The sequence below is a fragment of the Aliivibrio thorii genome (assembly GCF_057368585.1).
Window position 1 is genome coordinate 865,071 of the sequence record NZ_CM170654.1, and the last position, 57,671, is coordinate 922,741.

Here is a 57,671-nt window from a genome sequence, read left to right on the forward strand (position 1 = left end):
CAGTCATTGGGCCAACACCTCCAGGTACTGGAGTGATATAGCTTGCTTTTGTTTTTGCAACATCATACTCAACGTCACCAATAAGTTTGCCGCTATCTAAGCGATTAATACCTACATCGACCACGACAGCACCTCCTTTTATCCACTCTCCAGGTATGAAGTTAGGTTTACCTACTGCAACTACAACCAGATCGGCTTGACGAATATGATGCTCAAGATCTTTGGTGAATCGATGACAAGTGGTGGTGGTACAGCCTGCAAGTAGTAATTCTAATGTCATTGGTCTCCCAACAATATTAGATGCACCAACAACAACGGCATGCATACCACGAACTTGAATATTGTAACGGTCAAGAAGAGTAATAATGCCTTTTGGTGTGCATGAGCGTAATTTTGGAATTCGCTGAGATAAACGACCTACATTATATGGGTGGAAACCATCAACATCTTTTTCAGGGTCAATGTGTTCTAAGATTTTAGTACTATCCATTCCAGCAGGAAGAGGAAGTTGAACTAAAATACCATCAATTTCAGCATCTTGATTCAATGTGTCAATAATAGACAGTAATTCAGCTTCTGTTGTCGTTGTTGGTAAATCATAAGATTTTGAAATAAAGCCGACTTCTTCACACGCGCGACGCTTACTGCCGACATAAACTTGAGAAGCGGGATCTTGTCCTACTAATACTACGGCTAGCCCTGGAGCACGTAATCCGGCTTCTACACGAGCTTTAACGCGAGCCCCAACTTCTGAGCGAACAGTTTGGGAGATAAGTTTTCCATCGATAATTTGAGCGGTCATAGTGTTCCTTTAGCGGTCTAATACTGATTGACCTGCGTATTGTCGCAGAAACAAAAAGTAATTGCTATAACGCAAACGATTGCTTTTTGGTGTTTAATATACTTGTATATTGTATTGGTATTTATTTTTCGTCTAAAAGATGATTTTAAGCCAGAGTTTAGATCAAACAATGCACGATCTGTCCTTTTTTTCAGCATTCGGTAAGATAATGATAAGAAAAGGATTGATCTGATTTCGGATATTCGTATAATCCTACCCCATAGAGCGCCCTTAGCTCAGCTGGATAGAGCACCTCCCTTCTAAGGAGGTGGTCGAAGGTTCGAATCCTTCAGGGCGTACCAAATTGAAAAAGCCGCATTAACCATTATGGTTAATGCGGCTTTTTTCATTTCTGTCATATCATTTATCAATATGCTAGCGTTACATTATTGTTCGTTAATGGAATGTACAAATGTCTTTTTGGAACGCTTTTTCAATTACAACCCGTTATTCTGAATTACCTTCCTGTTTCTTTACTCATGTCACCCCAAGTCCGCTGGATAATAGTCGTTGGGTTATGTGGAATAAAAGGCTGGCTGAGCAGTTTGGATTACCGTTGAACCCTGATAATAAACCTGAGTTGTTATCGACATTTTCAGGCGAAAACCTTCCTTCTGTTTTTTATCCTTTAGCGATGAAATATGCAGGGCATCAATTTGGTAGCTACAATCCTGACCTGGGAGATGGTCGAGGACTTTTGCTAGGTGAAATTACTGATAAATTAGGGGTAAGTTTTGAACTTCATTTAAAAGGGGCAGGGCGCACGCCTTATTCTCGTACTGGCGATGGGCGTGCTGTATTAGGTTCGACTATCAGAGAATATTTGTGTAGCGAAGCAATGTCAGGATTGAATATTCCAACCACCCAAGCTTTGGGTATGATGACAAGTGATACTGCTGTTTTTCGTGAAGGGTATGAAACGGGAGCATTATTAATTAGAGCGACAGAGTCTCATGTTCGATTTGGACATTTTGAGCATTTGTTTTATAGCAATTTACTTGCAGAGCAAAAATTACTCGCAGATAAAGTGATTGAATGGCACTTTCCTGATTGTCTTGAGTCAGATAAACCTTATGTAGCTATGTTTAATGAGATTGTTGACCGTACTGCCTTTATGATTGCACAGTGGCAGGCGGTAGGGTTTGCTCATGGGGTAATGAATACTGATAATATGTCGATTATAGGTCAAACATTTGATTATGGTCCTTTTGGTTTTCTTGATGATTATGAGCCAAATTATATTTGTAATCATTCTGACTATCAGGGGCGTTATGCCTTTAACCAGCAACCTAGAATTGGCTTATGGAATTTATCAGCTTTAGCACATTCTCTTTCTCCATTAATGGAGAAATCGGATTTAGAATATTCTTTAGCTCAATATGAAACACAACTTCATGGTTACTTTAACCAGTTAATGAGAGATAAGTTAGGGCTTTATTCTAAACAAGAAGGGGATAGTCGATTATTTGAATCAATGTTTGAGTTGTTGTCGCAAAATGCAGTGGATTACACTCGATTTATGCGTTCACTTTCTTATTTGGATAGTAAAGAAAAACAAACTGTCGTAGACCTGTTTGTTGATCGAGAAGCGGCAACCTTGTGGGTAGATCTATACTTAACTCGTTGTGGATTGGAAGAGGACAGTGCAGACTCCCGTTGTGAGCGAATGAGAAGTGTCAATCCTAAGTTCATACTGAGAAATTATTTGGCGCAGCAGGCCATTGATAAAGCTCAACAGGGCGATTTTAGTGAGTTAGAAATATTATCGTTATTACTAGAAAAGCCATTTGATGAGCATACAGAGTTTGAAAAATATGCCCAATTACCTCCCGAATGGGGTAAGAAAATGGAGATTAGTTGCTCCTCATAAAAATAATAAAGCAGCCTAATTTGGCAGCTTTATTATTTTTATGGCTGATATTTATTTTTTTAGATTGTGTAGCATAAATTCAGTCAGTTCATCTAAAGATATTGTATTATCAGAATTGGTATAACCTTGCGCTAACACTGACCACTGTTGGTATGGTTCATTTGGTAAAAAGATTGCAATGAAAACACTGGCTTTTTTGGTGCCGTTGTCATTAACACCGATTGGTTGTATTCCTGTTAATAGCCCTGTTTTCTCTAAAATATCTTGATCTTGAATGTTCTCTTCTAGCCCTAAACCGTAGCCAACATAGAAATCAACATTCGTAGAGTCTTCGACAAATTGAAATCCTCTTTTCTCTAATGATGCTCTGAGTGATTGAGAGAATCGTTGTTCAGTATCTCTATTATTTAATTTTTTATTCAAATAATTGGCACTGATAGTTGGGTGCCAAGAGAAAGTATTCTTTCCATTAAGAGCGATATTAATATCGCCAGTTGTAACTAAGTTTACGGTATTTTTCTCTTGATGTGTTTCAGACACGCAGCCTGATAGAGTAAATAATAGAATAAGTGAGATAATATATTTCAAATTAGTTACCTAGATAAATGAAGTGAAGTCTTTGGGGCGTTTCTTAATCAATAGGTTCAAAAAAGGTGAGTATCCATGCTCACCTTTAATATTATTTAATAGCCATAATTGAGTAATATTATTTTACAACTTCACCTTCGAGTGGTTTTATTTCACTTGCATGAAACCCCTTAGGACCTTCATGGATTTCGTAGGTGACAGCTTGTCCGGCTTTTAGTGTACGGTAGCCATCCATCTCTATTGTGGAATAATGCGCAAAAATATCTCCATCTTCTCCCTCAGGACAAATGAAGCCAAAACCTTTAGCGTTATTGAACCATTTTACTGTACCTGTTGCCATGCTATACATCCCTCTGCATTTTAATTACCTAGCACAATGGTTATTAATTAATCATTTATTTGTTCAATTGATAACCACTACAAACACACTCTATTAAATATAAAATATGAGTCAAGTGCAAATTTGTTACTTTTATAACAAATTTGTTTAATGTCACATTTAAGATTAACATTATTATCAGTAATATCAGATTGATAAATAAAGTGGAGATAAAGAAAAAAAGACCCTATCCTTTACATTAATATCGTTGTTTTTCTACTCGATTTAATCAAAATTAAGTGATAAAGATATGAAAATCGCATCTTTTGTTTGATGTAACCTTGTGTCTAGATTAGTCTGAATAGTAGAGGATACATTGAAGTATCAGATTCTTTTTTTGCTAATTTAGTTGTCGATATGAGTAAACTATATGAATGGATTTCTCCTGATTCAGATGTTTTGGAGCAAGAGAAAACAGAGTTAAGACCACCATCTATGTATAAAGTGGTTTTAAATAATGATGATTACACTCCAATGGAGTTTGTTGTCGAAATTTTAGATAAATTTTTTTCCATGGATTTGGAAAAAGCGACACAATTAATGCTAACAGTGCATTATGAAGGGAAAGCAGTATGTGGGGTTTTTACTGCTGAAGTTGCTGAAACTAAGGTTGCGCAAGTGAATGCATATTCGCGTGATAATGAGCACCCACTACTGTGTACAATGGAACAAGCGTAAGTTTGTTCGTTACACCATATTTTGGTGTTTTGGGAGGTTCCTATGCTAAATAAAGAATTAGAAGCGAGTTTAAATAGTGCGTTTGTTCGAGCACGAGAAAAGCGCCATGAGTTTATGACAGTAGAGCATTTATTATTTGCTCTATTAGAAAACCCATCCGCTCATGAAGCTCTTTTAGCTTGTCATGCAGATTTACCTGCGTTGGCAACTGAAATTGATGAATTCATTACACAAACCACACCGCTTATTCCTGCTGACGACGAAAGTCGAGAAACTCAGCCAACATTAAGCTTTCAACGTGTTCTTCAACGTGCAGTTTTTCATGTCCAATCATCTGGCCGTAATGAAGTCACTGGAGCTAATGTTCTTGTTGCTATTTTTAGTGAACAAGAATCACATGCCGCGTACCTCCTTAAAAAGAATGATATTAGTCGATTAGATATCGTTAACTTTATTTCACATGGTGCGCCTGAGCATCGTGAGGAGAATTCAGATCCGAATAATGTTGAAGCCGCAGTAGAGGCAAGCCCAGAAGATAAATTAGAAAGCTTTGCTATTAACTTAAACCAAGTGGCTAAAAATGGCGGGATTGACCCATTAATTGGACGCGATGAAGAGCTTGATCGTACGGTTCAGGTATTGTGTCGTCGCCGTAAAAATAATCCGCTATTAGTCGGTGAAGCAGGAGTGGGTAAAACCGCAATTGCTGAAGGTCTTGCATGGCGAATTGTTGAAGGTCAAGTTCCTGATGTTATTAAAGACTGTATTATTTATTCTTTAGATATTGGTTCATTGCTTGCCGGTACTAAATATCGTGGTGATTTTGAGAAACGATTTAAAGCTATCTTAAAACAGCTTGAAAAAGAAGAACATGCAATCTTATTTATTGATGAAATCCACACGATTATTGGTGCGGGTGCCGCTTCTGGCGGTCAAGTTGATGCCGCTAATTTAATTAAACCTCTATTAAGTAGTGGAAAATTACGCTGTATTGGCTCAACTACTTATCAAGAACACAGTACGATTTTTGAAAAGGAGCGTGCATTAGCTCGTCGTTTCCAAAAAATTGATGTTTTGGAACCGTCAATTGATGACACAACTAAAATATTAATAGGCTTGAAAAGTAAATACGAAGAGCACCATGAAGTCCGTTATACCAATAAAGCACTTCGTGCTGCGGTAGAGCTATCAGCAAAATACATTAATGAGCGTCATTTACCAGATAAGGCAATTGATGTTATCGATGAGGCGGGAGCTCGTTGTCGTTTAACGCCAGTAAGTCGTCGTAAAAAGACAATTAATGTCGCAGATATCGAAGCTATGGTTGCAAAAATGGCTCGTATTCCTGAAAAATCAGTATCTTCTAGCGATAAAGATGTACTGAAGAAATTAGACTCAAAGCTAAAAATGTTGGTATTTGGCCAAGATCACAGTATCGATGCACTATGTGAAGCTATCAAACTTAGCCGAGCAGGGTTAGGTGCAGATAATAAGCCTGTGGGTTCTTTCTTGTTTGCTGGTCCTACCGGGGTAGGTAAAACAGAAGTTACTGTTCAGCTAGCGAAAGCTCTGGGTATTGAGCTTCTTCGTTTTGATATGTCTGAATATGGTGAGCAACATACGGTTAGCCGATTAATTGGTGCTCCTCCGGGTTATGTTGGTTATGAGCAAGGCGGGTTATTAACTGACGCTGTAATTAAACACCCTCATTCTGTTGTATTACTTGATGAGCTTGAAAAAGCGCATCCAGATGTCTTTAACTTGCTTCTTCAAGTCATGGATAACGGTACACTGACAGATAATAATGGTCGAAAAGCGGATTTCCGAAATGTAATTTTTGTAATGACGACCAATGCTGGTGTTCATGAAACAGTGAAAAAATCGATTGGTTTGATTCAACAAGATCATACAACTGATGCGATGGCTGCAATTAAGAAAATCTTTACACCAGAGTTTAGAAACCGTTTAGATAATATCATTTGGTTCGAACATTTGAGTAAAGATGTTATTTCGTTAGTAGTAGAAAAATTCATAGTAGAGCTACAAGTTCAGTTAGATGCTCGTGGCGTCTCAATGGAAGTGTCACAAGGCGCAAAAGATTGGCTTGCTGATAAAGGGTATGATAAATCTATGGGCGCTCGACCGATGGCTCGTGTTGTTCAAGAGAACCTTAAAAAACCAATGGCAAATGAATTGTTATTTGGAGAATTAGTAAACGGTGGCACAGTTCGCGTTAAATTAACTAAAGGTGAATTAGCCTTTGAGTTTACGAGTGAAACTGAAGCGGTTCATTAATTAATCAGTAGATAATAAAAAACCCAGTCAATGACTGGGTTTTTTTATATTATTTTAAAGCAAATTAAAAAATTAACGTGCTAAAAATGACAAATTAACGAGCACGGAAGACGATACGGCCTTTAGATAAATCGTAAGGAGTCATTTCAACTGTTACTTTGTCACCAGTAAGAATACGGATGTAGTTTTTACGCATTTTACCTGAGATATGAGCAGTAACAACGTGACCGTTTTCTAATTCTACGCGAAACATTGTGTTTGGTAGTGTATCTAGAACCGTGCCTTGCAGCTCAATTGCGTCTTCTTTTGCCATTGAATCCTCTTTATATAGATAGCTTTGGCTGATTTTTAAGCGGCCAATAATGCCCTTAAAAATGATGTATGTAAAGTTTGGTGGGCATTTTACCCCTGCCAGACCATATTTACTAGCTTTTGGTTAGGTTTATATCGAACTTTATATTTCATTGCTGGACAATCGTCTATTTGGTAACCAGGGTAGAGCCAGTTTTTTTGCAATTGTTTACATAATTTTAGTTGAATTAGAATAGAGACGGTTCCTAGAGATAACGGATGCTCTGGCTCAAAAAACGTATACATAGCACTGATTGAGTCAACTAAGATATCGGTTACAGCAATTGCGATAAGGACATTGTTTTCGTAAATATGAAGAAAATGACTAGGTAACCATTCTGCTTGAGAAAATTCAAAAAATTGTTCCTGATTTGCAGGAAACATACTGCCTGATTGGTGGCGAGCGGTTATATATCGTTCATATAATGCGAACCATTCATCATCCATCTCTGTTTTTATTTCCCAAGTAAACGTAGATAATTTATTTAAAATTCGTTTTTGGCTTTTACTTGGTACGAATTCACTTGCGCTAATTCTTAAAGGTTGGCAAGCATTGCAAGCTTCACACATTGGTTTATATACCGTTGAACCACTGCGTCTAAATCCCAAGCGAATTAATGCTTGATAACCAATAGGGGAATGAAGCTCTGTATCCATAACAACACCGAGGCGCTCTTGTTGTCCAGGTAGATAGCTACAAGGCCCCTCTGGTGTTAACCCAACTTGAAGAGAAAATTGACTCATGATTAAACATTATTCCCAATAGATTGTGGAAGGTAACAATTTGGACTTACTGTTTTGTTAGCGAGTTTATTTAACTTTATTTTGAAATCTTTTCTTTTCATTTCGATTGCTCCTAAGCTTTCAAGATGAGGATTCATCATTTGGCAGTCAATCAACTGCCCATCAGAAGCCACAAAATGCTCACAAAATTGCCACAGTGCTATTTTTGATGCATTTGTTTTTAATGAGAACATAGATTCACCACAAAAAACTTGACCGATTTGAAGGCCGTATAATCCGCCAATAAGTGTATTGTCAGACCATACTTCGACAGAGTGACAATATCCTAATTTTGCTAGCTGTTTATAAGCTTGGATCATTTCAGGCATAATCCACGTTTCATCTGACCCTCGTGTTGATGCGCATAATTCAATCACTTGACCTGTCGATTTATTGATGGTGATTTCATAATTTGATTTACGAAAGAATTTTTTTAGGCTTTTTGATGGCAAGAATTGCTCAGGTATGAAAACTCCTCGAATGCTAGGACTCCACCATAAGATAGGGTCACCAGCACTATACCAAGGAAAAATACCTCGTTGATAAGCGTTTAATAGTCGAGATGTAGTCAGATCTCCCCCCATAGCGAGTAAACCATCAGGTTCGGTTAATGCACTTTCAATATGAGGAAAGTGGCTTGTTTCATTTGAATCGAGTTGTGGTAGGTAAATAGTCATAAGTAAAAGAAATAGGATTCACTATTTTTAAGTAAAGAGACAACATTGCCTCTGGTACAACGCTTTGGTTTTCGTTACTCTGAAAGTATGAAGAATAACAAAAAATAACAATGAAAGCTGAAACAGCTATGCAATAACTGAATGAAATAGCAGGCATAGCATTCTTATTTATTTGTACAGGAATTTTTACATAAACATGGAAAGCTTAACTCTTCAACCAATTTCAAAAATTGATGGCCAAATTAATCTACCAGGCTCAAAAAGTGTTTCTAATCGTGCGTTATTATTAGCTGCGTTAGCGTCTGGAAAAACAAAACTAACTAATTTACTTGATAGTGATGATATTCGTCACATGCTTAATGCACTAAAAGCACTTGGTGTTGAATATATACTATCTGAAGATAAAACGGTCTGTGAAGTCACTGGTTTAGGTCGTGCTTTTGAACCTCAAGAAGCATTGGAACTTTTTCTTGGCAACGCAGGTACGGCAATGCGCCCATTAGCGGCAGCATTGTGTCTAGGTCGAGGTGAATTTGTACTTACTGGTGAGCCTCGAATGAAAGAGCGTCCTATTGGACATCTTGTAACGGCATTGAAAGCTGCAGGTGCTGACGTAGAATATTTAGAAAATGAAAACTACCCGCCGTTAAAGATTAAAGGAACAGGCCTTAAAGGAGGGACGGTTGAGATTGATGGTTCTATCTCAAGTCAGTTTTTAACTGCTTTTTTAATGGCAGCTCCATTATCAACACAAGAGACAACGATTAATATAGTGGGTGATTTAGTTTCTAAACCATACATTGATATCACTCTAGATATTATGACTACGTTTGGAGTTGAAATTGAGAATCAAAATTATCAGACATTCGTTGTTCCAGCTAATCAAACGTATGTTGCACCCGGGGATTTTCTTGTTGAAGGCGATGCCTCTTCTGCGTCTTATTTTCTTGCAGCAGCTGCAATAAAAGGCGGTGAAGTAAAAGTGACGGGCATTGGTAAAAAGAGCATTCAAGGTGATGTTCAATTTGCAGATGCACTAGCAGCAATGGGAGCTGATATCGAATGGGGTGATGATTATGTTATTGCTAGAAAAGGAGAATTAAAAGCGGTTGATATGGACTTTAACCATATTCCTGATGCTGCAATGACAATTGCCACTGCTGCTCTTTTTGCACAAGGCACAACATCCATTCGTAATGTCTATAATTGGCGTGTAAAAGAAACTGATCGTTTAACAGCGATGGCGATTGAATTAAGAAAAGTCGGAGCTAAAGTAGAAGAGGGGGAAGATTATATTACGATCACACCACCAGAGAAATTAGAACATGCAGCTATCGATACTTATGATGATCACCGTATGGCAATGTGTTTTTCTTTAGTTGCTTTGAGTGATACACCGGTAACAATTAATGATCCAGGCTGTACGTCAAAAACCTTCCCAGACTATTTTGATAAAATGAAAGAGCTTAGTGTGTAATTTATAGCGTAAAAGCAATTAAATTTACATTGATGTAAGCCCTGTGTAAAAAACACAGGGCTTTTTTAGTTTTTAATAAACTAAAGTATATAAATAATCTGACTTGGGTATAATGCGCCCGTAGAAACCAATCACAATAATTAATGGAGAACTCCATGACTACTCATTCACCAGTCGTTACTGTTGATGGTCCAAGTGGCGCAGGTAAAGGTACCTTGTGCATGTTGCTTGCTGAAAAACTAGGTTATAATTTATTAGATTCTGGTGCTATATACCGTGTATTAGCATTAGCTGCAATTCACCATGGTGTTGATTTAGAGTCAGAAGATGCACTTGTACCTTTAGCTGCAAACTTAGATGTGCAGTTCAAAGCGGAAGGTGAATTAGTTAAAGTGATTCTTGAAGGTGAAGATGTATCTTCTGAACTTCGTAAAGAAGAGACGGGAATGGCTGCGTCAAAAGTAGCAGCGTTACCGCAAGTTCGTGAAGCGTTACTGCGCCGTCAACGAGCATTTTCTGCGTTACCAGGTCTTATTGCTGATGGTCGTGACATGGGGACTGTTGTGTTCCCTACCGCAGAAGTTAAGATATTTTTAGATGCAAGTGCTGAAGAACGAGCGAATCGCCGAATGAAGCAGTTGCAACAGAAGGGGTTAGATGTTAGATTTGACCGTCTTTTAGGCGAAATTCAAGAACGAGATGATCGAGACCGCAATAGAGCAGTCGCGCCATTACGTCCCGCTGAAGACGCTTTAGTATTAGATTCAACGTCAATGAACATTGATGAAGTTGTCGCGCAAGCTATTGCTTTTATTGAATCTAAGCTATAATTGAAACTTAGTTAGTTGCAAGGATGATAACTAACCTTACTATCAACCCCATGCGGTAGGATACCCATGGACGTTTAATATTGAAGATCAAATTAATGACTGAATCTTTTGCTCAACTCTTTGAAGAGTTTCTATCTGAAACTGAATTCCAACAAGGCAGCATCGTTAAAGGTACTGTAGTAGCTATCGAGAACGGTTTCGTTCTTGTTGACGCTGGCCTTAAGTCTGAAGCAGCTATCCCAGCTGAACAATTCAAGAACGCTGCTGGCGAACTTGAAGTTGAAGTTGGTTCTGAAGTAGACGTTGCTCTTGACGCTGTTGAAGACGGTTTCGGTGAAACTCAACTTTCTCGTGAGAAAGCGAAGCGTCACGAAGCTTGGATTCAACTTGAAAAAGCATACGAAGATGCTGAAACAGTTATGGGTGTTATTAACGGTAAAGTTAAAGGCGGCTTCACAGTTGAACTTAACGGTATCCGTGCATTCCTACCTGGTTCTCTTGTTGATGTACGTCCAGTACGTGACACTCTGCACCTTGAAGGCAAAGAGCTAGAGTTCAAAGTAATCAAACTTGACCAAAAGCGTAACAACGTTGTTGTTTCACGTCGTGCTGTTATCGAATCTGAAAACAGTGTTGAGCGTGACGAGTTACTTGCTTCTCTACAAGAAGGCATGGAAGTTAAAGGTATCGTTAAGAACCTTACTGACTACGGTGCATTTGTTGATCTAGGTGGCGTTGACGGTCTACTACACATCACAGATATGGCTTGGAAGCGTGTTAAGCACCCATCTGAGATCGTAAATGTTGGTGACGAGATCAATGTTAAAGTTCTTAAGTTCGATCGTGAGCGCACTCGTGTTTCTCTAGGTCTTAAGCAACTTGGCGAAGATCCATGGGTAGCTATCGCTAAGCGTTACCCAGAAGGTCACAAACTTTCTGGTCGTGTTACTAACCTAACTGACTACGGCTGCTTCGTTGAAATCGAAGAAGGCGTTGAAGGTCTAGTACACGTTTCTGAAATGGATTGGACTAACAAGAACATCCACCCTTCTAAAGTTGTGAACGTAGGCGACGAAGTTGAGGTTATGGTTCTTGAGATTGACGAAGAACGTCGTCGTATCTCTCTAGGTCTTAAGCAATGTAAAGCTAACCCATGGCAGACATTCGCTGAAGCGCAAGCTAAAGGCGACCACGTTACTGGTAAGATCAAATCTATCACTGACTTTGGTATCTTCATCGGTCTTGACGGCGGCATCGACGGTCTTGTTCACCTATCTGACATTTCTTGGAATGCTACAGGTGAAGACGCGGTACGTGAGTACAAGAAAGGCGACGAAATCTCTGCTGTTGTTCTAGCAGTAGATGCAGAGCGTGAGCGTATTTCTCTAGGTGTTAAACAAATGGAAGAAGACCCATTTAACAACTACCTAGCAGACAACAAGAAAGGTACTTTAGTAAACGGTACTGTTTCAGCTGTTGACGCTAAAGGCGCTACAATCACTCTTGCAGACAGCGTAGAAGGTTACATCCGTACTTCTGAGCTATCTCGTGACCGTGTTGAAGATGCATCTCTAATCCTAAGCGTTGGCGATAGCGTTGAAGCGAAGTTCACTGGTGTAGACCGTAAGAACCGCGTAGTTAACCTATCTATCAAAGCTAAAGATGAAGCTGACGAGCAAGAAGCAATGGCTTCACTGAACACTAAGTCTGAAGACGGTGGTTTCGGTAACGCAATGGCTGACGCTTTCAAAGCAGCTAAAGGCGAATAAGTAAATTTAAAGGTAGCGTAATGCTCCCTTTTCTTTCGATAACGTAGGAGGTCATTTATGACAAAATCTGAACTGATTGAACAACTGTGTAGTAAAAAGCCTCAACTTTCTGCTAAGCAGGTTGAAGATACAGTCAAGGAAATCCTTGAACAGATGGCAACAACGCTAGAAGGCGGTGATCGTATAGAGATTCGTGGTTTTGGTAGTTTTTCTCTACACTATCGAGAGCCACGTTTAGGTCGTAATCCGAAAACTGGCGATAAGGTTGAATTAGACGGTAAGTTTGTTCCTCACTTTAAACCGGGTAAAGAACTGCGTGAACGTGTGAATTTCAGCTAATGTAAATTAGTATATAAAAACGGCATACTTTTGAGTATGCCGTTTTTTTATGTTCATTTTCAGTGCATTTAGGTGTATCTTTAGAGCAGTAAAATAATATATTGTTAGAAATTCATTAACTGGAGGGAAGCCCAGTGAAAATTGTAATTGCTGTTTTATTAATTGCTTTATTTCTGATATCACTTGCTGTTGGCGCACAGAATCAGGTTGTAGTTAATTTTAATTATTTATTAGCACAAGGTGATTTCCAGCTATCGACCTTGCTTGGTATTTTCTTTGCAACTGGTTTTGGCCTAGGTTGGTTAATTTGTGGCAGTATGTATTTAAAAGTCAGCATGACGCAACGTCGTCTGCGTAAACGCCTTGAAAAGAAAACCATAGAGTTAGATAAATTACGCTTAGACTCAACAAAAGGGTAATGACTTAATGTTAGAGCTGCTATTCCTATTATTACCTATTGCTGCCGGATATGGCTGGTATATGGGTAATAGGAGTGCGAGACAACAACGTCAAAGAGATACCAATCACCTGTCACGTCAATATGTGACGGGGTTAAATCTATTGCTTTCAGATCAGTCAGATAAAGCGGTAGATCACTTCATTGAACTACTTCAAGTTGACAGCGATACGATAGATACTCACCTTGCATTAGGCAACTTGTTTAGAAGCCGAGGTGAAGTTGATCGTGCGATTAAAATTCACCAAAATCTCATTGCTCGTCCAAATTTAACGTTAGATCAGCGTAATATTGCTCTTCAGCAACTGGCTAAAGACTATATGGTTGCGGGTATTCTAGATCGAGCGGAAAAGATTTTTGAACAGCTTCTTGATGAGCCAGATCACAGAGAGGCGGCATTGCTTCAACTTGTTGCTATTCATCAGCAGACCCGAGAATGGGAACAAGCGATCAATTTTTCAAATAACTTAGTCAAAATGGGTAAAAAGAAATTAAAGCCAGATATTGCTCATTATTATTGTGAATTGGCGATGCAAGAATTATCAGATAGCCATATTAATAAAGCTAAGCAGAATTTGAAAAAAGCGTTATCTATTGATAATCAATGTGTTCGCGCCTCTATTATGATGGCGAAGTTATTAATGGAAGAAGATAACTTTAAGGGCGCAGTAAGCCAATTAGAGTCCGTTTTAGATCAAGATATTGAATTTATTAGTGAAGCATTACCTTTACTTGCTGAATGCTACGAAAAGCTGGATCGAGAAGGGGCGTTGCTAAATTTCTTAAAAGAAGCCATTTCAAAAGGGGCTGGTGCAAGTGCTGAGCTGATGTTATCAAACCTAATAGCAAAACATGAAGGTACGGCATTAGCTCAAGGCTATATGACTAAACAGCTGCTTAAAAACCCAACGATGAAAGGTTTTTATCGTTTGATGGGTTATCACGTAGATGAAGCTGAAGATGGTCGAGCTAAAGCTAGTCTTTCAAGTTTACAAAATTTGGTTGGTGAACAGTTAAAAATGAAACCAAATTATCGATGCAGTAAATGTGGTTTTTCTGCGCATCGTTTATTTTGGCAATGCCCTTCTTGCAAAGGGTGGGGTGTTATTAAACCTATTAAAGGTTTAGATGGTGAATAATTAAGAGGCGCAATTTGTGCCTCTTTTTTTAAATAAAATGTAAGTAGATTAATTTCCCAAGGAGAGAAAATGAAAGACCAAAAGGTGATTGTTGCATTGGATTATGATAATCAAACAGACGCATTAGCATTTGTTGATAAAATTGATCCTAGCTCTTGCCGACTAAAAGTAGGCAAAGAGATGTTTACTCTATTTGGCCCTGAGTTTGTAAAGGAACTTCATAAGCGTGGTTTTTCTGTTTTTCTAGATTTAAAGTTTCATGATATTCCTAATACGTGTTCAAAAGCAGTGCGTGCTGCTGCTGAGATGGGGGTATGGATGGTTAATGTTCATGCGAGTGGTGGTGAGCGTATGATGAGTGCATCACGTGAAATCTTAGAACCGTATGGTAAAGATCGACCATTACTTATTGGTGTAACAGTACTAACAAGTATGGAGCAACAAGACTTAGCGGGTATTGGTTTAGATATTGCACCACAAGAACAAGTAAAACGTCTTGCTGCATTGACTAAAAATAGTGGTTTAGATGGTGTTGTGTGTTCAGCACAAGAAGCATCAATGTTAAAAGCAGACCTAGGCAAAGAATTTAAATTAGTGACTCCTGGCATTCGTCCAGCAGGCTCTGCGGTGGGTGATCAAAAACGTATTATGACACCAGTAGATGCTATTACTTCAGGTTCTGATTATTTAGTGATTGGTCGCCCAATTACACAAGCTGAGAATCCATCACAAGTATTAAATAAGATTAACCTGTCTTTAGCGTCTGTTTTATAAGTTTGTAACTTGATAGGTGAAAGATTCTTAATTTGTAATCACCTATAAATAGATAAAAAAATAGAGACCATTTGGTCTCTATTTTTGCTTGTAATTATCTTTTAAAAAAGAATTACATTACACGCATACCAGGTTGAGCACCTTCGTGTGGTTCAAGGATCCAAAGATCTTTGCCACCAGGGCCTGCAGCTAGGATCATGCCTTCAGACATACCAAACTTCATCTTACGAGGTTTAAGGTTAGCAACCATAACAGTTAGCTTCCCTTCTAGTTCTTCAGGTTTGTATGCTGATTTAATTCCAGAGAATACTTGGCGAGTTTCACCGCCGATGTCCAATTGGAATTTAAGTAGTTTGTTTGCTTTTGGAACTTCTTCACAAGAGATAATACGAGCAATACGCATATCAACCGCTTCGAACGCATCGAATTCAATCTCATCTGCGATTGGATCTTTATCTAGTTCAGTTTGGCTTGCTTTTTCTTTGTCCGCTTCTGCTTTCTCTTTTGCTGCCATTTCAATTGCGGCATCTGCTTTTGATGCTTCAACCATTGCTTCTACTTTTTTAGGATCAATACGAGCAAATAGTGCTTTGAACTTAGTAATCTCATGAGACGTTAGTGGTTGTGCAATGCCTTCCCACGTCAGCGTTTCATTTAAGAAAGCTTCAGTACGTGCAGCAAGCTCTGGCATTACTGGTTTTAAGTAAGCCATTAATACGCGGAATAAGTTAATACCAACAGAAGCAACTTCTTGTAGCTCTTGTTCTTTACCTTCTTCCTTCGCGAGAACCCAAGGTGCTTTTTCGTCAATGTACTGGTTTGCTTTATCAGCAAGCGCGGTAATTTCACGAATAGCACGACTAAATTCACGAGTTTCGTATAGCTCAGCAATGCGACCTTCAGCAGCAACGAATTCGTTGTAAAGCTCAGGAGCAACAAAGTTATCAGAAAGTTTGTCATCAAAACGTTTAGTAATGAAACCAGCGTTACGAGAAGCTAGGTTAACAATCTTATTTACGACATCAGAGTTTACACGTTGAGTGAAATCTTCAAGGTTTAAATCAAGATCATCAATACGGCTGTTAAGTTTAGCGGCGTAGTAATAACGTAAACACTCAGGATCTAGGTGATTTAAGTAAGTACCTGCTTTAATGAATGTGCCTTTTGATTTAGACATTTTTGCGCCATTTACTGTTACGTAACCATGAACAAATACATTGTTTGGCTTACGGAAACCTGAACCTTCTAGCATTGCAGGCCAGAATAGGCTGTGGAAGTAAACAATGTCTTTACCAATGAAGTGATAAAGCTCTGTGGTGCTGTCTTTTTTCCAGTACTCATCAAAGTTTAGATCGTTACGCTTGTTACAAAGGTTTTTGAATGAACCCATGTAGCCAATTGGGGCATCTAACCAAACGTAGAAGAACTTGTTAGTTTCACCTGGAATTTCAAAACCAAAATAAGGCGCATCACGAGAGATGTCCCACTGTTGTAAACCAGATTCAAACCATTCTTGCATTTTATTTGCAGTTTCAGTTTGAAGAGAGCCAGAGCGAGTCCACTCTTTTAACATGCTTTCAAACTGAGGTAAGTCAAAGAAGAAATGCTCAGAGTCTTTCATTACCGGTGTTGCACCAGAAACCGCTGATTTAGGGTTGATTAAATCAGTAGGGCTGTAGGTTTCACCACAATTATCACAGTTGTCACCGTATTGATCTTCTGACTTACATTTCGGGCAAGTTCCCTTCACGAAACGGTCAGGTAAGAACATCTCTTTTTCTGGATCAAATAATTGAGAGATAGTACGGCTAGTAATAAAACCGTTCTTTTTTAGCTCTAAATAGATATGAGAAGCTAATTCACGGTTTTCATCACTGTGTGTGCTGTGATAGTTATCAAAGCTGATGTCGAAGCCTGCGAAATCTTTTTGATGCTCTTCGCTAACTGCTGCAATCATTTCTTCAGGAGTGATACCCATCTGTTGAGCTTTAAGCATGATTGGTGTGCCGTGAGCATCATCTGCACAAATAAAGTTAACGTCGTTGCCACGTAAACGTTGGTAACGAACCCAGATATCCGCTTGGATATGCTCAAGCATGTGGCCTAAGTGGATTGAACCGTTTGCATACGGTAGGGCACATGTAACCAGAATTTTTCTCGGATCTGTAGCCATATCTTCTCTTTCGCTTAATGTGATGGGTGAAAATTTTAAGAGATAAATAGTACCTGATGCGAGCCTGAATGCATAGAGGATCAAGGGTTCAATTAGTGATAGGATGAGTAAAAATAACTGAGGAGTGACAAGATGGCATTTACAACGATGGCAGAGATTAAAAATTGGCTCAATGATTTTACACATCCACAACTTTGTGAGGGTTGGGCGGAGATCCCTAATATGGTCTGTATCTCTGCTACGGGAGTTATTACTGTAACATTGCCTTTTGTCTCTCGCTCAGTGGAACGAAATTTACTTCTTTGGGTGGCAGAGCAAAAAGAACAACTTAACCTTTCTTCTTTAGAGTTAGTGGTGGCATTTAAAGTCGCAACATTAAAAACAGATAAGCAAGCGGTTAAAGGCGTTAAAAATATTATAGCAGTCAGCTCTGGCAAGGGTGGGGTTGGTAAATCAACAACTGCGGTTAATTTAGCATTAGCTCTCCAATATTTAGGTGCGAGAGTTGGGATTTTAGATGCAGATATTTATGGTCCCTCAGTTCCGTTAATGCTGGGTGTTGAAGATAAGAAACCAAACATTGTTGATAATAATCGAATGATGCCAGTTGAAGCTCACTGTCTTTATAGTAACTCGATTGGTTATTTGGTTGATAAATCAGAAGCGGCAGTATGGCGTGGTCCAATGGCCTCTAAAGCTTTGTCACAATTAGTCAATGAAACTTTGTGGCCTGATTTGGATTATTTAGTCATTGATATGCCACCAGGCACAGGTGATATTCAACTTACTTTGTCACAACAGATCCCAACGACAGGGGCGGTTATCGTAACAACACCACAGGATTTAGCGTTAACGGACGCTATAAAAGGGGTAAATATGTTTACTAAAGTAGATATTCCTGTGATTGGTGTGGTCGAAAATATGAGCGTACATATTTGTTCTAATTGTGGTTATGAGGAAGCAATTTTCGGCACGGGTGGTGCTGCATTAATGGCACAGCATTATTCTATTCCGTTATTAGGGCAGCTTCCCTTGCATATTGATATTCGTAGTGAGACTGATTCTGGCACCCCAAGTGTTGCGTCTGACTCTTCCAGTGCACACAGTAAACTTTATATTGAATTAGCGGAACAAGTTTCAAGCTGTTTATATTGGCAGGGTAAGGTCGTGGTTGACCAAATAATGTTCAAGTCATTGTAGCTTCACAGTTATATGTAATTTTCGGTGGAAAGTGTGGAGAGTAATCCTTATAATCAGGCGGTTTTATTTTAATAACCGTATCTCGCACACTTTAGGTATCTTTTATGTCAGAGAACAGTAATCATCACTGTATTATCGTAGGTATTGCAGGCGCATCAGCTTCAGGTAAGAGCTTGATCGCTTCGACTATTTATAACGAACTACGAGCAAAAGTTGGCGACCACCAAATTGGCGTAATAACTGAAGACAGTTACTACAAGGACCAAAGCCACCTGACCATGGAAGAAAGAGTCAAAACGAATTACGATCACCCAAATGCACTTGATCACCAATTATTGAGTGAGCATCTTGAGCAGTTAATGCGTGGTGAAGCGGTTAATATTCCGACTTACAGCTACACAGAACATACTCGTACAACTGATGTTGAAGTAATGACTCCAAAGAAAGTAATCATTCTTGAAGGTATTTTATTACTAACAGATCCTCGTTTACGTAATTTAATGCATGCAAGTGTGTTCATGGATACGCCTTTAGATATTTGTTTATTACGTCGTGCTAAGCGTGATGTAGAAGAACGTGGCCGAACAATGGAATCTGTATTTGAACAATATCAGAAAACAGTACGTCCAATGTTTATGCAGTTTATTGACCCATCGAAGCAACATGCTGACATTATCGTTCCACGTGGTGGCAAAAACCGTATCGCTATTGATGTATTAAAAGCACACATTTCTCGTTTATTGAAAGCATAATAAAACGAAATTATATAAATAGGCCGACGTTATCGTTGGCCTTTTTTTTGTCTGATTTCTGTTACTTCACGCTATTTAGGTATATAACTATAGGTAACCCTATGTTTATTATGCTTAAGCAATGGCATAATTAACACTCTTGTTACCATTTCAATACATTAGATGGATTTTGGCCGTGAAAAAAATAGCCCTATTAGTTAGCATACCGTTTATCGCTATCATTGCCGCTTTATTGGTGCTGGTATTACTTGTTAACCCTAACGATTTTAAACCCTTGATAAAAGAGCAAGTTGAAGCTCAGACTGGTCGTCAATTAACCATTGATGGTGATATTGAATGGCGATTTTTCCCATCGATAGGTTTTTCTATTGGGAAGACAGCACTAAGTAACCCTGAAGGGTTCGCCACTCCGAATTTAGTTAAGTTTGATAATGCAATTTTGGATCTGAATGTACGTCCATTATTCCATCATGAAATAAATATAGGACTGGTCACTTTAGATGGAGCCTCTTTTACCTTACATACATTAAAAGACGGCGCGACTAATCTTGATAACATAGCGCCGAAAAACACACAGGTTAAAACCAAATCGCCAGTATCTGAAGACTCTAATGTGGTTGCTAATGATAACTCTCAACCGAGCACAAGTATCAATGATTGGAAAATCACTTTAGAAGGCATTGCCTTAACGAATGCAGAAGTACTTATTCAAAATGATAAAGTAGGGTCAAAAACAAAACTTAATGACATAAATTTATCATTATCTCAATTTAGTCCGGGAGAATGGGCAAATTTAACGTTCGATGTTGAAGGGGATTTAGGTCAGCAGAAAATATCTCTTGCTGGTAAAACCGATTTAAATATTTCAACTACGTTGGATGCTGTATCGTTAAAGCAGACCGAACTTACAGCATCATATTCAGATGCAACGAATAAATTTAATGATATTACTTTTACGATAGATGAATTTTCTTTTGATGAATGGGCCAACATTAAACTTATTGCAAAAGGGAAAGCAAATGAATTAATGGTTAATTCAGAATCTTCCTTTGCTATTAATGTCCCTAAAACATTAGATCTTATCCGCATTAAGTCATTTAAAAGTACCAATAACGTAAAAGGTAAAGGTTTACCAAATGAAGACGTTACGGCCATTATTGGTTTTGATAGTTCATTTGATTTAAACAAATCCTTATTAAAGGTAGAAAAGCTTACTTTATCTGCTGTCGATACTGATTTTACGGGTAAAGCGAGTGTTGAGTTAAGGGACATCCCGAAAGTACGTTTTTCTTTACGTAGTCCTAATATTGATGTTGATGCACTATTAGCAACATTGCCACAAAGCGATACTCAAGTAACTGATGAGAAGGCTAAAACAAGTACATCAAATAGCGCATCAAAACCCGTTAAAGAAGTTGAGCCTGATTTAAGTGCATTAAAAACACTAGATGTTGCAGGTACTATCATCATTGATAAATTTAAAGCCAATAATGCAAAAATGCAGAATGTAGAATCGGTATTCTCGGTAAATCGCGGGGTATTGGCGTTAACTAAGTTTTATTCTGATTTATACAGTGGTGCCATTGATATGACGGCGACTCTTGATGCTCGTAACTCGACGTCAAGTTATTCTGTTAAGCAAGCGATTAAAGGAGTTAAAGTCGCGCCATTATTAATTGATGTAATGGGAGAAAGCCTAATTGAAGGAACAGGAAGCATTAATCTGAATCTTTCTGGTAAAAGCTTAAAGCCGACAGCGTTAAAACAAAACCTAAAAGGTAAAGCATCGATCAATTTTGCTGATGGCGCGGTAAACGGGGTGAATATTCCACTACTTATCAGAACTACCTATGCCAAAATTAAAGGCGAAAAAGTGAAAGGCAGTGAAGAAGCTGAAAAAACAGATTTTAGTGCATTATCTGCGGACTTTTATTTAGCGAAAGGTAATGCAACGACTAAAAATATTAAGATGGTTTCACCATTGTTAAGAATTCATGGGGAAGGTTCTGCACATTATATAAATGAAACTGCCAATATGCTGATTAAAACATCAATAGTTGGGTCATTGAAAGGTCAAGGCGGTAAGGAGATTAGTGATCTTAAGGATGTTACGATCCCTATTCGAATTACAGGCCCTTGGGAAAAACCAAAGTATAAGCTTGAGTTTGACGATGTAATGCAACAGAAAGCGAAAAAAGAAATTGATCGTGGTATTGAAAAGCTAGAAGAAAAATATGGCGATAAAATTAAGGATGAAAAAGTAAAAGAAGCAGCGGACAAATTGCTAAAAGGGTTATTTAATTAACCTAACTTAATGAGAATGGAATAGAAAATGGCCTGTAATCTTTAATGATACAGGCCATTTTTTTAATTATTGAAAGTGATATTACTTACCAATCTATGCCTTTCAGCGCTTTTACTCCAGAATCAAACGCATGTTTAACATTACGAACTTCAGAAACAGTATCAGCCATTTCTATTAACTCTCGATGCGCTGCTCGCCCTGTAATTACCACAGATTGCATTTTTGGACGATTTATCAAAGCTGTTTTAAGCTCTTCTAAGTCAATATAGCCATAAGTGACCATGTAAGTCATCTCATCTAATAAAACGAGATCGATTGATTCATCAGACAGGCTTTTCTTACACTCTTGCCATACTTGTTGTGCTGCTACTGTGTCCGTAGTTTTATCCTGAGTATTCCAAGTGAATCCTGTTTTCATTACATGAAAAGGAACACCATGGCCCTCTAACAGGTTTCTTTCACCGCAATCCCATGTACCTTTGATAAATTGAGCAACGACACAATTCAATCCATGGCCAACAGCCCTCGCTACTGTTCCAAAGCCAGATGTTGTTTTTCCTTTTCCGTTACCTGTAACAACAATTAATAAGCCTTTTTCTATTTGTGCTTTTTCTACACGCTTATCGACGTTCTCTTTTATCTTTGTTTGACGTTGTTTGTAACGTTCATCTTTTGAGCTGCTATTCATTATTATCTCCATGTTAGATCTTGAATCATAGCAATGAATAAATAAGAGTGAAACCTGTTCATCGTAGTGGTCGGATTGAAATTTATCTTTGTTAGTGTGATGATTGTGTTAATTATAAACTAGGGTCATAGAAATGAATTATAAATTAAATACAAAGAGCATTATTTGCTTATATGTTTTTGCTGCGGTTGTTTTTGCTTTTTACGGTGTTTTTGTTTGTCCTTTTATTGAATCTTTACCTAGAGAGATTGTTTTTTTTGAGGTTAATTTAACGTTTATATTTATGTTAATAAGCCGATTTTTTTTAATTCCTCGTTTTACTTTTTTTAGTCGAAAATCCCCATTTTTAACAGAAGTTGTTTTGTTTTCTTTATTCGGATTGGTTATGTCAATTTATATGGCGACTATTTATGGCTTCCCATTTGAAAGTAATCTTAAAGTTATTTTTGGTATGATAATCTTAGGGGTATTTACTGGAATAATAACAGCACAAATTAGATTGATTGAACTCTATAAGAATATGCCTAAGCAATTCGCCGTTAGTACCGATTTGCATGGAGATCGAGAGTCTATAACACAACAATTTACGATGTTAATTGTTCTGCTTGTCATTGCATTAACAACCACATTAGTCATGATTGCGGTCAAAGATTTATTTTGGTTAGAAAGTGCTGAGAATTATTATTTAAGTGGTGAAGGTAAAATAAGCATAATTAAAGAGTTTGTTTTTGTGAGCTTTATTCTTTTCCTATATACATTTGCAGTTGTATTTTTATGGGGAAAGAAATTATCACTTATTTTAAACATGAAAGAGATGACGTTAAATAACGTAGCTGGAGGGGTGCTGAGTGATCGCTTACCTGTTTATAATAATGACGAATTTGGTGTTTTAGCTTCATTAACTAATAAGATGCTATCTAGCTTAGAAGAAAGTCAAACTGAGATCCAACAGACTCGAGATTCAGCTATTGTTGGTTTATCTGCTCTGGCAGAATCAAGAGATAACGAAACAGGCGCACATATTTTACGAACTCAAGAATATATTCGAGTGCTCGCCTTTGATTTAAGAAAGAAAGCAGGTTACTCCGATGTATTAACAGATAATTATATTAATTTGCTTTTTAAATCAGCACCATTACATGACGTAGGTAAAGTGGGGATCCCTGATGCTATTTTACTTAAACCTGGAAAGTTAACCGATGAAGAATTTGAGATAATGAAAGGCCATGCAATTATTGGTGCAAAAGCACTTGAAGTCGCTGAATCTCAAATGGAAGGTGAAAGCTCATTCTTGCAATTGGCTAAAGAAATCGCACTAACTCATCATGAGAAATGGAATGGTAGTGGTTATCCTCAACAATTACAAGGTGAAGATATTCCTTTATCTGGTCGATTAATGGCTTTGGCAGATGTCTATGATGCTCTTATATCAAAACGAGTTTATAAGCCTGGTTTTAGTCATGAGAAGGCAAGAAATATTATTTTAGAAGGTAAGGGGAGTCATTTTGCCCCAATTATTGTAGAGTCTTTTTTAAGTGTGGAAATGGAATTTAAAAAGATAGCAGAGCAATATCAAGACAATTAAATATAAAAAATCCCGATAGGATAACCATATCGGGATTTTTATTATCAATCAATTATAAAAGTGAAACTATTGGCTAACCACTTTGTAGATTGGGTCTTCTTGCACATTAATTTCTACTAGGCTACCAGCCTTGTTTAGAAGCGCATGACAATCTTGGCTTAAATGGCGCAGATGTACTTTTTTTCCCGCTTTAGAATAACGTTCAGCAATGGTATCAACCGCTTCAATTGCTGAATGGTCTACAACACGTGATGTAGCAAAATCGATAATGATATCTTGAGGGTCATTATCTACATCAAATAATTCTAAGAAATTAGCTGCAGAGCCAAAGAAGATTGGCCCATTAATTTCATATACTTTAGAGCCTTCTTCGTTCATTGAGTTAGTTGAGTAAATATGTTTTGCGTGTTGCCATGCAAACATAAGCGCAGAAGCAACAACACCAACACCAACGGCTACAGCAAGGTCAGTAAGAACGGTTACGACTGTTACTAAAACAATGACAAAGAAGTCTTGCTTTGGTACGCGACGAGCCAGTTTGAATGTAGCCCATTCAAATGTACCAATAACAACCATGAACATTACCCCAACTAATGCTGCTAGTGGGATCATTTCAATTAAGCCAGAAGTAAATAAGATAAAACCAAGTAGAGCAAGTGCGGCAGTTATTCCAGATAGACGACCGCGACCACCAGAATTCACGTTGATCATTGATTGACCAATCATCGCACAGCCACCCATCGCGCCAAATACAGAGCAAGTAACGTTTGCTACGCCTTGGCCTATACATTCACGGTTAGATTGACCACGGGTACCTGTCATTTCATCAATTACAGTTAGAGTTAGTAATGATTCAATTAAACCGATAGCCGCTAAAATAAGCGCGTAAGGAAAGATGATGTACAGTGTTTCTAAAGATAATGGAACATTAGGTACAGAAAAGGTAGGTAGAGAGCCAGCTAGAGTAGCTGCTTCATCACCACTCATTGTACGTAGGAAATCAACAACCGTACGAGTATCTAAATCTAAGCCTTGAACTAATCCTGTAACAACAATGATAGCAACCAATGAAGAAGGTACTGCTGTTGTTAATTTAGGTAAGAAGTGAATAATTGCCATAGTTACAGTAACTAAGCCAAGCATTAGCATCATTTGCTCGCCCTGAAGCCAATCTAAATTACCTAGTGCATCAGGCGCTTTAAATTGACCAAGTTGAGCAAGGAATATGACGATAGCTAAGCCATTAACAAAACCAATCATTACTGGGTGTGGCACGATACGAATGAACTTACCTAATTTGAATAAACCTGCTGTTATTTGTAGTAGGCCGGCGAGTAAGATTGCTGCAAAAAGGTACTGTACGCCGTGAACTGCTACTAAGCTAACCATTACAACGGCCATCGCGCCAGTTGCGCCAGAAATCATTCCTGGGCGACCACCAATAATTGATGTAATTAAACCGACAATGAAAGCAGCATATAGGCCAACCATAGGGTCAACACCAGCAACAAAGGCGAAAGCAACAGCTTCAGGGACCAGAGCTAACGCAACGGTTAACCCTGATAGAACATCATTCTTCACTGAATGATTAGAAAATTTTGGGAATTCAAACATTATTTTTAGATATCTTCTTGGTTGTTTTTCAAGCATAGTATGCGGCGAATCGTACAGAAAAGCGTGATGAACTTCAATATCTATTCAGATTATTGATATAAAAAAAAGCAAGTTACATCGAAATGTAACTTGCTTAATTAGATGGTTTTGTTATTTAGAGGTTAATGCCTAAAAAATTATAAACCTGCTGTTTTTGCCATTGCTGCGCTTGCTTTACCTGTAGCAGTTTGGCTACCGGCTTGCTTAGGTGTAAAGCGCTCAGTTCTGAATGCGGCTGCCGTTACAGTGATTTCTTTAATCTCTGTAGGGCCTGCTGCTTTCGTCATCCCTGAAGATGCTTGACCTTTATATTGTGGCTTAGTAATCACAACATCAGCTTTAGATGGAGTTTCTACTGCAATTTCAACAATAGGCGCTGGCTCTACTACTTCTGCTACTTCAAGAGGAGCGACTTTCTCTTCAACAACAACCTCTACTGGTTCGATAGCAACGGGTGCCTCTACTTTAGTCGGTTCTACTGCTGCAGGTGTCTCTATTACTGGTGCTTCTGTAATAGGAGCTTCAACAATAATTGCTTCTTCAACCACTGGAGCAGCTACGTAAGGAAGTAATACTTTACCCATTGCCATTTCAGGGAAAGCAACACCACCAACTAGTGTTTTCACTGTTGTTGATTTGTTTGCTTCATCCTGTGCATTTTGAGTATCGTTATCAACAAATTTTTCTTGTTGCTGTCTAGCCAATTTCTGCTCTAAGATTTGAGCGTAATCAGGATAAACTTTACCCATAGCCATTTCAGGTGATGCAACACCTGAAAATAGACGAGCAGGATTTACAGGACGACGATCACGACGACGACGGCGTTGACCACTTGCACGTAAATGACGAGGTGAGCGACGATTACGACGTTGTCCTTCTTTACGCTCTGTATTTGCTTCAGTCGCTACTGTAGGCTGTTGCGCTTGAGCTTCAACCGTTGTGACAACTTTAGTTTCTACTTCAGCTTCAACTGCTTGACCTGTACGAACTTTTTTCTGTAGCTGACGACGTTGACGACGTTGTTTTACTTGAACCGTCTTCTCACGCTTCTCAGCTGGTTTTTCTGATGCTTGAGCTGGAGTTTGTTGTGCTTCAGCTGCCAACTGAATACCTTGTTCAGCAATTTCTTTGCGAACTTTAGGTTGTTTCGTTGATTTATTTTCAGTTGCTTTTACTGGTTTAGTTGCAGCAACTGGAGCATCTTCAACTTTCTTACCTCGACGATTATCATTACGATTTTCGTTGTTGGTACGATTGTCATTGCCGTTACGACGATTATTACGGTTATTACGACCATTTTCGTTACGACGACGATCGTTATTACGGTTTTGATTACGACGTTGCGGTTGTGCTGGTTTTTCTTCTTCTTTTTTCTCAGTCTCAGCAGGTGCTGTTTCTGGTGCAGAGAAGAAATTAGCAATCGCAGAGAAGAAACGGCTAATTAGGCCAGGTTTTTCTTCTGTTGCTGCTGAAGCTTTAGGTGCTGTAGTTTTAGCTTCTGGAGCTTTAGCTACTGGTGCAGCTTGAGTTGGAGCACTGAAACCTTGAAGAACCGGTTCTTCACGTTTTCTTGGTGCAACATTAATCGCAGGAACTTCTTTTGCTTCTGCTTCACGTAATGCTTCTAACTTCTTAGGAAGAAGGTAAGACAGCATTTCTTGTTCTTCACCTTCACGGATACGAATCACTTCAAAGTGAGGTGTTTCCATATCTGAGTTTGGAACAATGATTACACGAACGCTATGGAATTTCTCAATATGCTGAACAGAACGACGTTTTTCATTTAGTAAGTAAGAAGCAATAGCAACAGGTACAACAGCAAGTACTTGAGTTGTGTTGTCTTTTAGAGATTCTTCTTCGATTAAACGTAAAACAGACAGTGCTAGAGATTCATTATCACGAACAACACCTGTACCTGTACAACGAGGACAAATGTGATGGCTTGCTTCAGCTAAAGACGGGCTTAAGCGTTGGCGAGACATTTCTAATAAACCAAAGCGAGAAATACGACCAATTTGAACACGAGCGCGGTCCATACGAACAGCTTCACGCATACGGTTTTCTACTTCACGTTGATGACGAACAGGCGTCATATCAATGAAATCGATAACAACTAGGCCACCTAGATCACGCAAACGTAATTGACGAGCAATTTCATCAGCAGCTTCTAGGTTAGTATTTAATGCTGTTTCTTCGATATCGCCGCCTTTAGTTGCACGAGCTGAGTTGATATCAATAGAAGTCAGTGCTTCTGTTGGGTCAATAACAATTGAGCCGCCAGAAGGTAAGCGCACTTCACGTTCAAAAGCCGATTCAATCTGGCTTTCAATTTGGTAGTGGCTAAATAGCGGTACTTCGCCTTCATATAACTTAACGCGAGATAAGAAATCAGGACGAATAAGTTGGATGTGTTGACGAGCACGATCAAAAATTGTTGGGCTATCAATCAAGATTTCGCCAATGTCACGACGTAAGTAATCACGAATTGCGCGAACAATTACATTACTTTCTTGATGAATTAGGAAAGGTGCTTGGTTTGATTCAGAGGCGTGTTTAACGGCTTCCCAATGATTTAGGAGTACGTTTAAGTCCCATTCAAGTTCTTCAGCTGATTTACCAACACCGGCAGTACGAACAATTAGACCCATACCTTGAGGTAATTCTAATGTGCTTAATGCTGCTTTTAATTGAGTACGTTCTTCACCTTCGATACGACGAGAAATACCGCCAGCACGAGGGTTATTAGGCATAAGAACAAGGTAGCTACCAGCCAGAGATATGAACGTTGTTAAAGCTGCGCCTTTGTTGCCACGCTCTTCTTTTTCAACTTGAACAATAACTTCTTGGCCTTCTTTCAATACGTCCTTGATATTTGGACGACCTTGATAAGTGTAACCTTGTGGGAAATATTCTTTAGCGATTTCCTTAAGGGGAAGGAAACCGTGGCGATCAGCACCGTAATCAACAAAAGCTGCTTCCAAGCTTGGTTCGATACGGGTGATTTTACCTTTATAAATATTAGCTTTCTTAGATTCGTGACCTGGGCTTTCGATATCTAAATCAAAAAGGCGCTGGCCATCAACTAATGCGACGCGCAACTCTTCCTTTTGGGTTGCGTTAATCAACATTCTTTTCATTAGGGAATACTCATTACAAATTGTCGAGCTTGTATATCTTAATCCATTTTAAATGGTGCCAGATCCCAAGGCTGATTACATGTGCAGCCTCACGGCTGGAACTCAGGGATGCTCTAGGGCACAATCCACATCAACACTATCGATAAAATAGTGCTGATCCGCAATTATTCGCGGTCGTTAAAACATAAAAAATGGTTTAGGCATAACAAGCAAAAAAACTCAAAGCAGTGTAGATGTCTTACGCCAATTGCTGCATCACCGCATTCGAGCAGTATATTTTTTGTTCTTTTGGTGCTTTTATGCTCACCAAGGTGAAGAAATGGCCATCTGGGCCGATTTCAGGTGCTAACTATAACAGTCAGATCAAGCCTCAGCAATCTTCATTATTTGAAACTGAGGTAAAAAAGGTTCATCAATTAGAATTAAGACAGTAGAATAAGAGAATGAATGAAGATAAACCTAAAGTGCAATTCGTCGAGATCGATGACGACTTTGCAGGGCAACGAATCGATAATTTTCTTCTTGCCCGCTTAAAAAATGTACCAAAAAGTATGATTTACCGAATTGTGCGTAAAGGCGAAGTTCGTGTAAATAAAAAACGTATTAAACCAGAATACAAACTTCAAGAAGGGGATTTGGTTCGTATTCCTCCCGTGAAGATTCCTGAATCGACAGCGCCTGAGTTACCAAGCGTTAAACTGTCTAAAGTTTCAGAACTTGAAAGCTGTATTATTTATGAAGATGACCATCTTCTTATTTTAAATAAACCATCAGGTACCGCTGTACATGGTGGTAGTGGCTTAAAGTTTGGTGCGATTGAAGCATTACGAGCTTTGCGTCCCGATGCTCGTTTTTTAGAGTTAGTGCACCGAATTGATAGAGATACTTCTGGGATCCTCTTAATTGCGAAAAAACGTTCAGCGTTACGTCGCTTACAAGAACAATTCAGAAACAAAACAGTACAAAAATACTATTTTGCTTTAGTTATGGGCCAATGGAAGAGCACGTGTAAAGTGGTTAATGTTCCTTTACTTAAAAATGAAGTGAATAGTATTGTCCGTGTTAATCCGAACGGCAAGCCTTCTGAAACCCGTTTTAAAATTTTAGAAAAATTTGAGCAAGCGACATTAATTCAGGCAAGTCCGATTACAGGGCGTACCCATCAAATTCGTGTTCATGCACAGTACACTGGCCACCCAATTGGTTGGGATGACCGTTATGGCGATAGACGATTTGATGCTTATTCTGGTAAATTTGGTTTAGACCGATTGTTCTTACACGCAGCAAATATCAAATTTACTCACCCAAGTACGGAAGAGTTAATGGATATCAGCGCTCCAATGGAAAATCGACTAGAAAGAGTTTTAAAAGGATTGCGTTCTAAAAAGTAACGTGTTGCTAATTTTTTATTATTTTAGCGATAAGTGTCGAATTGATACTTATCGCTTTTTTTTAATACGATTTAAAGAACTGAAAAATGTTGACGTTCTAACATATCAATTAAAGATATTAGAGGAAGGCCGATAAGCGAGTTAGGGTCTTTTCCTTCTAATTTATTAAATAATGCGATACCTAAACCTTCACATTTAAAACTACCAGCACAATACAATGGCATTTCTTTATCAACATAGTTTTCAATTTGCTGTGAGGTTAATTGACGAAAATGAACATGAAACTCTTCACAAAGAGTTTCCGCGATCATTGTTGTTGTATTGAGCAAGGATAAGCCCGTGTAAAAAGTGATGGTTTGCCCACTGGCTTTTTGAAGCTGAATAATTGCTTTTTCGCGTGTTAATGGTTTGCCAATAATCTGCCCGTTGATTACGCAGACTTGGTCGGATCCTATGATCAGGTGATTAGGATCTTTTATGTTACAGGAGCGGGCTTTTTGTTCTGCTAAGCGAATGACTAATGCAGTAGGTAATTCATTTTCTTGTGGTGTTTCATCGCAATTGGGTGAAATTGCATCAAAAGGAACTTGGATCTTCTCCAAGATCGAGCGGCGAAAAGGTGATGTTGAAGCTAGAATCAGTTTTGGTTGCATAATGGGTTCTTCTTCTTTAATTTTTCGTTTATTATTAGCAACTCTGCTGAAATAGCAACTGGGAAGAAAAAAAGCATAATTTTTGCCATTTTTCTTTGACTCGAAGGCTTTAGAAAGATAAGATGCGCGCCCTATGCAAAAGGTAAAATTACCACGAACAGTTGATGCAATCCAAAACGCTCAACGAAGATTAGACTACGATGGAATCATCCAATCTGATATTTTAAAGCGTTTGGCTGAGTCTACTGTAGATGTGAAAAGTGATGCTGAAGTCACAATGTCGTTTAAAGTTGACGAACAACGACTAGCCGTTATCTCTGGTAAAGCTAACGTCAATGTGTTGTTGGAATGTCAACGCTGTAATGAAAATTTTGAACATCACCTAAATGTATCATTTAAGTGTACGCCTTTTTTAAGCGAAGAGAAGGCAGCTCTTGTTCCTGAGGAATATGAGTTTGTAGATTTAAATGAAGTAGGTGAAGTTGATCTCGTTGAGTTGGTAACTGATGAGTTCATTCTAGCGTTGCCGCAAGTCGCTATGCATGACATTAAAGATTGTCAGGTCAAATCTAACAATTTGGTATTTGGTGAAATTCCTGAAGAGGAAGAGAAACCGAATCCGTTTGATGTTTTAAAATCTTTAAAACAACAGTAATTGAGGAGTAGGGTCCATGGCCGTACAAAAGAGCAAGAAATCACGTTCAATGCGTGGCATGCGTCGTTCACACGATGCACTAACTACAAGTGCATTATCTGTAGACGCAACTAGTGGCGAAACTCACCTTCGTCACAACGTTACAGCTGACGGTTACTACCGTGGCCGCAAGGTAATCAACAAGTAAGGTTGACGCTTTGCAGCAGCTAACCATTGCAATTGATGCGATGGGTGGGGATTTCGGTCCCCAAGTTACAGTGCCTGCCATCGTGCAGGCATTGTCGCAATTCCCAGAGCTAAAAATTATTGTTGTTGGAGATCGCCATGCGATTTCTACACAGCTAACACATCTAAATTATACCCCCAACCAACGACTTTCTATTGCACATAGCGACAGCGTTATAGGCAATAACACACCACCTTCAAAAGCATTACGACACAGTCGTGGCAGTTCAATGCGAATGGCCATTGATTTAGTTGCTAGTAAAGAAGCTGACGCGTGCATTAGCGCTGGCAATACTGGTGCACTTATGGGACTTTCTCGTTTTACCTTGAAGCTTCTCTCTGGTGTTGAACGTCCTGCATTAATTAGTCCTTTACCTACGAAAAATAATCAACGCACTTGGATGCTTGATCTTGGCGCGAATGTATCGTGTGATGCTGAGACGTTATTTCAATTTGCCGTAATGGGATCTGAATTAGCTGAGCAGTCATTAGGACGCAGGGCTAAAGTGGCGTTATTGAATATTGGTGAAGAAGAAATCAAAGGCAACGATCAAATAAAACGATGCGCAGAAATGCTACATCAATGCAAAGATATTGAATTTATCGGTTATATTGAAGGCGATAAACTTTATCAAGGTAATGCTGATGTAGTAGTGTGTGATGGTTTTGTTGGTAATGTATGCTTAAAAACCAGTGAAGGTGTTGCGCATTTATTTTTAGATCAACTAAAATCACACCTGATCACATCTAAATTTAAACAAGTTTTAGCGAAATGGCTCTTTGGTGATGTCATTTCTAGCTTAAAAGAGCTGAACCCCGACCAGTATAACGGCGCAAGTCTGATAGGATTGCGTGGCATTGTTGTTAAGAGTCATGGAAGTGCAGATGTATTTGCCTTTAACAATGCCATCAAGGAAGCGGTTCATGAGGTCAAGCGACAAATACCTAACCGTATTAGTGATCGCTTGGAGGCAGTTTTACTCGAGAGGCATTATTAGTCTTCATGTATAGCAAAATTTTAGGTACTGGTAGCTATTTACCAGCACAAATTCGCTCAAATGCGGATTTAGAAAAAATGGTCGATACTAGTGATGAGTGGATCTTAGCTCGTACAGGTATTAGTGAACGCCGCATTGCTGGTGAAAATGAATCAGTGGCCACAATGGGTCACCTTGCTTCTGTTAATGCAATTGAAATGGCTGGAATAGATAAGAATGATATTGATCTTATTATCCTAGCGACAAGTACACCAACGTACTCATTTCCATCTGCTGCATGTGAAGTTCAAGGCTTACTAGGCATTCAAGGATGCCCTGCATTTGATTTATCAGCCGCTTGTTCAGGCTTTGTTTATGCATTGAGTGTTGCAGATCAACACATCAAAACAGGCATGGCAAAGAATGTATTAGTTATTGGTTCTGATGCTGTTTCTCATACTTGTGATCCTGAGGACCGTTCAACTGTCATTTTGTTTGGTGACGGTGCTGGTGCGGTTGTTATTGGTCAAAGTGAAGAACCGGGTATTATCTCTACGCATTTACATGCTGATGGAAAATTTGGTGAGTTGCTTTCTTTACCTGTACCTTCTCGTAAAAATGAAGAAGCAGATAAATGGTTATATATGGCGGGTAATGAAGTCTTTAAAGTTGCCGTTACTCAGCTATCAAACCTAGTTAAAGAAACACTACAAAAGAACCAAATGGATAAATCAGAACTTGATTGGTTAGTACCACATCAAGCGAATTTACGAATTATTAAAGCAACAGCAAAGAAACTATCTATGTCAATGGATCAAGTTGTTGTCACTCTGGATCGTCACGGTAATACCTCTGCAGCCACAGTGCCTACGGCATTAGATGAAGCAGTTCGTGATGGACGAATTCAACGTGGTCAAACCTTATTGCTTGAAGCATTCGGGGGCGGCTTTACGTGGGGTTCGGCACTCGTTAAGTTTTAAGTAAGAAGCTAGGTCTTCTATTGACCTAGTTTCTTTATATACGCTTATTTAAAGGAAATAATGTTCATGAGCAATTTTGCTATCGTTTTCCCAGGTCAAGGCTCACAAGCTATTGGCATGCTTGCTGAATTAGGTGAGCAACACGAGGTTGTAACGCAAACTTTTGCAGAAGCATCAGAAGCGCTGGGTTATGACTTATGGTCACTTGTTCAAAATGGCCCTGCGGAAGATTTAAATCAAACATTTCGTACTCAGCCTGCATTATTAGCAACCTCTGTTGCATTATGGCGTGTATGGCAAGAGCAAGGCTTAACACAACCAGCTGTTTTAGCGGGTCATAGTCTTGGTGAATACTCAGCACTTGTATGTGCTGGTGTTATTGATTTTAAAGAAGCAATTAAATTGGTGGAACTACGTGGCCAATTGATGCAAGAAGCGGTTCCTGTTGGTGTTGGTGCAATGTACGCGATCATTGGCTTAGACAATGAATCTATTGCTAAAGCATGTGAAGACGCTGCACAAGGTGAAGTGGTTTCTCCTGTAAACTTTAACTCGCCAGGTCAAGTTGTTATCGCTGGTAATAAAGATGCAGTAGAGCGTGCTGGTGTATTATGTAAAGAAGCGGGTGCAAAACGAGTATTGCCTTTACCAGTATCAGTACCTTCTCATTGTGCATTAATGAAACCTGCGGCTGATAAATTAGCTGTTGCATTAGAAAATATTGAATTTTCAACACCGACATTACCTGTTATCAATAATGTTGATGTGGTTGCTGAATCAGATCCTGCAAAAATTAAAGACGCGCTTGTTCGTCAATTATACTGCCCAGTACGTTGGACTGAAGTAGTAGAAACAATGGCAGAACAAGGCGTAGAAACACTATATGAAGTTGGCCCAGGTAAAGTTCTTACTGGTTTAACTAAACGAATCGTTAAATCACTTAGCGCAGCAGCAGTAAATGATGCTGCTTCTCTTGAAGCTGCTAAGTAATTAAAGGGAATAGTAAATGATGAATTTAGAAGGCAAAATTGCCTTAGTTACTGGCGCTAGCCGTGGCATTGGTCGTGCGATTGCTGAGCAATTAGTATCACGCGGAGCAACGGTTATTGGTACAGCGACTTCTGAAAATGGTGCCGCTGCAATTGGTGAATATTTAGGCGAGAACGGTAAAGGTCTTGCATTAAATGTTACTGATGCAGAGTCTATTGCAGCTGTACTTAAAACAATCAATGACGAGTTTGGTGCGATTGATATTTTGGTTAATAACGCAGGTATTACTCGTGATAACTTACTTATGCGCATGAAAGATGACGAATGGATGGATATCTTAGATACTAACCTAACGTCTATTTTCCGTTTATCTAAAGCGGTTCTTCGTGGCATGATGAAAAAACGTAATGGTCGTATTATCAACGTAGGTTCTGTTGTTGGTACTATGGGTAACGCTGGCCAAACAAACTATGCTGCTGCAAAAGCAGGCGTAATTGGCTTTACTAAATCTATGGCTCGTGAAGTTGCTTCACGCGGCGTAACAGTGAATACTGTTGCACCAGGCTTTATTGAAACAGACATGACAAAAGCCTTGAATGATGAACAGCGAGCTGCAACACTATCATCTGTACCTGCAGGTCGTTTAGGTGATCCTAAAGAAATCGCAGCTGCAGTTGTATTTTTAGCATCTCCAGAAGCGGCTTACATCACAGGTGAGACATTGCATGTGAATGGCGGCATGTACATGGTTTAATCACTAAAATTGATCTAAGGGTGACTTAGGTCAATTTTGGGTCAAAATTGCACTAAAAATCACGAATTTCGTGGTTTGACCAGCAATCTTAGCCTTGCAACTTTCTTATTAATGAATAGAATACAGCAAGTATCGCAAATCAGCGAAGTCTGTAATTAGGAAAATTAAAATGAGCAATCTTGAAGAACGCGTAAAGAAAATCATCATTGAGCAACTGGGTGTGGATGAAGCTGAAGTTAAAAACGAAGCATCATTTGTTGATGACCTAGGTGCAGATTCACTAGATACAGTTGAACTAGTTATGGCTCTAGAAGAAGAGTTTGACACTGAGATTCCAGATGAAGAAGCTGAGAAGATCACTACTGTTCAAGCTGCTATCGACTACGTAACTAGCGCACAGTAAGAAATACCCTCCAGGCGGTCATCTTGACCGCCTGAGTTTTTAATACGCTACAATCCCTATCTAAATTTCAAATAATTCCGGAGAAATATATCGTGTCCAAACGTCGTGTAGTTGTTACAGGCATGGGTATGCTAACACCGGTGGGTAACACTGTTGAAGCATCTTGGAAAGCGCTGTTAGCAGGCCAAAGCGGTATCGTTAATATCGAACACTTTGACACCACTGAGTTTACTACTCGTTTTGCAGGTCTAGTTAAAGACTTTAATGCTGAAGAGTACATGTCTAAGAAAGACGCTCGTAAGATGGATTTATTTATCCAATACGGCGTAGCTGCTGGCATTCAGGCATTAGATGACTCGGGTTTTAAAGTTACTGAAGAAAATGCTCACCGTATTGGTGCTGCAATTGGTTCAGGTATTGGTGGTCTTGGCTTAATTGAAGCAGGCTACAAAGCATTTAGTGAAAAAGGTCCTCGTAAGATCAGCCCGTTTTTCGTGCCTTCAACTATCGTTAATATGATCGCTGGTCATATGTCGATCATGCGCGGTCTACGTGGTCCAAATATCGCAATTTCAACTGCTTGTACAACAGGTCTTCATAATATTGGTCATGCGGCTCGTATGATTGCTTATGGTGATGCAGATGCAATGCTAGCGGGTGGTGCTGAAAAAGCATCTACTGAGCTAGGTATGGGCGGTTTTGGTGCAGCTAAAGCACTATCAACGAACAATGAGAACCCACAAGGTGCTTCACGTCCTTGGGATAAAAACCGTGATGGTTTTGTTCTAGGTGATGGTGCAGGCATGATGGTTCTTGAAGAATATGAACACGCAAAAGCTCGCGGTGCAAAAATCTACTGTGAACTAGTTGGTTTTGGTATGAGCGGTGATGCTTATCACATGACTTCACCAACACCAGACGGTTCTGGTGGTGCGCTAGCGATGGAAGCTGCAATGCGTGATGCTGGCGTAACGGGTGAACAAATCGGTTATGTTAATGCTCATGGTACTTCAACACCTGCGGGTGATGTTGCTGAAGTTAAGGGCATTAAACGTGCGCTTGGCGAAGCGGGTACTAAACAAGTATTAGTATCATCAACAAAATCAATGACAGGTCACTTATTAGGTGCTGCCGGTTCTGTTGAAGCAATTATTACAGCACTTTCTTTAGTTGATCAAATTGTTCCACCTACGATCAATCTTGATGATCCTGAAGATGGCCTAGATATTGATCTAGTTCCTCATACTGCTCGTAAAGTAACTGATATGGAATACGCGATTTGTAATTCATTCGGCTTTGGTGGTACGAACGGTTCATTAATCTTTAAGAAAATGTAATAACTTGTTTGTGAGGCTTAATTAGTTTCCAAGAGTCAGTTACACTTTAAAGGCGGTTTGATATTATATCAAACCGCCTTTTTCTTATCTGGAGCTTTTATGTATTGGGTTAATGGAGTGGAATCAGAAACATTGCCAATTAATGATCGAAGTACTCAATACGGTGATGGATTTTTCACGACCATGAAGGTAAACAACGGTGAAATACGTTTGTGGTCTTTTCATTTCGAGCGCTTAACTAGTTCATCTCAGCGTTTAGGTATTACTCCGCCTAACTGGAAAAAGATTGAAAAGCAAGTTCATACTATTGCTGAAAAGATAAATAATGGTGGAATTAAAATTTTAATCAGTCGAGGGGCTGGAGGTCGAGGTTACTCCCCTAAAGGTTGTAATAATACTCAAGTGATTATCTCTGATTTTCAATATCCAGCTCATTATAAGCAATGGCAAGAAAAAGGTATCGAATTAGGTGTTTCAGCAATTAAGCTTGGCCTATCATCTCCGTTACTGGTAGGGATGAAGCACTTAAATCGTTTAGAGCAAGTATTAATTAAAGATGAAATTTCAAAAACTGTGTATCTTGATGCAATTGTTCTTGATCTTAATAACCATGTTATCGAAACATCAATAGGTAATCTTTTTTGGGTTAAGGATGATAGAATCTTTACTCCAAAATTATCTTTTTCTGGTGTAGAAGGTGTGATGAAAAAGCACATTGGGCAACTAGCAAAAGAGTTTCAATTAGAGCTAGAAGAAGTAAGTGCTGCGCTATCTGAGTTGGAAAATGCAGACGAAGTCTTTATAACTAATGCTTTATTTGAAATTGTACCAATCAATGCAATTGTTAATACAGAATTCACTCAACATAAATTTACACACAGATTTCAGGAGAAGTTGTACTCGTGTTAAAGAAATTTTTATTCCTTATTTTATTGATAGCGATAGGAACAGCTGGTTTAGGCTTCTGGAGTTACCAACAAGCCAGTCAATTTACAGAGCAACAAGTTGCACTAGATAAAGCTCAATTAATTGAAGTGAAATCGGGTACTAGTTATCGAAAATTGATCAGTCAATTTGAAAAAAATGGTTGGATTACCGATATAAAATGGGCCCGTTTTACTCATAAATTATCACCAGAGTTAACAGAAATTAAAGCGGGAACTTATTGGATTGAGCCCAATCAATCACTTGCTTCTGTATTAATGCAATTGAAAACAGGAAAAGAGCACCAATTTTCGATCACTTTTGTTGAAGGAAGTCGCTTTTCTGAATGGCAACAACAACTAGAACAAGCTCCGTATTTAAAGCACGAATTAAGTGAGTTATCAGAAAAAGAGATAGCCAATAAACTGGGTATTGAACGCTTAAAATTAGAAGGGTTATTTTTAGCTGAAACGTATCACTATACAGCAGGTATGAGTGATCTTGATATTCTAGAGCGTTCTCATAACGCATTAGTGACAGTATTAGATAGTGAGTGGGAAACTAAATCAGCAAACCTACCTTTAAAGTCATCTTATGAAGCGCTGATTTTAGCCTCTATTATAGAAAAAGAAACGGCGATTGACTCAGAAAGAGAGCGAGTATCTTCGGTATTTGTGAATCGTTTAAAGCGTAGTATGCGTTTACAAACGGATCCAACCGTAATCTACGGTATGGGAGATAAATATGACGGTAATATCCGCAAGAAAGACCTACGTACACCAACAGCTTATAATACGTATACCATGAGTGGTTTACCGCCAACGCCGATAGCAATGGCTGGCCCTGCTTCAATTAAAGCCGCATTACACCCAGAAACTAGCCGTTACCTTTATTTTGTTGCAGACGGTACTGGCGGTCACAAATTTACTAAATCATTAGTTGAGCATAACAAAGCAGTTAGAGCTTACCTACGAACCTTAAGAAATTAATCATGTCTAAGTTTATTGTAATTGAAGGCCTAGAAGGCGCAGGTAAAAGCACTGCAATTAAAAATGTATTAGCGACTTTAGCTAAGCATGGTATTGAGAATCCTGTAACAACACGAGAGCCTGGTGGTACGCCATTAGCTGAGAAAATGCGTGAACTGGTAAAGGAAGGTCACCCTGATGAGCCCCTAACTGATATGGCTGAGTTATTATTACTGTATGCAGCACGAGCACAGCTAGTTGGTAATGTAATTAAGCCGGCATTAGCGAGAGGCGAGTGGGTGGTTGGTGATCGACACGATCTCTCTTCACAAGCTTATCAAGGTGGTGGTCGTGGTTTTGATCGTGATTTAATGGCGACAATGCGAAATACTGTTCTTGGTGATTTCAAACCAGATTTCACTATCTATATGGATATTGACCCGAAATTAGGTCTTCAACGGGCATCCGCTCGTGGAGAGCTAGATCGAATTGAACAGATGAAGCTGGATTTCTTTGAGCGCAGTCGTGAACGTTATTTAGAATTTGCTAATAGTGATGAAAGTATTATTATTATTGATGCAGGACAAGATTTAGATACAGTAACAGAGTCAATTATTAGTGAATTAGACACTTGGTTAGTAACGAATGGCAACTAAACTTTACCCTTGGCAACAGGGTGTTTGGCAGCAATGGCAACAATTAATATCGACAGATAGGTTGCCTCATGCAATTTTATGCGCGATGCCAGATGGAACAGGTAGAGAGACACTTGTTCAATACTTTTCTGATACTTTATTGTGCTTAACACAAGGTACTGAACCTTGTGGTTTCTGTCATAGCTGTGGTTTAGTTGAATCAGGAAATCATCCTGATTTACACTGGATCAAACCTGAAGTTGAAGGTAAATCGATATCGGTTGATCAGATAAGACAATGTAATTTGTGGGCTCTAGAATCATCGCAATTTAATGCTAAGCGAATGATTATTATTGAACCTGCAGAGAAAATGACAGAATCAGCGGCAAATGCACTGTTAAAAACATTAGAAGCTCCACCTAAAAACTGTCAGTTTGTTTTGTTGGCTAATTCACCGCATCATTTATTGCCTACGATCCGGAGCCGTTGTCAGGTTTGGCAGCAACCAGAGGTCAGTAGTGAAGTTATAGAGCAGTGGTTAGAAGACACAGAAAAGCTAAAAGTGAGCAAGCAATCTATTATATTAAATGGTTACTTACCTCTAGCGGTTAAAAGTTTTTATCAAGATAAAAAACAATCGGCTCATCAACAGTTACTGTCTTGTTTTGATGCTTGTGTTAATTCTTCTTTTTGTCATACATCTGATATCGTGAAAAGCCTGATAAAGTTAGATGATGAAGGTTTATGTTGGTTAAGCTACTTATTGTCAGATGTTCAAAAGAGGCAATTGGGAATTATTACAGGTTGGGTGCATTGCGATGAAAAAGGCATTATTGAACGCTTAGCAATGAGTATCCCTGCTAATACAATTTATAAACAATATTTAAGTTTGAATGCGTTAAGACAACAGTTGAATGCTCATTCAGGATTAAATAAAGAGTTATTATTAACTGAATGGTTATTTGAGTTCATTGGAGAGTAATGTGTTAGTTGATTCACACTGCCATTTAGACAAATTAAATTACAGTGATTTACATACAAATGTTGCGGATGTACTTGAAAAGGCAAAACAACGTGGTGTTGAACAGTTTCTGACTGTTGGCGTAACATTAGATGCTTTTCCTAATATGATGGAAATGATTAAAGATCATCCTGAAGTTCATGCTTCTTGTGGTATTCATCCACTAGATGTTGATTCTGATTTTGATTTATTTCTTTTTCGTCAATACGCTGAAAATGAACGTGTTATTGCTATAGGTGAAACTGGGTTAGATTATTTTTATCAACCAGAAAGTGCCCCTCGTCAGCGCGATCTATTCGAGCAGCAAGTTGAAGTCGCTGTTGAGTATAATAAGCCACTTATTATACATACTCGACAAGCTCGAGAGGATACGTTAGCTATTCTAAAAAATGGTAAAGCAGATAAATGTGGTGGCGTTATTCATTGTTTTACAGAAGATTGGGCATTCGCAGAAGCGGCTATGGAGCTTGGCTTTTATATTTCAATTTCAGGCATAGTAACTTTTAATAAAGCGGCAGAGTTGAAAGATGTGGTTCGTCGTTTACCACTAGAACGTTTACTTGTTGAAACTGATTCACCTTATTTGGCACCGGTTCCATTTAGAGGAAAAGAGAATCAACCAGCTTATGTAAGAGATGTTGCTGAATATATTGGGCTATTAAAAGGGAAACCATTCGAAGAAGTCGCTCAGGTAACAACGAACAATTTCAAAAATCTTTTTTTGAACAAATAATTTTATTTAGATTGAAAAACAATCAAAAGGAAGGTTTTTCCCTCTCTTTTTTTGTTTGATTGATTTTACACAGCTTTAAAGCAGAATTTAAGCAGGCAAACGATTAACTGTGCGCTTTATTTGACCTATCTATTTTTGTTGCTAAAAATAACATTTGTTTTTTTTAACTTGTTGGTTTTTTTTAAATAAAATCATATGGTTGAAGAAAACTTGTATTTTTATTGTCACTTTTACTACGCCTTGCTTTTGTGATCACTGCAGGGTTTTAAAACATTAAATGAAAACATGCTAGAAACTGTTTTTACATAGGTCTATATTTAGCGACAGTTTGATTAGAGACACGAATGCTTACAAAGTTATGAGTTACATATAGGCAAGGGGGATATTGCCGTAATTGATAAGTAAGAACTAACTGTTTCCAATTGTATTTATAAATATTAGGAGCAAAACATGTTTAAACACCTTTTTGCCAGTTTACAGAAAGTTGGTAAGGCACTTATGTTGCCTGTATCAGTTCTTCCTGTAGCAGGTATTCTTTTAGGAGTTGGTGCAGCCAACTTTAGTTTCCTTCCAGAAGTTGTTTCTCATTTAATGGAACAAGCTGGTGGTTCAGTATTCGGTCAAATGGCTCTGCTATTTGCTGTGGGTACTGCACTTGGTTTTACAAACAATGATGGTGTTGCTGGTCTAGCCGCTGTTGTTGGCTACGGCATCATGGTTGCTACACTTAAAGTGATGGCAACAGTAATGGGTGTTGATGGTATCGAGACTGGTGTTCTTGGTGGTATCCTTGCTGGTGGTCTTGCTGGTTGGGCATTCAACAAGTTTTACCGTATTCAACTTCCTGAATACCTAGGCTTCTTCGCTGGTAAGCGTGCTGTGCCAATCGTTACTGGTTTTGCATCTATCGCTCTAGGTTTAATCCTATCTGTAGTTTGGCCTCCTGTTGGCGGTGCTATTGCTGCATTCTCTGATTGGGCTGCACATCAAAACCCTGTAGCTGCATTTGGTATCTATGGTGTAATTGAACGTTCTCTTATTCCTTTTGGTCTTCACCATATTTGGAACGTACCATTCTTCTACGAAGCAGGTACTTGTACAAACAATGCTGGTGAGCAAGTTCACGGTATCATGACTTGTTTCCTTACTGCTGATGACGCATCTCGTGCTGCTGGTAATGGTTTTGGTCAACTTGCCGGTGGTTACTTATTCAAAATGTTCGGTCTTCCTGCTGCTGCAATTGCAATTGCACACTCAGCAAAACCTGAAAACCGTGCTAAAGTAATGGGTATCATGGCATCTGCTGCGTTAACTTCATTCCTTACTGGTATCACAGAACCAATTGAATTCGCGTTCCTATTTGTTGCTCCTGTTCTTTATGCTATCCACGCAGTACTTGCTGGTGTTGCATACATGCTAACTAATGCGTTAGGTATTGTTCACGGTCACACATTCTCGAATGGTTTCATTGACTTTGTAGTTCAATCACCACGCGCAGAGAACATGCTTCTTCTTGTTGGTCTTGGCCTTGTTTATGCAGTTGTTTACTACATTGTATTCCGTTTTGTAATTAAAGCGATGGACCTTAAGACTCCTGGTCGTGAAGACGAAGATGAGAATGCAGGTCCTGCTGTTACTGGTTCTGAATTAGCAGGTGAGTTAGTTGCTGCATTTGGTGGCAAAGAGAACATCACAAACCTTGATGCTTGTATCACTCGTCTACGTGTATCGGTAGCAAACGTTGAAGCCGTTGACCAAGATAAACTGAAAAAACTTGGTGCAGCTGGTGTTGTTGTTGCGGGTTCTGGTGTTCAAGCTATTTTTGGTACTAAGTCTGATAACTTGAAAACAGATATGAATGAGTGGATTAGTCATAACTAATTTGCGATTCTATCGATGAATAATAAAAGGAGACTTTCGAGTCTCCTTTTTTCTGTTTCTGGCTTGAAGAAAATCGAAGATAAGCAAAGGTATTATCTTTCAGGAAATGAGATGTCTTGATTTGAGTCTAGCCAAGTAGGGTATTTCTTCATAATCGAGAGGAACAGCTCTGAATCAATGAAAGTCGTAAGCCAGTGCTGTACATGTTGATATTTACTTTGGTTAAACCAATGAATATCTACAAACGCAAATTGTCGTATAAAAGGTAAAATAGCAATATCAGCAAAACTGTATTCATCGCTAAATAATCTATTTGAATTAGTTAACTGTCGTTCTAGTTTCTCTAAAAATATCTCACCTTGTTCACGGTAGTAAACTTCTGAATGTTCAGGGTAGCGATCAGCGTATTTGTATTTATCTAACCAGCCTTTAAATACCTCATCATTTTCTTTTATTAATAAATGCATGGTACTCGTTGCTGAATTTAATAGTTGTGAGCCTTCTAAAGCCCATTTCATGATATCTAAGCTTTCATCTATCACATACCCATCTTTTTCAATTAAAACAGGAACAGTACCTTTAGGGGATGCTTGTATCATTGCTTCGGGTTTATGTTTTAATATGATTTCACGAAGTTGTACCGATTTTTCAGAGAGAGCAAGCCCAAGCCGTGCTCGCATAGCGTAAGGGCAGCGACGAAATGAATAGAGAATGGTCATTTTTACCTTCTAAATTAATTTAAAATGAAACGGCGAAAAAAAAGCAGATCTGAAGATCTGCTTTAAGACTAACATTTTCTAGAAAGTAGTTTCTAGTTACTGTTCATCGCTTTACGGATACAGAAGGCTGCGCCTCCCCAAGTGATCCCTAAACCAATAATCATCATGATAATTGCCCCAGTTGTCATATTAAGCCTCCTTGCTTGATTTATTAATAATAATACCTACCACTAGCATTGCGGCGATAAGGCCCCAACCTAATAGTAATAGGTCTGATTGAGCATAGCCGCCGTAACCATCAGTTAATGTATTTACAATATTAGTGCCTAAGATAACGATTAAGAATATAGGACTGATAAAGCGTAAGCAGATTTCAAACCATTTCCCAATAGTAAATTCAGATATTTTATTGACGTGTGAGCGAATGTCCGCAAGTTTGACCAACCAGCCCATAATAAATAGTTCGATCAAACAACTTGCTAGTAGCGCAATGTTATTAATGAAGTAATCGACTAGGTCAAGAAGCAGTAGTCCACCATTAGTTGCGAACGCCATTGATACAATTAAGCCAACGCTACATACAATCGATGCCGCTTTTTTGCGTGAACAATTTAATTTATCAATAAATGCAGAGGTTACCGCTTCAATAATTGAAATGTGAGAACTTAGTCCAGCAACAACTAAAGCAAAGAAGAACAGAGGACCAAGAATATAAGGAGCAGGTAATAAATTGATGGCTGCTGGAATAGTAACAAATGCAAGACCAACACCAGCACTAACAACCTCAGTTAATGGTTTGCTTTGTTCATGCGCCATATTTCCTAGGATAGAGAAAATAAGAATACCTGCGATAATAGAAAAACCGCAGTTAATCAGTACTGTCATAAAGGCATTGTTATTTACATCTGATTTTTCAGGAAGGTAACTTGAATAAGCTAGCATGATTGCGAAACCGACACTCAGTGTAAAGAAGATTTGGCCATAAGCCGCAGACCATACTTTTGGATCTGTGATTTTACTAAAGTCTGGTTGGAATAGATAATTAAGACCATCTAACGCACCAGGTAAGAAAACCATTCGTCCGATCAGTGCAATTACCATGATAAATAATAAAGGCATCATTATTTTACTTGCTCGCTCGATACCGCGTTTTACACCACCAAAGATAGCTGTAAAAGTGATAGCCCAAGCAATTACCATTGGGATAGCGATATGCCATTGGATACTGCCAAGTTTTGTTGGTGAATTATCGCCTAATTTCAGGTATTCGCTGAAGAAATAAGCGTTGGTATCTTGTCCCCAACTTTGAGAGAAAGACATACTAAAATAAGAAATTGCCCAGCCAATAACGGCAACATAATACACAGCAATAACTGCAGCAATGAGAACTTGAAACCAACCAAGCCATTCGTATTTTTGATTTAGTTTTGCAAATGTTCGTGGTGCTGAGCCTCTGAATTTATGGCCCATACCAAATTCCATTATCATAAATGGAATACCAGCAGTTAACATTGCAAATAGATAAGGGATGAAGAAAGCACCACCGCCATTTTCATATGCCATGTATGGAAAGCGCCATATATTACCTAGACCGATAGCAGATCCTACTGCGGCAAGAATAAATCCTGCACGAGATCCCCATTGTTCACGCTTCATAAAACACTCCTTTAAGAAACTTTTCCCTGAGAATTGAAGCCTATTTAGTATCATTCTCTATTTAAATTAAAATTAATTTGCTCAAACTAGAGGTATTAGCTAAGCATTACAGCCAGATTACCTATTTATAATTGTTAAGGCAATATTACATAAAGGTAGTTAAATATAGTGTTATTAGGGTTTTATTCTGATTTATTCGTTTTTTCTAGCGAGAGGTATTGACGGGATATTCTTATGTGGATAGTGATTTTGTTAAAATAAGGTTAATTAAATGATTGTGTTTTTTATAAATAATTCCAATTGATGAGAAAATAAGCACTTCAATCGGAATTATTAAAAAGAAATGCCTATCTAAGCTAAAAACTAAAACGCAATCCAAGGTTTCCTTGAACTTGATTTATCCAACTACTTTCGTAGCGAATAACACAGCGAGTTTGCGCAGGTTCTGAAATACAAGTGCTGTCGATATCGCTATCGACTGCTGTGCCTAACCAACGAGCTTCAAGCTGTAAGGCTAAATTATTAGTAAAATGGTACTGCAAACCAGTGAAAGCACCTGCTGAGAAGTTAATATTTTCTTCACTCCAATCAACATCGGTATAGGTTGCACCAATACTTAAACCGAAAAAAGAACTAAGGCGTTTCGTTAATGGATAATCTAGTGCACTTTGAAAGTGTAAATAATCAAAGCGAGACTTATTACCTAATGTTTTTACTTCACTACTTTGAGTGCTGTAAAATAAACCAATACGGCCAGCATCCATATCCGTTTCTAAAGCGAATGATAAAGCCTCATTGTTCTTTATTTTAAAAGTATCACCGTCTTGATTTTCAACTTCCCCGCCTGCTGCGATCCCTATTGCTGGTGTGATATAAAATTGAGCAAAAGCAGGGAAAGGGGCTGTTGCTATTAGGGCTAGTAGTGCTATCCGTTTCATCTGAACTCCTAAATTTTGTGATGATATTTTGTACTCATATTTAACGTATTATGTAGACATTGTGATGTTAATACCAACTTGATGGCTTAGTTAACCTGATTCCTTGAAGATACTTCAAATTACTGTTAAATTTTTGTTACTTATAAAACAAGGAGTCGTTATGGATAGTGATTTTAAGTTTGCTTTAATTACAACTATAGTTGTGTTTTCGGGATTAGCTTTCTTTGGAAGTTTAGTTTTGATGGCATGAATAAATAGCAGATATATATATGAAAAGAGCAATCAATGTAATGTTGATTGCTCTTTTTTGTTTGCCCAGCAAAGCTGGCAAACCCGTCTGCTTGTAAGAAAGCAGAGTCACCCCGACTAAGGGGAAGACAATCTGAATGGCAAGGGCGTCACTGGCCAACGGTGGGGTCTGAAGGAAGCCATAGGAAGTTAGATGTACACAACTAACCGTAACCTGTTTCGGCAGCATTGGTGGGTAAGCGTCCGAAATAGCGCGAAGCCCGATACTTAGTCAGACCAATGTTGTGCTTGAGGGTGGGATATCTAACAGGGAGTCAGTGCAATAACTGGGGAAGCCTGGCATCAGATCCAGCTATCAGCTGGAAGCATTATATCAAGAGGTGACTCAAGAATAGTGTTGGTGTGAGGTGGCAGATGAACCCGTAGTAGTGAGTAAGGCTAGGCCGATGAAAGCCAGTAATGGTGTGGAGGATAAAACCAAGCCGACTATCAGCAGCGTGTCTGATTAGAGTCAATTGTTACCAAAAGTGCAATTGGTTGCGAAGGGGGGAAGCTTACTTAAAGACTATTACGGAATATTAGCGATGTTATATGGGTACACAAGCTATTTGACGAAATAGGACATCTGGATTTGGTTACTTAGGAATAAGTGGACTGATACCAAGAGCCGTACAGAGGAGTAATCACAGACCTTGAGGTAGATTGCCAACTGGCTAGAACGTCTCAAATCTGTGATGAAACACACTCACCATACAGACAAGAAAATACGAAATAATAGCGCACTTAATTGATAGAGAAACGATGAGAAAATTCTACAGCTTATATGGCCGTCTGCTCAATTTAAGAGGGTTGTATACAATAAAGCATCAATGTTTATCCGACAATATGTCGTTGATATGGATTTATCGAAATGCTTCGACATGCTCGATCATGACTTGATAATTGACAGCATAAAGAGACGAGTGGCCGATGGAAGCATCTTAAAGCTCATCAGGCAATTTCTCGAAAGTGGGGTAATGATAAATGGGACATACGAGCCGACGACGATAGGCAGTCCGCAAGGTGGCGTAATTAGTCCCCTCCCCACGTTTCACGCTGCCCTGTCTCTGAGTTGATTTTACACACATGAAACTGGATACTTTCTTGCTCTGGAGGCGTGTCTATAATTAATTGAGTATTAATTCTACCGCTAAGCTAGTCGGTGTCTCTGCAAGAACGGTGATTAGAATTGTTAAGCAATATAAAGAGAAAATGGGTCCAGTTTAGTTTAATAGATTGGGTGTGGAAATTAGTAAAGGAATAATAATGCCAGTGTTTAAAGTTAAATACCTTAACTCTAAAAAAGAGTTATTACATTGTGAAAGTATTTTCATGAAAAATATTGGAGCAGCTAAACGTTCTTCATCGTCAATGGCCCCAATGAATATGGAAAGCATTGAGATTTATGATGTAGGTGAGAAATGGTTAGCAACAAAAGAGTTGGGGAAATGGAAATCGATAGAATAAACGTACTTATTTATATTTCTTCCTAACTTATTTCTGCCCTAAGATGTGATAGCTCTAATGTGAGTCCTTTGTTAAAGATTCACCAGTTGTAAATAAAAATATAGAATAGTCCTCCGTTATTTTTGAAAAGGCTGTAGTATGGGTTTTAATGTAGATGCGTTTGTTGCTACGCTTGGATACTCTAGAGCTTGTTTCGTTAAATTTTATTATAATGAGAAAACAAATGCTTGGATTGATGGTTTAACTGAAGCATTTTACTTTTTTGGTGGCGTTCCAAAGCAGGTCCTTTGTGATAACGAAAAAGCTATTGTAATTGAGAGAAATCGCTACGGTGAAGGTAATCATAAATGGAATGATAAGATGCTGGAACTCTCTGTTGAGTATGGGTTTCAATTAAAAGCCTGCAAACCATACAGAGCAAAAACAAAGGGGAAAGTTGAACGATTAACCATTACTTAAAAAATAGCTTTATTGTTCCATTGACAGCATCGTTGAAGCAGTCAAATTTAACACTCGATGTATCTATTGCAAATGCAAAGGTTGGCCCTTGGCTTGCCGATATTGCTCATCAACGCATACATGGAACAATAAAGGAGCAACCATCTGAATTACTTGTTATAGAACAAGAAAACTTTTTACCGCTACCTCAATTAGTGCATAACAATATTCAAAAAGATGAATACGAAACGATTCAAATCGTTCCTCCTGCAAACTTTAACTCGTTTCAGCATCCAATGTCAGTTTATGAAGAGGTATTAAGCTAGTGAATAGTACCAAATATGAACAAATTCTTGAGTTATGTAATGAAATTGGCTTGAAAAGCATTGGCCATGAATGGCCAAGCATTTCTTAAAAAGTCATTAAAGAGAAATCCAGTAATGCTGATTTTCTTTATGCTCTTCTTAAGCATGAGGTAGATGCTAAGAGGCTTCGAGCTAAGGATATGCTACTAAAAACGGCTGGTTTTCCAAGCCTTAAAACGCTTGAACAGTTTGATTTTAAATTCGCAACGGGAGTGCCGAGAAAAGCCTTAATGGACTTAAGTTCCTTATCATTCATAGATAAAACAGAGAACATTATTCTTTTAGGGCGAGTGGCACAGGAAAAACACATTTAGCTATAGCACTAGCTTATAAAGCAATTCAATTCAGAAGGAAGGCTCGCTTTATAACCGCAGCTGATTTGATGTTGCAGCTAAGCAGCGCTAAACGACAAGATAAATTAAAACATTTTATGCAACGAGTAATTATGGGTCCACAATTGCTCGTCATTGATGAGATTGGATATTTACCTTTCGGAAGAGAAGAAGCTAACTTATTTTTTAATGTCATAGTAAAACGTTATGAAAAAGGAAGTTTGATTTTGACAAGTAATTTACCATTTGGCCAAATACTTTTGCAGATGATGCGACATTAACAGCAGCTATGCTTGATCGGCTACTTCATCATTCACATGTATTACAGTTGAATGGTGACAGTTATAGGTTAAGAGCAAAGAGAAAAAGCGGTATTTTAGAATCGTAAATAAGTAAAGGGTGGATCAATTTTCAGCTGTTGTTGACACCATGTGTAAAAAGAACTCGTACCTACATTCATGACCGCGCAAAGTATTGTTATTGGCCAGTCTTCTTTATGCTGTTGAATAAATTGGTATCTTATCCGTTTTCTTTCGCAAAGAAGACTGCGGCCTTTTTTAGAATATCGCGCTCCATCAATAAGCGTTGATTCTCTTTTCTTAAGCGCTCTAATTCACTGCGTTCTGAAAGGTTTAATGTAACTGATTTAGCTTCTTTGAATCACCTATTGGTGATTCTTGCCTAACCCAGGTAGTGATAGCGCTTAATGAGATACCTAAACTGTCAGCTGCCTTCTGTCTTGAATAGCCTTGCTCTGTAACTAATTTAACTGCATCTTGTTTATACTCAAGAGTAAACGTTCTACGTGTATTTTTCTTATTCATATTCACCTCTAGCGACATAATAACTAAAAACTTATAGAGGTGTCCGGAACTATTAGACCACTACATATCGGGGGATGGGCAAAAATAGTCATAATGGATTTAAGCCCTGCGTATTGCTCTAATGCCGATCGTTCAAGTACCTTAAACGATCGGCATTACATAAATAGGGACGCCTCTTTTTAAGATACTCAAGTTTATTTAATATAAAAAATCCGGAACCAGCAATAGGCTCCAGATTTAGCTGTAATACTTTATTAAGATATAAAATTATGCCGTATAATTTTTATTTACTTAATATCTGTATTGAACTAATTTTGTCCCTTAGTTCAACCTCATCCCCTCGTCCGCCTTGACGTGTCCAAAAGTTACCCTGAAAATTAGGATCTTCATAAAAACGAACGGTCCAGCCTTTTGGTATACTCCATGCTTTGATACGATCATTGATATACGACATATCTTCAGTATTTAAATCGGCAATATCTGATGTTGTTAAAATAGCTAAACCTTTATCAAGCCAATCACTATTAAGAACATTACCGTAAAGAACTACATAGTTAGTCTCAATATAATTATATGTACCCGCTGGTTGAACCTGACGATGAGGAGCATTGAATACCGTTCCCCAAACATCCCACTGCATTTGATTTATATTACTGTTAGAATTAAACCATTTATTTTGTAAAGGATATATACGGTCGGTTAGAATAGGTCTCCATCCTTCAAGTTTCCTAATTTGAACGGTAACCTCTGCATATGGCACCGTTCTGCCTACCGCTATACTAGTTTTATTCCCTACAGAAATTGAGTTTGTTACATTTCGATGACGATAACGATCTCCTGTACTCTCATCATACCAATCATGCTCAACAATCAGTCGGGCAAAATACCCACCTTTATTATTCAAAATAAACTGAGTACTTTTATTGTTAAAATTTATGTAATCAGGCGTTTTATTAACAGAGAATTTTTCATACTCCTCAGTTTCATTCTCATAAATATAATTATAATCAATACAACTATATTCAACCTTCCCATTTAATATTTCTTCGTTTAAATTATTACAGTCAGGAAGAGACAATATATCTGAATATTCAATTTTAGAAAGGTCAGATGCATTAGCACCAAAACTTAAAAATAACGCTGCATATATCGCGATGTTTCTCATATTTTCACCTTATTTATTAACTTTATATTATTATCCTAATCATTCAAATTAAATTGAACGATATTATTATATATATGCTACATTTTTCATCTTATTGAAAGCTGCTTTATTTTACAGGTTTTGGGGTTATTACAAAAAATGGCCAATATACAGTTTTATTAAAATGGACAGGAATTTCAAAGTTGAGAGCAACAGCAATATCGACCTACACTTTTAAGTAATCATTATTCTTTACATAAGGTGAGAGGTGGAATTTATTAAGTGAATGAGATCGCGATATTTATTTTTTATGGTTATATTTAATTGATAACCCCTCATAATAACAGTCACAATCTAAGGAATTTGAATGTTGATGAGTTAGCGTTGGCCCGTCTAAAAAGCCAATTTCACCATCGCTGTTTTCTTAAAAGGTATCGAAAATATAATTATCGGGGCTTTTATAACTGTTTTAGCCCTATTTCATGAGTTTTAGATACACTTATCCTACAAACCTTATTATGCTGCCCTCAATTCTGACTGGACTATCGCATGGGTGACTAAATCATTGACCGAATTTCCGACTCGGAAATTCGTAAACACCAGACGACTTTCACATAAAATACATTCGTACGGATCTACTTTTACATATCCTTTTAACATTGCGGCATACTCTGGCATTTTCGGCTCAGCTTCTATTGTCATACCTAAAGCTGCATAAACTCTAGGCAGAGCTTCTCCACGACGACGCATTGATAAAAAACCATAGTATCGGATCATCTTGAAATGTTTATCAGGATAGTGATCTACTATCCGTCTTATCATCTCTTCTGGTGATAATGTTAGGCTGTCTGTTGCTCCTGTTCGATGGTCTAAATAATTAAACGTTATCATTCCGCCTTTGGCGTAATGACTTAAGCGTGACGCTGAAATTGGTGGCTGTTTTAAATACCGACCAAGATAGTTCATCGTCGGTTTTACATTGTTTGTCTTTTTTAGCAAAATGAAGCTTCCAACGACGATTATATTGAGTGTTTAAGTTAATGTTCTCTCTATCCCTGCTCTATCTTACTATGGATAGGGCTTATTTATGTGAAGGTCTATACTGTGCTTAAAAGAATAATAATAATGTTGGTGTTTTTGTGTGTTGCTCTTTCTGTGATTTTGGTTTCGTATGGTGCCTTTTCTTCATTTAACTTATTGTCTGAGCAAAATAAAGTTAGAGTTGAACAAATTTTAAATATACAAGGTCAAGTAGTCTCTAAACTAGAGCAGTTAACGCAAAGTGGTTATTTGTCCGAGTCACAAGCTAAACATATTGCTTTAGAGATCTTGACGGGGATTAATTATTCGGATGTTGAGTATGTTTGGATTGCGTCGAGAGGGGATGATGAATCGTTACGTTTTCTCTCAACGCCTAATGATCCTCAATTTCAAGGTAAGCTATTTGCTGATATTTCAGGTCAGGAAACTGAGAGTGCCTTGATATCTAACCTTTCTAACAAGAGAGGCTCTGACGTAGTAAATTATACATGGGAACTTACTACTGATGGCGTGGTGGAAGATGTTAACAGTGTTGCATTAAAAACGAGTGGATGGGGCTGGCTCATGGGTAATGGTATTAAAACTAAAGACATAAGAAAAGAAATCGAAGGTAGCGTGTGGCGTTCTTTGATGGGGATTGTCTTGCTTTGTGTTTTATTTGTTTTTGTTATGATCTTTATTATGAGGAGAGAGTTTCGAAATTTACCCTTAATTTTGAATTGGATTAACTCTCTTTCTGAAGGGGATTTATCTCAAGTTAAACTGAAAAAAAGTAATAATGAATTAGATACAATTTCTGAATCATTATCTAGTTTAGCTTTGAAACTGAACGCTACCTTATCTCAAGTTAATTCCAATATGTGGACGATTAATCAAAAGCAAGAACAGTCTATTGGTCTCATTGATATCAGTCAGGCTAACGCTTTAAATGAATTGTCGTATGCTGAGCAGATTGCAACCGCTTCTACAGAAATATCTTTAACGGCAAGAGACGTTGCCGACAACGCTCAAAGAGCTGAGCAATTAGCAATGGAAGCAAACGATATTATACAGGTGAGTCAGAGCTCTCTTAAAAACTCCACCGACACCACCGAGCAGATATCTAAATCAATATCAGAAACACAGACGATTGTTAGTTTACTTAGAGATCATTCGGAGAGTATTAGTAGTGTCGTGGATGTGATTAATAATATCTCAGAGCAAACCAACCTATTGGCTCTTAATGCTGCGATAGAGGCAGCTAGAGCCGGTGAGCAAGGGCGAGGTTTTGCTGTTGTCGCTGATGAGGTTAGAGCGTTGGCGGGGAAAACTCAACAATCAACGGTTGATATTCAAGAAATTATTACACAGCTTCAAGACCAATCAAAGCAAGCGGATGAATCAATGGGCCGAAATGTGGATTTGATGAGCTTAACTCAGTCCACGACAGACCAACTCATTCAATCGTTTTACGCTATATCCGAAAAGGTATCGATCATTTCGGATGTGAACTCTATCTTAGTTACTGCTTCAGAAGAGCAGAGTACTGTAACCGCTGATATCTCTAATCAACTTGAAAATATGAGTGTATTGGTTCAGCAGAATATTGAAGGAGTTGACAACTTAGTTAAAGCCAACGAATCGGTAGTCGAAGTGACGAAAGAGCTTAATGCTGAATTGGGATTTTTTAAGGTGGATAAATCATAATCCCCATTGTAAGGGGTGTGCATTTTTTCGTTGATTTAACGTAACGACACTTAGTGCTAATTTACCATAACAGCCGTAGTAAGAATCGCAGCAAAGGTCGTTAAATTTAGCTAATGCCAGTCAGTTAAGTGAACATCAATAAAAACAGGGCTTCAGACGAATTTATTACAATCATTCTGGGGCCCTTGTTGTATCTATCTTTCACTCTCTTAACGGGTACTTTGCCATATCTATTAGACATTGAATAAATAGTGCATAATTACTCAATAAAGTGACTAACTGATCGGCATTACTAAATTTAGCGGCCTTTTTTTGTTTGCCCAGCAAAGCTGGCAAACCCGTCTGCTTGTAAGAAAGCAGAGTCACCCCGACTAAGGGGAAGACAATCTGAATGGCAAGGGCGTCACTGGCCAACGGTGGGGTCTGAAGGAAGCCATAGGAAATTAGATGTACACAACTAACCGTAACCTGTTTCGGCAGCATTTGGTGGGTAAGCGTCCGAAATAGCGCGAAGCCCGATACTTAGTCAGACCAATGTTGTGCTTGAGGGTGGGATATCTAACAGGGAGTCAGTGCAATAACTGGGGAAGCCTGGCATCAGATCCAGCTATCAGCTGGAAGCATTATATCAAGAGGTGACTCAAGAATAGTGTTGGTGTGAGGTGGCAGATGAACCCGTAGTAGTGAGTAAGGCTAGGCCGATGAAAGCCAGTAATGGTGTGGAGGATAAAACCAAGCCGACTATCAGCAGCGTGTCTGATTAGAGTCAATTGTTACCAAAAGTGCAATTGGTTGCGAAGGGGGAAGCTTACTTAAAGACTATTATTCATATTAACAACGCTATATGAGTACACAAGCTATTTGGCGAAATAGGACATCTGGATTTGGTTATTTAGGAATAAGTAGACTGATACCAAGAGCCGTACAGAGGAGTAATCATGGTCCCTGAGGTAGATTGCCAACTGGCTAGAACGCCTTAAACCAGTGATGACACTCACCATACAGACAAGAAAATACGAAATAATAGCGCACTTAATTGATAGAGAAACGATGAGAAAATTCTACAGTTTATATGGACGCCTACTTGATTTGAGGGGTTATATAATGCATTTAAACAAGTGAAAAGAGCAAAAGGTGCGGCCGGAATAGACAGGCAGAGCCTGAGTGACTTTGAACAAAGTTTAGTAGAAAACTTAACGGCTCTTCATCAGGAATTAAGCCTTAAAACGTATCAACCTCAACCTGTTAAACGGGGAGAAATACCCAAAGATGGCGGTGGAATTCGTTTATTAGGTGTTCCGACGGTTCGAGATCGCATTGTACAACAAGCCATCGTTGATGTGCTTGACCCCATTTTGGACCCAAACTTTCATCCGTCAAGCTAGGGATACAGAAAAGGGCGAAGTTGCCACCATGCAATCAATAAAGCATCAATGTTTATCCGACAATATCAACGACAATATGTCGTTGATATGGATTTATCGAAATGCTTCGACATGCTCGATCATGACTTGATAATTGAGAGCATAAAGAGACGAGTAACAGATGGAAGTATCCTAAAACTCATCAGGCAGTTTTTCGAGAGTGGAGTAATGATAAATGGGACATACGAGCCGACGACGATAGGCAGTCCGCAAGGTGGCGTAATTAGCCCCCTTATTGCCAATATCTATCTCGATAGATTCGATCAACAAATGATGAAAAGAGATCATCGCATGGTGCGCTATGCAGATGACATTTTGATTTTATGCCGTTCGAAAAAGGCAGCGGAAAATGCTTATGAGACGGCGGAAAAAATCCTAGAGGGCGAACTCAAGTTGTTGACCAACAAAGATAAAAGCCACATGCACACAGCGATAAGGGCGTTAAGTTTTTAGGTGTAGAAATAAAGAGTAGATATACTCAAATTCAAGCTAAGAAATTAAAGGCCTTTAAAGATAAAGTTCGAGATTTAACCCGAAGGAATGGTGGTAAGCCACTATTACAGGTAATCAAAGAGCTAAATCCTCTGTTGCGTGGTTTTAGCCAATACTTTCGGATAGCCAATGCCAGTAAGCAGTTTAAAGCATTAGCAGTTTGGATAAGAAGGCGACTTCGTAGTATCCAGTTAAGGCTTCATCGATGGTTAAAGCAGCATGGTTACAAACCGCCCTTCAAATGCATCAACATGCGAGTATGGAACTCGTCAAAGAGTCCACTAGCGAGCTATGCTATGCCAAATCAGTGGTTTACCGAGTTAGGAGTATTTAATCTTGAAACGAGTAAGTGTCGGAAAAGTGCTCACATACGAATATAAGTAAGCAGGAGCCGTGTACGAGGTCCGTACGCACGGTTCTGTGAGAGGGATGAGGCGGTAACGCCTCACCCTACTCGATGTTTAGGCTTGTGCTTTAGTTGGTAGGTAGCCTTCCCATGCATCAGCATATAAGGATTGAGATAAAGTTCTTAGCTTGTTGATTCGAGCTTGTTCGAATTGGGTTGATTCTCGATTATCAACTAGAGCTAAGCGTTCAATCGCTTGAATTTCTTCATACAATTTATGCTCAGCTCCGTTTTTGACCATAGCGATCTCTTTTAAGTGCAGTTGTATCTCAGCAACTAATTTTGTTTTAGGCAATTCTACGAGCAATTTAATATCTCGATAGCCTGACTTTGCTGGTTGAGCGAAACGGTTCGTGACACTGAGTACTGTTGTTTCTCTGTTTATTGACTCGTAAGCAGTAATTAAATCAGGGATAGAGTCAGCAACAACGGTTGCTCTTGCGATATCCGTTAGTTTATTTACTTGACCATTGAGCTCTTGTTCAATTTTCAATAGTGCGCGTTCTGAGCTTTTTACACCGGCAAATTGAGATTGAGCATTAGACATTAATGCGGTCTCTTTACAGATGTTTTCTAATTCTCTCTGAGCTTGATGAGCTTTAGAGTTCAAAATATCAAAATCATCATAAGGTTGGGATGAGAAATGGTTCCAACTTTGAATTGAAAGTAGACCGTTTAGGCTGTGAAGGACATGTTGGTGATCGATTTCTGATTGATTTGCTTCTTGATAATCAGGTTCAATAAACTCAATTAATGATGAAGCTTGTGCTTGAGGTCGTCCAAAGACAAGGACCATTAAGACGGCGGCACGGGCAAACTTTTTCATTCTTTTTCCTTAGCAAGATAGAAAGAAATAGCAACTAAGTAAACGTATATTAGCAACACCTATAAAAGAAATATGGGCGTAGATAGCAGATTCAAGCTTTCAAAAATAACATTGTTTTTGTTTGAGTTAAGCATCACAGAATTACAATTCTTGACGTTAAATTAAGGTCAATTTTTGAACTTTTTCTTCTTGAAATTGAAAGCAATTGTAACTAGGAAATTGTTAATCAAATGGGGAGATAAAATAGATATTAGTTCAAAGTGGCTTTTTACTCACAAAGTCTGTTATTTAGCGGCTAAATGTGTAAAATCGAGTCTTCTTTTTTATACCTAAATTTAGAGTACAAGTAGGTTATCTA

At 38.5% G+C, this 57,671-nt stretch carries 55 protein-coding genes, 1 tRNA gene and 4 pseudogenes (2 of these 60 cut by a window edge); 41 read left to right on the forward strand and 19 right to left on the reverse strand.

Annotated features, from left to right (window positions below; genetic code table 11):
* A protein-coding gene (folD, locus tag AC2IP4_RS03910) for a bifunctional methylenetetrahydrofolate dehydrogenase/methenyltetrahydrofolate cyclohydrolase FolD (protein ID WP_486306662.1) crosses the window boundary here: on the reverse strand, positions 1-802 show its 5' portion. 56 nt of this gene lie to the left of the window's left edge; only the first 802 of its 858 coding nucleotides appear in the window; the start codon lies at positions 800-802; the stop codon falls past the left edge of the window.
* 264 nt (positions 803-1,066) lie between these two features.
* On the opposite strand from folD, the gene AC2IP4_RS03915 reads away from it, so the two are divergent.
* Both AC2IP4_RS03915 and AC2IP4_RS03920 read left to right on the forward strand, forming a co-directional pair.
* Positions 1,067-1,143 (forward strand) — tRNA-Arg (locus tag AC2IP4_RS03915).
* Positions 1,144-1,253: 110 nt separating this feature from the next.
* Positions 1,254-2,711, forward strand: a complete 1,458-nt coding sequence (locus tag AC2IP4_RS03920; protein ID WP_486310569.1) for a protein adenylyltransferase SelO — start codon at positions 1,254-1,256, stop codon at positions 2,709-2,711.
* A gap of 51 nt (positions 2,712-2,762) precedes the next feature.
* Here the strand turns inward: AC2IP4_RS03920 and AC2IP4_RS03925 are convergent, their stop codons facing one another.
* Together AC2IP4_RS03925 and cspD are read right to left on the reverse strand one after the other, a co-directional pair.
* The gene (locus AC2IP4_RS03925; protein ID WP_486310570.1) at positions 2,763-3,299 is read right to left on the reverse strand and encodes a DUF4136 domain-containing protein; all 537 of its coding nucleotides are present in this window, start codon (positions 3,297-3,299) and stop codon (positions 2,763-2,765) included.
* 118 nt (positions 3,300-3,417) lie between these two features.
* Entirely contained in the window at positions 3,418-3,639 is a 222-nt protein-coding gene (cspD, locus tag AC2IP4_RS03930) for a cold shock domain-containing protein CspD (RefSeq protein ID WP_105055145.1), read from the reverse strand.
* A 396-nt stretch (positions 3,640-4,035) separates the two neighbouring features.
* On the opposite strand from cspD, the gene clpS reads away from it, so the two are divergent.
* Both clpS and clpA read left to right on the forward strand, forming a co-directional pair.
* On the forward strand, positions 4,036-4,356 hold the full coding sequence (clpS, locus tag AC2IP4_RS03935; protein WP_105055144.1) for an ATP-dependent Clp protease adapter ClpS: 321 nt from the start codon (positions 4,036-4,038) through the stop codon (positions 4,354-4,356).
* Positions 4,357-4,398: 42 nt separating this feature from the next.
* Positions 4,399-6,651, forward strand: a complete 2,253-nt coding sequence (gene clpA, locus AC2IP4_RS03940) for an ATP-dependent Clp protease ATP-binding subunit ClpA (RefSeq protein ID WP_375320956.1) — start codon at positions 4,399-4,401, stop codon at positions 6,649-6,651.
* A gap of 94 nt (positions 6,652-6,745) precedes the next feature.
* Here clpA and infA read toward each other — a convergent pair whose 3' ends face one another.
* The 3 genes from infA to aat all read right to left on the reverse strand — a co-directional run bounded on the left by infA (position 6,746) and on the right by aat (position 8,462).
* Positions 6,746-6,964, reverse strand: coding sequence for a translation initiation factor IF-1 (infA, locus tag AC2IP4_RS03945; protein ID WP_005420180.1), 219 nt, complete (start codon positions 6,962-6,964; stop codon positions 6,746-6,748).
* 89 nt (positions 6,965-7,053) lie between these two features.
* Complete coding sequence (locus AC2IP4_RS03950) at positions 7,054-7,746, reverse strand: arginyltransferase (protein WP_375320955.1); 693 nt, start codon at positions 7,744-7,746, stop codon at positions 7,054-7,056.
* Between the two features lie 2 nt (positions 7,747-7,748).
* Entirely contained in the window at positions 7,749-8,462 is a 714-nt protein-coding gene (gene aat / locus AC2IP4_RS03955; RefSeq protein ID WP_375320954.1) for a leucyl/phenylalanyl-tRNA--protein transferase, read from the reverse strand.
* 196 nt (positions 8,463-8,658) lie between these two features.
* On the opposite strand from aat, the gene aroA reads away from it, so the two are divergent.
* The 7 genes from aroA to pyrF all read left to right on the forward strand — a co-directional run bounded on the left by aroA (position 8,659) and on the right by pyrF (position 15,247).
* A complete protein-coding gene (gene aroA / locus AC2IP4_RS03960; protein WP_375320953.1) occupies positions 8,659-9,939 on the forward strand; it encodes a 3-phosphoshikimate 1-carboxyvinyltransferase in 1,281 nt (426 codons plus the stop codon).
* 155 nt (positions 9,940-10,094) lie between these two features.
* A complete protein-coding gene (cmk, locus tag AC2IP4_RS03965) occupies positions 10,095-10,769 on the forward strand; it encodes a (d)CMP kinase (RefSeq protein WP_061036600.1) in 675 nt (224 codons plus the stop codon).
* Between the two features lie 95 nt (positions 10,770-10,864).
* Positions 10,865-12,538, forward strand: coding sequence for a 30S ribosomal protein S1 (gene rpsA, locus AC2IP4_RS03970; RefSeq protein WP_060991473.1), 1,674 nt, complete (start codon positions 10,865-10,867; stop codon positions 12,536-12,538).
* 57 nt (positions 12,539-12,595) lie between these two features.
* A complete protein-coding gene (gene ihfB, locus AC2IP4_RS03975) occupies positions 12,596-12,877 on the forward strand; it encodes an integration host factor subunit beta (RefSeq protein ID WP_045102545.1) in 282 nt (93 codons plus the stop codon).
* Positions 12,878-13,011: 134 nt separating this feature from the next.
* The gene (locus tag AC2IP4_RS03980; RefSeq protein ID WP_061036601.1) at positions 13,012-13,296 is read left to right on the forward strand and encodes a LapA family protein; all 285 of its coding nucleotides are present in this window, start codon (positions 13,012-13,014) and stop codon (positions 13,294-13,296) included.
* A 7-nt stretch (positions 13,297-13,303) separates the two neighbouring features.
* Complete coding sequence (gene lapB / locus AC2IP4_RS03985; protein ID WP_486310571.1) at positions 13,304-14,473, forward strand: lipopolysaccharide assembly protein LapB; 1,170 nt, start codon at positions 13,304-13,306, stop codon at positions 14,471-14,473.
* Between the two features lie 69 nt (positions 14,474-14,542).
* Entirely contained in the window at positions 14,543-15,247 is a 705-nt protein-coding gene (gene pyrF / locus AC2IP4_RS03990) for an orotidine-5'-phosphate decarboxylase (RefSeq protein WP_375320950.1), read from the forward strand.
* A gap of 112 nt (positions 15,248-15,359) precedes the next feature.
* On the opposite strand, the gene metG is transcribed toward pyrF, so the two are convergent.
* A complete protein-coding gene (gene metG, locus AC2IP4_RS03995) occupies positions 15,360-17,420 on the reverse strand; it encodes a methionine--tRNA ligase (protein WP_486310572.1) in 2,061 nt (686 codons plus the stop codon).
* Between the two features lie 132 nt (positions 17,421-17,552).
* On the opposite strand from metG, the gene apbC reads away from it, so the two are divergent.
* The 3 genes from apbC to AC2IP4_RS04010 all read left to right on the forward strand — a co-directional run bounded on the left by apbC (position 17,553) and on the right by AC2IP4_RS04010 (position 21,677).
* Complete coding sequence (apbC, locus tag AC2IP4_RS04000; RefSeq protein WP_486306635.1) at positions 17,553-18,620, forward strand: iron-sulfur cluster carrier protein ApbC; 1,068 nt, start codon at positions 17,553-17,555, stop codon at positions 18,618-18,620.
* A 104-nt stretch (positions 18,621-18,724) separates the two neighbouring features.
* Entirely contained in the window at positions 18,725-19,372 is a 648-nt protein-coding gene (gene udk, locus AC2IP4_RS04005; protein ID WP_060991467.1) for a uridine kinase, read from the forward strand.
* 175 nt (positions 19,373-19,547) lie between these two features.
* Entirely contained in the window at positions 19,548-21,677 is a 2,130-nt protein-coding gene (locus AC2IP4_RS04010) for an AsmA family protein (RefSeq protein ID WP_486310573.1), read from the forward strand.
* Between the two features lie 85 nt (positions 21,678-21,762).
* Here AC2IP4_RS04010 and cobO read toward each other — a convergent pair whose 3' ends face one another.
* A complete protein-coding gene (gene cobO / locus AC2IP4_RS04015) occupies positions 21,763-22,365 on the reverse strand; it encodes a cob(I)yrinic acid a,c-diamide adenosyltransferase (RefSeq protein WP_375320946.1) in 603 nt (200 codons plus the stop codon).
* A gap of 133 nt (positions 22,366-22,498) precedes the next feature.
* Here cobO and AC2IP4_RS04020 point away from each other — a divergent pair, with 133 nt between their 5' ends.
* Complete coding sequence (locus AC2IP4_RS04020; RefSeq protein ID WP_486310574.1) at positions 22,499-23,950, forward strand: HD domain-containing phosphohydrolase; 1,452 nt, start codon at positions 22,499-22,501, stop codon at positions 23,948-23,950.
* A 66-nt stretch (positions 23,951-24,016) separates the two neighbouring features.
* Here AC2IP4_RS04020 and AC2IP4_RS04025 read toward each other — a convergent pair whose 3' ends face one another.
* Positions 24,017-25,564, reverse strand: coding sequence for a SulP family inorganic anion transporter (locus tag AC2IP4_RS04025; protein WP_486310575.1), 1,548 nt, complete (start codon positions 25,562-25,564; stop codon positions 24,017-24,019).
* A 176-nt stretch (positions 25,565-25,740) separates the two neighbouring features.
* Positions 25,741-28,740 (reverse strand): ribonuclease E, encoded by a 3,000-nt coding sequence (gene rne / locus AC2IP4_RS04030; protein ID WP_486306631.1) that lies wholly within the window; start codon positions 28,738-28,740, stop codon positions 25,741-25,743.
* 233 nt (positions 28,741-28,973) lie between these two features.
* On the opposite strand from rne, the gene AC2IP4_RS04035 reads away from it, so the two are divergent.
* Both AC2IP4_RS04035 and rluC read left to right on the forward strand, forming a co-directional pair.
* A complete protein-coding gene (locus AC2IP4_RS04035; RefSeq protein WP_155643843.1) occupies positions 28,974-29,174 on the forward strand; it encodes a hypothetical protein in 201 nt (66 codons plus the stop codon).
* A 9-nt stretch (positions 29,175-29,183) separates the two neighbouring features.
* A complete protein-coding gene (rluC, locus tag AC2IP4_RS04040; protein ID WP_486306630.1) occupies positions 29,184-30,131 on the forward strand; it encodes a 23S rRNA pseudouridine(955/2504/2580) synthase RluC in 948 nt (315 codons plus the stop codon).
* A 71-nt stretch (positions 30,132-30,202) separates the two neighbouring features.
* On the opposite strand, the gene AC2IP4_RS04045 is transcribed toward rluC, so the two are convergent.
* Positions 30,203-30,784 (reverse strand): Maf family protein, encoded by a 582-nt coding sequence (locus tag AC2IP4_RS04045; protein ID WP_375320941.1) that lies wholly within the window; start codon positions 30,782-30,784, stop codon positions 30,203-30,205.
* 133 nt (positions 30,785-30,917) lie between these two features.
* Here AC2IP4_RS04045 and yceD point away from each other — a divergent pair, with 133 nt between their 5' ends.
* The 14 genes from yceD to ptsG all read left to right on the forward strand — a co-directional run bounded on the left by yceD (position 30,918) and on the right by ptsG (position 43,267).
* Positions 30,918-31,439 carry a 23S rRNA accumulation protein YceD gene (gene yceD / locus AC2IP4_RS04050; protein WP_105055132.1) on the forward strand — a complete coding sequence of 174 codons (522 nt, stop codon included), beginning with the start codon at positions 30,918-30,920 and terminating at the stop codon, positions 31,437-31,439.
* Between the two features lie 16 nt (positions 31,440-31,455).
* Positions 31,456-31,626 carry a 50S ribosomal protein L32 gene (gene rpmF / locus AC2IP4_RS04055; protein ID WP_060991458.1) on the forward strand — a complete coding sequence of 57 codons (171 nt, stop codon included), beginning with the start codon at positions 31,456-31,458 and terminating at the stop codon, positions 31,624-31,626.
* Between the two features lie 10 nt (positions 31,627-31,636).
* Positions 31,637-32,662 carry a phosphate acyltransferase PlsX gene (gene plsX, locus AC2IP4_RS04060; RefSeq protein ID WP_375320939.1) on the forward strand — a complete coding sequence of 342 codons (1,026 nt, stop codon included), beginning with the start codon at positions 31,637-31,639 and terminating at the stop codon, positions 32,660-32,662.
* 5 nt (positions 32,663-32,667) lie between these two features.
* On the forward strand, positions 32,668-33,621 hold the full coding sequence (locus AC2IP4_RS04065; protein ID WP_060991456.1) for a beta-ketoacyl-ACP synthase III: 954 nt from the start codon (positions 32,668-32,670) through the stop codon (positions 33,619-33,621).
* A 66-nt stretch (positions 33,622-33,687) separates the two neighbouring features.
* Positions 33,688-34,611, forward strand: coding sequence for an ACP S-malonyltransferase (gene fabD / locus AC2IP4_RS04070; protein WP_486310576.1), 924 nt, complete (start codon positions 33,688-33,690; stop codon positions 34,609-34,611).
* Positions 34,612-34,630: 19 nt separating this feature from the next.
* Positions 34,631-35,365: a 3-oxoacyl-ACP reductase FabG gene (gene fabG / locus AC2IP4_RS04075; RefSeq protein ID WP_486310739.1), complete on the forward strand. Its 735-nt coding sequence runs from the start codon at positions 34,631-34,633 to the stop codon at positions 35,363-35,365.
* 169 nt (positions 35,366-35,534) lie between these two features.
* A complete protein-coding gene (acpP, locus tag AC2IP4_RS04080) occupies positions 35,535-35,768 on the forward strand; it encodes an acyl carrier protein (protein WP_017051317.1) in 234 nt (77 codons plus the stop codon).
* Positions 35,769-35,860: 92 nt separating this feature from the next.
* Complete coding sequence (fabF, locus tag AC2IP4_RS04085; RefSeq protein ID WP_486310577.1) at positions 35,861-37,105, forward strand: beta-ketoacyl-ACP synthase II; 1,245 nt, start codon at positions 35,861-35,863, stop codon at positions 37,103-37,105.
* A gap of 99 nt (positions 37,106-37,204) precedes the next feature.
* On the forward strand, positions 37,205-38,014 hold the full coding sequence (pabC, locus tag AC2IP4_RS04090; RefSeq protein WP_375320936.1) for an aminodeoxychorismate lyase: 810 nt from the start codon (positions 37,205-37,207) through the stop codon (positions 38,012-38,014).
* Entirely contained in the window at positions 38,008-39,018 is a 1,011-nt protein-coding gene (mltG, locus tag AC2IP4_RS04095) for an endolytic transglycosylase MltG (protein ID WP_486310578.1), read from the forward strand. The genes pabC and mltG overlap by 7 nt, the downstream gene beginning before the upstream one ends.
* 2 nt (positions 39,019-39,020) lie before the next feature.
* On the forward strand, positions 39,021-39,653 hold the full coding sequence (gene tmk / locus AC2IP4_RS04100) for a dTMP kinase (RefSeq protein WP_105055125.1): 633 nt from the start codon (positions 39,021-39,023) through the stop codon (positions 39,651-39,653).
* Complete coding sequence (gene holB / locus AC2IP4_RS04105) at positions 39,643-40,614, forward strand: DNA polymerase III subunit delta' (RefSeq protein WP_375320933.1); 972 nt, start codon at positions 39,643-39,645, stop codon at positions 40,612-40,614. Before tmk ends, holB begins: the two co-directional genes overlap by 11 nt.
* A 1-nt stretch (position 40,615) precedes the next feature.
* Positions 40,616-41,386, forward strand: a complete 771-nt coding sequence (locus tag AC2IP4_RS04110; RefSeq protein ID WP_375320932.1) for a TatD family hydrolase — start codon at positions 40,616-40,618, stop codon at positions 41,384-41,386.
* Positions 41,387-41,836: 450 nt separating this feature from the next.
* A complete protein-coding gene (gene ptsG, locus AC2IP4_RS04115; protein ID WP_375320931.1) occupies positions 41,837-43,267 on the forward strand; it encodes a PTS glucose transporter subunit IIBC in 1,431 nt (476 codons plus the stop codon).
* Between the two features lie 92 nt (positions 43,268-43,359).
* Here ptsG and AC2IP4_RS04120 read toward each other — a convergent pair whose 3' ends face one another.
* The 4 genes from AC2IP4_RS04120 to AC2IP4_RS04135 all read right to left on the reverse strand — a co-directional run bounded on the left by AC2IP4_RS04120 (position 43,360) and on the right by AC2IP4_RS04135 (position 46,580).
* Complete coding sequence (locus AC2IP4_RS04120; RefSeq protein ID WP_375320930.1) at positions 43,360-43,986, reverse strand: glutathione S-transferase; 627 nt, start codon at positions 43,984-43,986, stop codon at positions 43,360-43,362.
* A 92-nt stretch (positions 43,987-44,078) separates the two neighbouring features.
* Positions 44,079-44,174: a MetS family NSS transporter small subunit gene (locus AC2IP4_RS04125; RefSeq protein ID WP_375320929.1), complete on the reverse strand. Its 96-nt coding sequence runs from the start codon at positions 44,172-44,174 to the stop codon at positions 44,079-44,081.
* A gap of 1 nt (position 44,175) precedes the next feature.
* Positions 44,176-45,642, reverse strand: coding sequence for a sodium-dependent transporter (locus tag AC2IP4_RS04130; protein WP_486306627.1), 1,467 nt, complete (start codon positions 45,640-45,642; stop codon positions 44,176-44,178).
* Between the two features lie 356 nt (positions 45,643-45,998).
* Entirely contained in the window at positions 45,999-46,580 is a 582-nt protein-coding gene (locus AC2IP4_RS04135) for an outer membrane beta-barrel protein (protein WP_375320927.1), read from the reverse strand.
* Between the two features lie 160 nt (positions 46,581-46,740).
* On the opposite strand from AC2IP4_RS04135, the gene cydH reads away from it, so the two are divergent.
* From cydH to istB, 5 genes and pseudogenes are all read left to right on the forward strand, one after another.
* A complete protein-coding gene (gene cydH / locus AC2IP4_RS04140; protein WP_105055118.1) occupies positions 46,741-46,830 on the forward strand; it encodes a cytochrome bd-I oxidase subunit CydH in 90 nt (29 codons plus the stop codon).
* A gap of 856 nt (positions 46,831-47,686) precedes the next feature.
* A pseudogene (locus AC2IP4_RS04145) lies at positions 47,687-47,911 on the forward strand (reverse transcriptase domain-containing protein); the annotation flags it as partial.
* 223 nt (positions 47,912-48,134) lie between these two features.
* Positions 48,135-48,335, forward strand: a complete 201-nt coding sequence (locus AC2IP4_RS04150) for a hypothetical protein (protein ID WP_375320925.1) — start codon at positions 48,135-48,137, stop codon at positions 48,333-48,335.
* Between the two features lie 156 nt (positions 48,336-48,491).
* A pseudogene (gene istA, locus AC2IP4_RS04155) lies at positions 48,492-48,989 on the forward strand (IS21 family transposase); the annotation flags it as partial.
* A gap of 109 nt (positions 48,990-49,098) precedes the next feature.
* Positions 49,099-49,858: pseudogene (istB, locus tag AC2IP4_RS04160) on the forward strand (IS21-like element helper ATPase IstB).
* Between the two features lie 244 nt (positions 49,859-50,102).
* On the opposite strand, the gene AC2IP4_RS04165 reads toward istB, so the two are convergent.
* From AC2IP4_RS04165 to AC2IP4_RS04175, 3 genes and pseudogenes are all read right to left on the reverse strand, one after another.
* Positions 50,103-50,294, reverse strand: a complete 192-nt coding sequence (locus tag AC2IP4_RS04165) for a transposase (RefSeq protein ID WP_375320924.1) — start codon at positions 50,292-50,294, stop codon at positions 50,103-50,105.
* A 283-nt stretch (positions 50,295-50,577) separates the two neighbouring features.
* Positions 50,578-51,459, reverse strand: a complete 882-nt coding sequence (locus tag AC2IP4_RS04170; protein WP_375320923.1) for a hypothetical protein — start codon at positions 51,457-51,459, stop codon at positions 50,578-50,580.
* A gap of 495 nt (positions 51,460-51,954) precedes the next feature.
* A pseudogene (locus tag AC2IP4_RS04175) lies at positions 51,955-52,474 on the reverse strand (transposase); the annotation flags it as partial.
* Positions 52,475-52,563: 89 nt separating this feature from the next.
* Here AC2IP4_RS04175 and AC2IP4_RS04180 point away from each other — a divergent pair.
* The 4 genes from AC2IP4_RS04180 (at position 52,564) to AC2IP4_RS04195 (ending at position 56,461) form a co-directional block, all read left to right on the forward strand.
* The gene (locus AC2IP4_RS04180; protein WP_375320922.1) at positions 52,564-54,165 is read left to right on the forward strand and encodes a methyl-accepting chemotaxis protein; all 1,602 of its coding nucleotides are present in this window, start codon (positions 52,564-52,566) and stop codon (positions 54,163-54,165) included.
* Between the two features lie 1,118 nt (positions 54,166-55,283).
* Positions 55,284-55,550 carry an RNA-dependent RNA polymerase family protein gene (locus tag AC2IP4_RS04185; RefSeq protein ID WP_375320921.1) on the forward strand — a complete coding sequence of 89 codons (267 nt, stop codon included), beginning with the start codon at positions 55,284-55,286 and terminating at the stop codon, positions 55,548-55,550.
* Between the two features lie 48 nt (positions 55,551-55,598).
* Positions 55,599-56,042 carry a reverse transcriptase domain-containing protein gene (locus tag AC2IP4_RS04190; RefSeq protein WP_486310579.1) on the forward strand — a complete coding sequence of 148 codons (444 nt, stop codon included), beginning with the start codon at positions 55,599-55,601 and terminating at the stop codon, positions 56,040-56,042.
* A 29-nt stretch (positions 56,043-56,071) separates the two neighbouring features.
* Positions 56,072-56,461: a group II intron maturase-specific domain-containing protein gene (locus AC2IP4_RS04195; protein WP_486310740.1), complete on the forward strand. Its 390-nt coding sequence runs from the start codon at positions 56,072-56,074 to the stop codon at positions 56,459-56,461.
* An 81-nt stretch (positions 56,462-56,542) separates the two neighbouring features.
* Here the strand turns inward: AC2IP4_RS04195 and AC2IP4_RS04200 are convergent, their stop codons facing one another.
* Positions 56,543-57,313, reverse strand: a complete 771-nt coding sequence (locus AC2IP4_RS04200) for a nucleotidyltransferase family protein (RefSeq protein WP_486306624.1) — start codon at positions 57,311-57,313, stop codon at positions 56,543-56,545.
* 357 nt (positions 57,314-57,670) lie between these two features.
* Here AC2IP4_RS04200 and tyrS point away from each other — a divergent pair, with 357 nt between their 5' ends.
* Position 57,671: a 1-nt sliver of a tyrosine--tRNA ligase gene (tyrS, locus tag AC2IP4_RS04205; protein WP_130048214.1), read on the forward strand. It continues 1,280 nt past the right edge of the window; a 1-nt sliver of its 1,281-nt coding sequence is all that appears in the window; only part of the start codon is in view: it crosses the right edge, with 1 base visible at position 57,671; the stop codon falls past the right edge of the window.

Excerpts from the sequence above, each read along its gene's own strand:
- AC2IP4_RS03920 (WP_486310569.1), top strand. The coding sequence starts at position 1,254 with ATGTCTTTTTGGAACGCTTTTTCAATTACAACCCGTTATTCTGAATTA.
- cspD (WP_105055145.1), bottom strand. The coding sequence starts at position 3,639 with ATGGCAACAGGTACAGTAAAATGGTTCAATAACGCTAAAGGTTTTGGC.
- clpS (WP_105055144.1), top strand. The coding sequence starts at position 4,036 with ATGAGTAAACTATATGAATGGATTTCTCCTGATTCAGATGTTTTGGAG.
- clpA (WP_375320956.1), top strand. The coding sequence starts at position 4,399 with ATGCTAAATAAAGAATTAGAAGCGAGTTTAAATAGTGCGTTTGTTCGA.
- infA (WP_005420180.1), bottom strand. The coding sequence starts at position 6,964 with ATGGCAAAAGAAGACGCAATTGAGCTGCAAGGCACGGTTCTAGATACA.
- AC2IP4_RS03950 (WP_375320955.1), bottom strand. The coding sequence starts at position 7,746 with ATGAGTCAATTTTCTCTTCAAGTTGGGTTAACACCAGAGGGGCCTTGT.
- aat (WP_375320954.1), bottom strand. The coding sequence starts at position 8,462 with ATGACTATTTACCTACCACAACTCGATTCAAATGAAACAAGCCACTTT.
- aroA (WP_375320953.1), top strand. The coding sequence starts at position 8,659 with ATGGAAAGCTTAACTCTTCAACCAATTTCAAAAATTGATGGCCAAATT.
- cmk (WP_061036600.1), top strand. The coding sequence starts at position 10,095 with ATGACTACTCATTCACCAGTCGTTACTGTTGATGGTCCAAGTGGCGCA.
- rpsA (WP_060991473.1), top strand. The coding sequence starts at position 10,865 with ATGACTGAATCTTTTGCTCAACTCTTTGAAGAGTTTCTATCTGAAACT.
- ihfB (WP_045102545.1), top strand. The coding sequence starts at position 12,596 with ATGACAAAATCTGAACTGATTGAACAACTGTGTAGTAAAAAGCCTCAA.
- lapB (WP_486310571.1), top strand. The coding sequence starts at position 13,304 with ATGTTAGAGCTGCTATTCCTATTATTACCTATTGCTGCCGGATATGGC.
- pyrF (WP_375320950.1), top strand. The coding sequence starts at position 14,543 with ATGAAAGACCAAAAGGTGATTGTTGCATTGGATTATGATAATCAAACA.
- metG (WP_486310572.1), bottom strand. The coding sequence starts at position 17,420 with ATGGCTACAGATCCGAGAAAAATTCTGGTTACATGTGCCCTACCGTAT.
- apbC (WP_486306635.1), top strand. The coding sequence starts at position 17,553 with ATGGCATTTACAACGATGGCAGAGATTAAAAATTGGCTCAATGATTTT.
- udk (WP_060991467.1), top strand. The coding sequence starts at position 18,725 with ATGTCAGAGAACAGTAATCATCACTGTATTATCGTAGGTATTGCAGGC.
- cobO (WP_375320946.1), bottom strand. The coding sequence starts at position 22,365 with ATGAATAGCAGCTCAAAAGATGAACGTTACAAACAACGTCAAACAAAG.
- AC2IP4_RS04020 (WP_486310574.1), top strand. The coding sequence starts at position 22,499 with ATGAATTATAAATTAAATACAAAGAGCATTATTTGCTTATATGTTTTT.
- AC2IP4_RS04025 (WP_486310575.1), bottom strand. The coding sequence starts at position 25,564 with ATGTTTGAATTCCCAAAATTTTCTAATCATTCAGTGAAGAATGATGTT.
- rne (WP_486306631.1), bottom strand. The coding sequence starts at position 28,740 with ATGAAAAGAATGTTGATTAACGCAACCCAAAAGGAAGAGTTGCGCGTC.
- AC2IP4_RS04035 (WP_155643843.1), top strand. The coding sequence starts at position 28,974 with ATGTCTTACGCCAATTGCTGCATCACCGCATTCGAGCAGTATATTTTT.
- rluC (WP_486306630.1), top strand. The coding sequence starts at position 29,184 with ATGAATGAAGATAAACCTAAAGTGCAATTCGTCGAGATCGATGACGAC.
- AC2IP4_RS04045 (WP_375320941.1), bottom strand. The coding sequence starts at position 30,784 with ATGCAACCAAAACTGATTCTAGCTTCAACATCACCTTTTCGCCGCTCG.
- yceD (WP_105055132.1), top strand. The coding sequence starts at position 30,918 with ATGCAAAAGGTAAAATTACCACGAACAGTTGATGCAATCCAAAACGCT.
- rpmF (WP_060991458.1), top strand. The coding sequence starts at position 31,456 with ATGGCCGTACAAAAGAGCAAGAAATCACGTTCAATGCGTGGCATGCGT.
- AC2IP4_RS04065 (WP_060991456.1), top strand. The coding sequence starts at position 32,668 with ATGTATAGCAAAATTTTAGGTACTGGTAGCTATTTACCAGCACAAATT.
- fabD (WP_486310576.1), top strand. The coding sequence starts at position 33,688 with ATGAGCAATTTTGCTATCGTTTTCCCAGGTCAAGGCTCACAAGCTATT.
- fabG (WP_486310739.1), top strand. The coding sequence starts at position 34,631 with ATGAATTTAGAAGGCAAAATTGCCTTAGTTACTGGCGCTAGCCGTGGC.
- acpP (WP_017051317.1), top strand. The coding sequence starts at position 35,535 with ATGAGCAATCTTGAAGAACGCGTAAAGAAAATCATCATTGAGCAACTG.
- pabC (WP_375320936.1), top strand. The coding sequence starts at position 37,205 with ATGTATTGGGTTAATGGAGTGGAATCAGAAACATTGCCAATTAATGAT.
- tmk (WP_105055125.1), top strand. The coding sequence starts at position 39,021 with ATGTCTAAGTTTATTGTAATTGAAGGCCTAGAAGGCGCAGGTAAAAGC.
- holB (WP_375320933.1), top strand. The coding sequence starts at position 39,643 with ATGGCAACTAAACTTTACCCTTGGCAACAGGGTGTTTGGCAGCAATGG.
- ptsG (WP_375320931.1), top strand. The coding sequence starts at position 41,837 with ATGTTTAAACACCTTTTTGCCAGTTTACAGAAAGTTGGTAAGGCACTT.
- AC2IP4_RS04120 (WP_375320930.1), bottom strand. The coding sequence starts at position 43,986 with ATGACCATTCTCTATTCATTTCGTCGCTGCCCTTACGCTATGCGAGCA.
- AC2IP4_RS04125 (WP_375320929.1), bottom strand. The coding sequence starts at position 44,174 with ATGACAACTGGGGCAATTATCATGATGATTATTGGTTTAGGGATCACT.
- AC2IP4_RS04130 (WP_486306627.1), bottom strand. The coding sequence starts at position 45,642 with ATGAAGCGTGAACAATGGGGATCTCGTGCAGGATTTATTCTTGCCGCA.
- AC2IP4_RS04135 (WP_375320927.1), bottom strand. The coding sequence starts at position 46,580 with ATGAAACGGATAGCACTACTAGCCCTAATAGCAACAGCCCCTTTCCCT.
- cydH (WP_105055118.1), top strand. The coding sequence starts at position 46,741 with ATGGATAGTGATTTTAAGTTTGCTTTAATTACAACTATAGTTGTGTTT.
- AC2IP4_RS04150 (WP_375320925.1), top strand. The coding sequence starts at position 48,135 with ATGCCAGTGTTTAAAGTTAAATACCTTAACTCTAAAAAAGAGTTATTA.
- AC2IP4_RS04165 (WP_375320924.1), bottom strand. The coding sequence starts at position 50,294 with ATGAATAAGAAAAATACACGTAGAACGTTTACTCTTGAGTATAAACAA.
- AC2IP4_RS04170 (WP_375320923.1), bottom strand. The coding sequence starts at position 51,459 with ATGAGAAACATCGCGATATATGCAGCGTTATTTTTAAGTTTTGGTGCT.
- AC2IP4_RS04180 (WP_375320922.1), top strand. The coding sequence starts at position 52,564 with ATGTTGGTGTTTTTGTGTGTTGCTCTTTCTGTGATTTTGGTTTCGTAT.
- AC2IP4_RS04190 (WP_486310579.1), top strand. The coding sequence starts at position 55,599 with ATGTTTATCCGACAATATCAACGACAATATGTCGTTGATATGGATTTA.
- AC2IP4_RS04200 (WP_486306624.1), bottom strand. The coding sequence starts at position 57,313 with ATGAAAAAGTTTGCCCGTGCCGCCGTCTTAATGGTCCTTGTCTTTGGA.